General features: G+C 27.7%; 50 protein-coding genes, 1 pseudogene, 3 riboswitches and 1 other annotated feature. Of the genes and pseudogenes, 14 read left to right on the plus strand and 37 right to left on the minus strand.

Translation table 11 applies throughout. The features are described 5' to 3' along the window. Positions 1-33: 33 nt before the first annotated feature. From KGF39_RS09730 to recQ, 19 genes are all read right to left on the minus strand, one after another. The gene (locus KGF39_RS09730; RefSeq protein WP_227822159.1) at positions 34-1,578 is read right to left on the minus strand and encodes a hydantoinase/oxoprolinase family protein; all 1,545 of its coding nucleotides are present in this window, start codon (positions 1,576-1,578) and stop codon (positions 34-36) included. Positions 1,579-1,599: 21 nt separating this feature from the next. Next, positions 1,600-2,679 carry a DUF917 domain-containing protein gene (locus tag KGF39_RS09735; RefSeq protein WP_107594096.1) on the minus strand — a complete coding sequence of 360 codons (1,080 nt, stop codon included), beginning with the start codon at positions 2,677-2,679 and terminating at the stop codon, positions 1,600-1,602. Positions 2,680-2,732: 53 nt separating this feature from the next. Continuing rightward, positions 2,733-4,022 carry a cytosine permease gene (locus tag KGF39_RS09740; RefSeq protein WP_227822160.1) on the minus strand — a complete coding sequence of 430 codons (1,290 nt, stop codon included), beginning with the start codon at positions 4,020-4,022 and terminating at the stop codon, positions 2,733-2,735. 162 nt (positions 4,023-4,184) lie between these two features. Beyond that, positions 4,185-4,396 (minus strand) — a binding site (T-box leader). Positions 4,397-4,733: 337 nt separating this feature from the next. Then, positions 4,734-5,168 carry an MOSC domain-containing protein gene (locus tag KGF39_RS09745; protein ID WP_054273708.1) on the minus strand — a complete coding sequence of 145 codons (435 nt, stop codon included), beginning with the start codon at positions 5,166-5,168 and terminating at the stop codon, positions 4,734-4,736. A 34-nt stretch (positions 5,169-5,202) separates the two neighbouring features. After that, the gene (gene moaC / locus KGF39_RS09750) at positions 5,203-5,673 is read right to left on the minus strand and encodes a cyclic pyranopterin monophosphate synthase MoaC (protein WP_054273707.1); all 471 of its coding nucleotides are present in this window, start codon (positions 5,671-5,673) and stop codon (positions 5,203-5,205) included. Between the two features lie 3 nt (positions 5,674-5,676). Beyond that, a complete protein-coding gene (gene moaA, locus KGF39_RS09755; RefSeq protein WP_054273706.1) occupies positions 5,677-6,636 on the minus strand; it encodes a GTP 3',8-cyclase MoaA in 960 nt (319 codons plus the stop codon). A 46-nt stretch (positions 6,637-6,682) separates the two neighbouring features. Beyond that, a complete protein-coding gene (locus tag KGF39_RS09760; RefSeq protein WP_227822161.1) occupies positions 6,683-7,186 on the minus strand; it encodes a MogA/MoaB family molybdenum cofactor biosynthesis protein in 504 nt (167 codons plus the stop codon). Positions 7,187-7,656: 470 nt separating this feature from the next. Then, positions 7,657-7,995, minus strand: coding sequence for a heavy metal-binding domain-containing protein (locus KGF39_RS09765; RefSeq protein WP_227822162.1), 339 nt, complete (start codon positions 7,993-7,995; stop codon positions 7,657-7,659). Between the two features lie 158 nt (positions 7,996-8,153). After that, complete coding sequence (locus KGF39_RS09770) at positions 8,154-8,525, minus strand: CoA-binding protein (RefSeq protein WP_054273703.1); 372 nt, start codon at positions 8,523-8,525, stop codon at positions 8,154-8,156. A gap of 47 nt (positions 8,526-8,572) precedes the next feature. Next, positions 8,573-9,190, minus strand: coding sequence for a molybdenum cofactor guanylyltransferase (locus tag KGF39_RS09775; protein WP_227822163.1), 618 nt, complete (start codon positions 9,188-9,190; stop codon positions 8,573-8,575). 15 nt (positions 9,191-9,205) lie between these two features. Then, complete coding sequence (locus tag KGF39_RS09780) at positions 9,206-10,573, minus strand: GTP pyrophosphokinase (RefSeq protein ID WP_227822164.1); 1,368 nt, start codon at positions 10,571-10,573, stop codon at positions 9,206-9,208. Between the two features lie 662 nt (positions 10,574-11,235). Then, on the minus strand, positions 11,236-12,630 hold the full coding sequence (locus tag KGF39_RS09785; protein WP_227822165.1) for a YfcC family protein: 1,395 nt from the start codon (positions 12,628-12,630) through the stop codon (positions 11,236-11,238). Positions 12,631-12,807: 177 nt separating this feature from the next. Beyond that, positions 12,808-13,506, minus strand: a complete 699-nt coding sequence (locus KGF39_RS09790) for a thiamine phosphate synthase (RefSeq protein ID WP_227822166.1) — start codon at positions 13,504-13,506, stop codon at positions 12,808-12,810. Beyond that, positions 13,507-14,610, minus strand: coding sequence for a 2-iminoacetate synthase ThiH (gene thiH, locus KGF39_RS09795; RefSeq protein WP_227822167.1), 1,104 nt, complete (start codon positions 14,608-14,610; stop codon positions 13,507-13,509). Positions 14,611-14,626: 16 nt separating this feature from the next. Continuing rightward, the gene (locus KGF39_RS09800) at positions 14,627-15,397 is read right to left on the minus strand and encodes a thiazole synthase (protein WP_227822168.1); all 771 of its coding nucleotides are present in this window, start codon (positions 15,395-15,397) and stop codon (positions 14,627-14,629) included. A 62-nt stretch (positions 15,398-15,459) separates the two neighbouring features. Then, positions 15,460-16,263 carry a thiamine biosynthesis protein ThiF gene (gene thiF / locus KGF39_RS09805; protein ID WP_227822169.1) on the minus strand — a complete coding sequence of 268 codons (804 nt, stop codon included), beginning with the start codon at positions 16,261-16,263 and terminating at the stop codon, positions 15,460-15,462. Beyond that, positions 16,256-16,450: a sulfur carrier protein ThiS gene (gene thiS / locus KGF39_RS09810; protein ID WP_227822170.1), complete on the minus strand. Its 195-nt coding sequence runs from the start codon at positions 16,448-16,450 to the stop codon at positions 16,256-16,258. Before thiS ends, thiF begins: the two co-directional genes overlap by 8 nt. Before the next feature lie 43 nt (positions 16,451-16,493). Continuing rightward, positions 16,494-17,795 (minus strand): phosphomethylpyrimidine synthase ThiC, encoded by a 1,302-nt coding sequence (thiC, locus tag KGF39_RS09815; protein ID WP_054273695.1) that lies wholly within the window; start codon positions 17,793-17,795, stop codon positions 16,494-16,496. A gap of 141 nt (positions 17,796-17,936) precedes the next feature. Next, positions 17,937-18,048, minus strand: a riboswitch (TPP riboswitch). A 74-nt stretch (positions 18,049-18,122) separates the two neighbouring features. Continuing rightward, positions 18,123-20,621: a DNA helicase RecQ gene (recQ, locus tag KGF39_RS09820; protein WP_227822171.1), complete on the minus strand. Its 2,499-nt coding sequence runs from the start codon at positions 20,619-20,621 to the stop codon at positions 18,123-18,125. A 187-nt stretch (positions 20,622-20,808) separates the two neighbouring features. Continuing rightward, positions 20,809-20,930: riboswitch (FMN riboswitch) on the plus strand. 130 nt (positions 20,931-21,060) lie between these two features. Here recQ and ribD point away from each other — a divergent pair. From ribD to KGF39_RS09845, 5 genes are all read left to right on the plus strand, one after another. Continuing rightward, positions 21,061-22,173, plus strand: a complete 1,113-nt coding sequence (ribD, locus tag KGF39_RS09825; RefSeq protein WP_227822172.1) for a bifunctional diaminohydroxyphosphoribosylaminopyrimidine deaminase/5-amino-6-(5-phosphoribosylamino)uracil reductase RibD — start codon at positions 21,061-21,063, stop codon at positions 22,171-22,173. Positions 22,174-22,205: 32 nt separating this feature from the next. Next, complete coding sequence (locus KGF39_RS09830) at positions 22,206-22,871, plus strand: riboflavin synthase (protein WP_227822173.1); 666 nt, start codon at positions 22,206-22,208, stop codon at positions 22,869-22,871. A 22-nt stretch (positions 22,872-22,893) separates the two neighbouring features. Beyond that, on the plus strand, positions 22,894-24,087 hold the full coding sequence (locus tag KGF39_RS09835) for a bifunctional 3,4-dihydroxy-2-butanone-4-phosphate synthase/GTP cyclohydrolase II (RefSeq protein WP_227822174.1): 1,194 nt from the start codon (positions 22,894-22,896) through the stop codon (positions 24,085-24,087). Positions 24,088-24,182: 95 nt separating this feature from the next. Then, positions 24,183-24,644, plus strand: a complete 462-nt coding sequence (gene ribE / locus KGF39_RS09840; RefSeq protein ID WP_227822175.1) for a 6,7-dimethyl-8-ribityllumazine synthase — start codon at positions 24,183-24,185, stop codon at positions 24,642-24,644. Positions 24,645-24,954: 310 nt separating this feature from the next. Further along, positions 24,955-25,383 (plus strand): hypothetical protein, encoded by a 429-nt coding sequence (locus KGF39_RS09845; RefSeq protein ID WP_227822176.1) that lies wholly within the window; start codon positions 24,955-24,957, stop codon positions 25,381-25,383. 207 nt (positions 25,384-25,590) lie between these two features. Here the strand turns inward: KGF39_RS09845 and KGF39_RS09850 are convergent, their stop codons facing one another. Then, on the minus strand, positions 25,591-27,042 hold the full coding sequence (locus KGF39_RS09850; protein ID WP_227822177.1) for an alanine/glycine:cation symporter family protein: 1,452 nt from the start codon (positions 27,040-27,042) through the stop codon (positions 25,591-25,593). A gap of 467 nt (positions 27,043-27,509) precedes the next feature. On the opposite strand from KGF39_RS09850, the gene KGF39_RS09855 reads away from it, so the two are divergent. Then, positions 27,510-28,775 carry an ArsB/NhaD family transporter gene (locus tag KGF39_RS09855; protein ID WP_054273689.1) on the plus strand — a complete coding sequence of 422 codons (1,266 nt, stop codon included), beginning with the start codon at positions 27,510-27,512 and terminating at the stop codon, positions 28,773-28,775. A gap of 38 nt (positions 28,776-28,813) precedes the next feature. After that, positions 28,814-29,269, plus strand: a complete 456-nt coding sequence (locus tag KGF39_RS09860; protein WP_227822178.1) for a hypothetical protein — start codon at positions 28,814-28,816, stop codon at positions 29,267-29,269. Positions 29,270-29,393: 124 nt separating this feature from the next. On the opposite strand, the gene KGF39_RS09865 is transcribed toward KGF39_RS09860, so the two are convergent. The 12 genes from KGF39_RS09865 to KGF39_RS09920 form a co-directional block, all read right to left on the minus strand. Beyond that, positions 29,394-29,765: a NifB/NifX family molybdenum-iron cluster-binding protein gene (locus KGF39_RS09865; RefSeq protein WP_227822179.1), complete on the minus strand. Its 372-nt coding sequence runs from the start codon at positions 29,763-29,765 to the stop codon at positions 29,394-29,396. A gap of 2 nt (positions 29,766-29,767) precedes the next feature. Further along, entirely contained in the window at positions 29,768-30,136 is a 369-nt protein-coding gene (locus tag KGF39_RS09870; protein ID WP_227822180.1) for an ArsR/SmtB family transcription factor, read from the minus strand. A gap of 273 nt (positions 30,137-30,409) precedes the next feature. After that, complete coding sequence (locus tag KGF39_RS09875; protein WP_054273685.1) at positions 30,410-31,288, minus strand: NAD(P)/FAD-dependent oxidoreductase; 879 nt, start codon at positions 31,286-31,288, stop codon at positions 30,410-30,412. Positions 31,289-31,304: 16 nt separating this feature from the next. Beyond that, entirely contained in the window at positions 31,305-31,622 is a 318-nt protein-coding gene (gene trxA, locus KGF39_RS09880; protein ID WP_054273684.1) for a thioredoxin, read from the minus strand. Between the two features lie 154 nt (positions 31,623-31,776). Then, positions 31,777-33,009, minus strand: a complete 1,233-nt coding sequence (locus KGF39_RS09885; RefSeq protein WP_227822181.1) for a sensor histidine kinase — start codon at positions 33,007-33,009, stop codon at positions 31,777-31,779. Continuing rightward, positions 32,999-33,670 carry a response regulator transcription factor gene (locus KGF39_RS09890; protein ID WP_227822182.1) on the minus strand — a complete coding sequence of 224 codons (672 nt, stop codon included), beginning with the start codon at positions 33,668-33,670 and terminating at the stop codon, positions 32,999-33,001. Before KGF39_RS09890 ends, KGF39_RS09885 begins: the two co-directional genes overlap by 11 nt. A gap of 15 nt (positions 33,671-33,685) precedes the next feature. Beyond that, positions 33,686-34,522 (minus strand): hypothetical protein, encoded by an 837-nt coding sequence (locus KGF39_RS09895; protein WP_227822183.1) that lies wholly within the window; start codon positions 34,520-34,522, stop codon positions 33,686-33,688. Between the two features lie 26 nt (positions 34,523-34,548). Next, positions 34,549-35,223 (minus strand): DNA-binding protein, encoded by a 675-nt coding sequence (locus tag KGF39_RS09900; protein WP_227822184.1) that lies wholly within the window; start codon positions 35,221-35,223, stop codon positions 34,549-34,551. A gap of 13 nt (positions 35,224-35,236) precedes the next feature. Continuing rightward, entirely contained in the window at positions 35,237-35,965 is a 729-nt protein-coding gene (locus KGF39_RS09905; RefSeq protein ID WP_227822185.1) for a DNA alkylation repair protein, read from the minus strand. Positions 35,966-36,090: 125 nt separating this feature from the next. Beyond that, positions 36,091-36,780 (minus strand): radical SAM protein, encoded by a 690-nt coding sequence (locus KGF39_RS09910; protein WP_227822186.1) that lies wholly within the window; start codon positions 36,778-36,780, stop codon positions 36,091-36,093. Between the two features lie 8 nt (positions 36,781-36,788). Then, complete coding sequence (locus tag KGF39_RS09915; protein ID WP_107594065.1) at positions 36,789-37,352, minus strand: ECF transporter S component; 564 nt, start codon at positions 37,350-37,352, stop codon at positions 36,789-36,791. A gap of 1 nt (position 37,353) precedes the next feature. Further along, a complete protein-coding gene (locus KGF39_RS09920; RefSeq protein WP_227822187.1) occupies positions 37,354-38,322 on the minus strand; it encodes a nucleoside hydrolase in 969 nt (322 codons plus the stop codon). A gap of 100 nt (positions 38,323-38,422) precedes the next feature. After that, a riboswitch (PreQ1 riboswitch) is annotated at positions 38,423-38,466 on the minus strand. Positions 38,467-38,835: 369 nt separating this feature from the next. Between KGF39_RS09920 and KGF39_RS09925 the strand changes: the two genes are divergently transcribed. From KGF39_RS09925 to pcp, 6 genes are all read left to right on the plus strand, one after another. After that, complete coding sequence (locus KGF39_RS09925) at positions 38,836-39,465, plus strand: TetR/AcrR family transcriptional regulator (RefSeq protein WP_227822188.1); 630 nt, start codon at positions 38,836-38,838, stop codon at positions 39,463-39,465. Then, the gene (locus KGF39_RS09930; RefSeq protein ID WP_227822189.1) at positions 39,440-39,853 is read left to right on the plus strand and encodes an FMN-binding protein; all 414 of its coding nucleotides are present in this window, start codon (positions 39,440-39,442) and stop codon (positions 39,851-39,853) included. The genes KGF39_RS09925 and KGF39_RS09930 overlap by 26 nt, the downstream gene beginning before the upstream one ends. A 2-nt stretch (positions 39,854-39,855) precedes the next feature. Next, positions 39,856-40,332 carry a flavodoxin domain-containing protein gene (locus KGF39_RS09935; protein WP_227822190.1) on the plus strand — a complete coding sequence of 159 codons (477 nt, stop codon included), beginning with the start codon at positions 39,856-39,858 and terminating at the stop codon, positions 40,330-40,332. A gap of 459 nt (positions 40,333-40,791) precedes the next feature. Further along, positions 40,792-41,457 carry a DUF969 domain-containing protein gene (locus KGF39_RS09940; protein ID WP_227822191.1) on the plus strand — a complete coding sequence of 222 codons (666 nt, stop codon included), beginning with the start codon at positions 40,792-40,794 and terminating at the stop codon, positions 41,455-41,457. A gap of 21 nt (positions 41,458-41,478) precedes the next feature. Next, positions 41,479-42,411: a DUF979 domain-containing protein gene (locus KGF39_RS09945; protein WP_227822192.1), complete on the plus strand. Its 933-nt coding sequence runs from the start codon at positions 41,479-41,481 to the stop codon at positions 42,409-42,411. A 20-nt stretch (positions 42,412-42,431) separates the two neighbouring features. Next, positions 42,432-43,073, plus strand: coding sequence for a pyroglutamyl-peptidase I (gene pcp, locus KGF39_RS09950; RefSeq protein ID WP_227822193.1), 642 nt, complete (start codon positions 42,432-42,434; stop codon positions 43,071-43,073). 115 nt (positions 43,074-43,188) lie between these two features. On the opposite strand, the gene KGF39_RS09955 is transcribed toward pcp, so the two are convergent. Then, positions 43,189-43,521, minus strand: a complete 333-nt coding sequence (locus KGF39_RS09955) for a winged helix-turn-helix transcriptional regulator (RefSeq protein ID WP_054273669.1) — start codon at positions 43,519-43,521, stop codon at positions 43,189-43,191. 197 nt (positions 43,522-43,718) lie between these two features. Here KGF39_RS09955 and KGF39_RS09960 point away from each other — a divergent pair, with 197 nt between their 5' ends. Then, positions 43,719-44,339 carry a flavodoxin family protein gene (locus KGF39_RS09960; protein WP_054273668.1) on the plus strand — a complete coding sequence of 207 codons (621 nt, stop codon included), beginning with the start codon at positions 43,719-43,721 and terminating at the stop codon, positions 44,337-44,339. A 206-nt stretch (positions 44,340-44,545) separates the two neighbouring features. Here the strand turns inward: KGF39_RS09960 and KGF39_RS09965 are convergent, their stop codons facing one another. The 4 genes and pseudogenes from KGF39_RS09965 to KGF39_RS09980 all read right to left on the minus strand — a co-directional run. Beyond that, positions 44,546-45,388, minus strand: coding sequence for a TraX family protein (locus KGF39_RS09965; protein ID WP_107595406.1), 843 nt, complete (start codon positions 45,386-45,388; stop codon positions 44,546-44,548). A gap of 10 nt (positions 45,389-45,398) precedes the next feature. Beyond that, positions 45,399-46,802: a sensor histidine kinase gene (locus KGF39_RS09970; RefSeq protein ID WP_227822194.1), complete on the minus strand. Its 1,404-nt coding sequence runs from the start codon at positions 46,800-46,802 to the stop codon at positions 45,399-45,401. A gap of 3 nt (positions 46,803-46,805) precedes the next feature. Then, complete coding sequence (locus KGF39_RS09975; protein ID WP_227822195.1) at positions 46,806-47,531, minus strand: response regulator transcription factor; 726 nt, start codon at positions 47,529-47,531, stop codon at positions 46,806-46,808. A gap of 111 nt (positions 47,532-47,642) precedes the next feature. Then, positions 47,643-47,889 (minus strand): annotated as a pseudogene (locus KGF39_RS09980) (ABC transporter permease); the annotation flags it as partial.

A 47,889-nucleotide genomic window follows, 5' to 3' on the forward strand; every position in this document is an offset into this window, starting at 1 on the left:
TTAGAAGAATACACACTTTATTTTAAAGACCCTTTAAATTAAATCACCAACAACTTTTACTTTTATAAGAAGTGCATTACCAGGAAGGTATGCAAGCGGAACATCTTCTATATTTAATACTTCTATAGTATCTTCTTTAGCACCAGCTTTTAGAGCTTTATTTACAGCCTCTTTTTTTGCATCTTCTATAGCATCTTCCCTAGACATTTTATCTAAACTGTATACTTTTTCTACATCTCCACTTATTTGTCCTAAAGCTGCACCAATAGCATTTGCAGCAGTATAGTGAGGAGGTCTTATAACATTACTTATACCTCTTAGTTTTTCAGGAACAATTATACTTCCTCCACCAGTTAAAACCAATTCAACATCATCTTGACTAGTCTTCATTTGGTCTACAGCATCTTCTAATTTTAAAATAACTTCCTTATATACCTCATCACAATACTCTTTATCTAAATTTTCAACATTACTTTTTCTATCTTCAAATGCCATATCTAACTTTGTAACAACATCTGATAAAGTTAAAGTATCTCCACCAAATATTATTGCGTCTTCAGTTATTTTATATCCCACACTTTCAGGACCTATCTTTATATTATCTTTTTCTCCTTTTACACATGTCCCACCAGCAAGACCAATAGTTAAAACATCTGGCATTCTAAAATTTGTGTGTACTCCCCCAATTGTAACTGGAATTGATGATTCTCTAGGGAATCCATTGTATAGTACACCTAAGTCACTTGTAGTTCCTCCAACATCTAGTACTATTGCATTTTTTACTTCTGATAAGAAAGAAGCCCCTCTTATAGAATTTGTTATTCCACATCCAATTGTAAAAATCGGGTATTTCATTGTATACTCTAAATTCATTAATGTTCCATCATTTTGACTGAAATATATTTGAGCATCTATACCTAAATCTTTAAGTGCTTTTTCAAATCCTAAAGATACAGCTTTGCCTACTTGAGATAATGCAGAATTTAAGATAGCTCCATTTTCTCTTTCTAATATACCTATATTGCCTATTTCATTTGATAAAGATATAGGAATGTCCCCTAGAATTTCTCTAACCCACGTTGCAACTTCTTCTTCTTGTTGTTTATTTACTGGAGCAAATACTCCACTTATTGCAACACTTTCCACTTTGTCTTTTATTCTGTTGCAAAATTCTACAACTTCATCCTTACAAAGTTCATTTATCTTTCTACCATCGAACTCATATCCACCAGATACCAATATTGAATCTAACTCTATTTTTTCTCTTAAATCTTCTGGCCAATCTATAAAAGGAAGAATAGCAGTAGTTGCTGGTTTCCCTATTCTTATCATAGCCACATTATTAAGTCTTTTTCTTTCTACAATAGCATTCGTACAATGAGTTGTACCAAGCATAGCATATTTTATTAAAGAATGGTCAATTTTACTTTCATCTATAACTTTTTTTAAGGCATTGTAAACACCAGTTTCAACATCTTTTGTAGTTGCCACCTTAACTGAATGAATTACTTTTAATTCCCCATCCAGTATACAAGCATCTGTATTTGTTCCTCCAACGTCAATTCCTACACGATACATCAAAATTTCCTCCTAAACTTTTTATTTTCCTTGTAATTCTTCTACTGTTTTATATTCAACATCATATCCAAAGTATCCAGGTCCAACTGTCTCAATTCCTTTTTCTGTTCTCCATTTTTCATTACAAGGAAAAGCTACTACCATAACACGAGAACCGTATTTTATTCTTTCTGTAGTTATTGGAAATCCAGTTTCTAAATCTAATACTGCTATCAAGTCTGGTGTAATACAAAGTGGTGTATCACCTTTTTTTGCAATTAAATTCTCATTTTGGAATAATATAGAGTACTCTCCATCATATTCATTAATTCCAGCAAAAAAGGCATGTCCTCTAGTAAATCCACCTTTCAACTCTCTCTTAATATCAATTACTTTTCCTTCAAACAATTTGTATCCATTTAATTCTTTTAGTATATTTCCAACAGCACCTTTTGAATCGGATTTATTTTCAAGTAAAAATCCTCCTATAGTTTCAGCTATTGTAAGTGTATTACCTATAGCAGCTTTTTTAACTTGAGCCCCACTTAAATTATAGTCACTAATAGAAGAACTTCCTCCCATTTCTACAGTTAAGGTTCTAGCCAGTCTTTCTGACCAAATTCCATCCACAGGATAAAGAATAGCAGAATTACCTTTTTCATCAGACATTACAGCAGGAGATGCCTCATATCCTTCAAGATAAAAAGTTACCATTTGAGCTTCAGGAAAAGCTCTCCCCATAGAATCTGCGTCTAAGATAGGAAGTCCTTTTTTTGCAGCAACTGCTATTGGCATAAGTGAATTTATCCCACCTATTTCTATAGGAATTATAACATCTACTTTTCTATTTAATAATTTTTCCATTATCTCTAAAGGTGTAGTTAATTCCACTTCAGAAAGTAATTTTTCTATTGTAATTACAGGAGAACCCATACCAGATACTGGAACTACTAGAGCATCATCATCAAGTTCATCCAAGCTTATTACTTTTACAGGACCATACTTTTTAATTGCTTGTTTTGCAACTAATTTACCTACATATGGGTCACCTCCACCTCCAGTTCCAAGTACTGCTGCACCAACTGCTATTTTATCTACACTTTCTTCTGTTAAAAATCTCATGTTACTTTCTCCTCATATTTCAATTTTATTTTATACTTTATAAACAAACTTCATTATACTGCTTTGTCTATTTCTTGCTTATTTTTCACTGAACAAAGCACTTTTCCAATAATAGATTGTACTATAAATCCTGCTATAAATCCATCTAAAGGAGCTATAGTAGTAAGAGTTATAAATCCATATGTTGAAAGGTAAGTTATTAATATACCAATTATCCAAGACACTATTGAACGTTTAACTATTGGTTTATATAATACACCTTTATCAAAACCTTTAAGCTCTTGCTTTACTATGTAATATTCTGCTGTATATACACCACCAACAGGTGCAATTACAATTCCAAGTAAATTCAAAAATCCTATAAAACCTTCATATATTCCAAATACAGCTAATAATGTAGCCACAATACCAAGAACTATAGTTAATACTTTCTCAGGAGCTTTCTTAAGTACAAGAGCTATACTTAGTGATGCTGAATATACATTACTTGTATTTGTAGTCCATTGAGCTAATGTAAGTACAATTATACCTGGTATAGCAATTCCTAATGTAATAAAAATTCTCATAATATCAGAAGTCCCCATACATTTTACTAATATTATTGAAACTATTATCATAAAAGCATTTCCAAATTGTATTCCTAAGAAACTTGAAAGTGCACAATCTCTTCTACTTTTAGCCCAACGGCTTATATCAGGAGATACTATTGCACCAACTATTATTATACTCATTGATAAAGAAACTCCACCTGCAAATGTCATAGTAGATTTCATATTATCATCAACTGGAATTCCATTTGTTCTAAAGGCTAAAAATATAGTTAACATCATAAGAATTAATAAGAATGGTACTGAATATACACTAAGCTTTTCCATTGCTTTATATCCATAAATTGCAGTACTCATCATCAAGAGACCACCTATGAGACTTAAAATCTGCATACTCACATCTAGATTAAATATATCTTTTATTATTATCTGTGCATTTTGGGCAAAGAAACCTACTTGAACTCCAAACCACCCTAATAGAGAAACCCCTATAACTAGAGAAAATATTTTTGCTCCAGCTTCTCCAAATACATACTTTGTTATCATAGATGTAGATAAACTTGTAGATGAACCAACCAAAGAGCATGTAGTATACAAAATTGCAGAAAAAAATGAACCAACAATTACTGACAATATTGCTTGTTTCATTAGCATACTCTGTGCCAACTCAGCCCCTAAGATAACAGATGATAAATCCACACCTATTGCTACTAAAACTGAAAACATAGCTACCCAACCACGTTTTTGATTCTCTGGAATCTGTTCCAGAGCATAGTTAATTTTTTCTTCTTCCATTTTCATCCCTCCATTTAAATCGTAAAGCCACTGACTTTAGCATATTTTACAATTTTCTAATTTATAAATTTATTAACTATCATATTTTTATACTTTTCATTTAATATATAGTTTTAAATTTTCTGAAATAAGTTTATAATAAAAAACGCCTCTTGGAAAAATCCAAGAGACGAATATAAATCCGTGTTACCACTCTTATTAGTAAAAATTAATTTTACTCACTCATTTTCTTAAGGCGAATTAAACCACTATTATAATATAATTACAATAGTATTCTCCAAAGTCCTTTTCACATAAATTCCAATATTAGTTCTCAGCCAAATCTAACTCTCTGTAAAATTCCTTTATGCTACTTTCTTCTTCTACGAATATATAATATTGATTTGTAGTTAATTTATGATTTATATCATAATATATATGCAATATTTTGTCAACTTAAAAAGTCAATTACTTGCATTTTTTAGTTTTATATGTAATTTTTTATATTATTACTATACTTATATTATGTATTTTTTTTAATTTCATCAAAATTTATCTTTTTATACTTTATCATCTATAAATTTACAGCATGAATAATATACACTTAAATAATTAATTTTATATAAAATATCTTTCAAAGTATATAAAAAAAATATTATATTTTAAAATTACAAAACAAAAAGCTATGATTTTACGTTCATAGCTTAATATAATTATATTTTAATAGTAATTTTATTGAATTATATCTATTGAATCTTCAACTTTTATAATACCTTCCTTTATAACTTTTACAAAAATTCCCTCTCGTGGCATTACACAGTCTCCTGTCAATTTTTTAATTTCACATCCACTGTGACACTTTTTTCCTATTTGAGTTACTTCAACTTCACATTGCCCTATTCTCAACTTTGTACCAATAGGTAGTGAAAATACTTCTATTCCCTCTGTAGTTATATTTTCAGCAAAATCTCCAAATTTTAATTGGTCAAAACCCCTCATTTTCATTTTATCTATACTTTCTTTTCCAAGTAAGCTTATTTGACGATGCCAGTTCCCTGCATGTGCATCTCCAACTATTCCATGATTTACTTTTAATTCTGCACATTGTACAGGAACCTTAATTACACCCTTTTTCTCACTTATATTTATTGATACTACCTTAGCCATATTTCCTCCAAATTTTCACCCATATATTATTAATTTACTCGAACTTAAAATCTCCTGATTTTCCACCATTCTTCTCCACAAGATGTATATTACTTATAACCATTTTTTTGTCAACTGCTTTACACATATCATAAATTGTAAGTGCTGCTAAAGAACATGCACTTAAAGCTTCCATTTCTACTCCAGTTTTTCCAAGAGATTTACAAGTTGCATATATCTTAATAGCAGACATAGAATCATCTATATCAAACTCCAAATCACATCCAACTAATTTAATCTGATGGCACATTGGTATATTTGAAGATGTATTTTTAGCTCCCATTATACCTGCAACTTGAGCTACAGATAAAACATCTCCTTTTTTTATCTGACCATTTTTTACTTTTTCTAAAGCTTCTTGGCTGAGAGTAATTGTAGCTGTTGCCACAGCTGTTCTTTTAGTATCATCTTTTTCACTTATATCCACCATCTTGGCATACCCTTTTTCATTTATATGTGTTAACATTGCTTATCCTCCAATTTCATACATACGCCTATTTGTATCACTACATTTATTTTCTATTAAATGATGTTTTTCTGGTTTTTGTTTTATTATATCTTTCATAGATTCTCTAAATAACAATGGTTTATGTAAAAATGGTTTTATATCTATCTCTTCTTTTGAATGGAGACATAATTTTATTGCACCACTAGAAGTAAGTCTAATACGATTACAAGTGTTGCAAAATGAACAGCTTAATGGAGTTATAATTCCTATTCTTCCTTTAGCTCCTTTAAACATATAATATTCTGCTGTGCTTTTCTCATCATTTTTAACTTTATATAAACCATATATTTTTTCAATCATTTCTTTTACATTAAAATAACCCTTTTTATAAACTCTATTAGCCTCACCTAATGGCATCAGCTCTATAAATCTTACATCAATTGGTGATTTAACTGTTAAAAACATAAAGTCTTTAAGTTCATCATCATTAAATCCACTTATAGCAACACAATTTAGCTTTACTTTTATGCCTAAATTTAAACACGATTCAATCGATTTTAAGACATCTTTTAAATTTCCACCTCTTGTTACAGATTTATATTTATATTCCTTCAAAGAATCTAAACTTATATTTACTTTATTTAAACCACATTTTTCAAGCTCAAATATTCTATCAGAAAGTCCAATAGCATTAGTGGTCATTCCAATATTATTTATTCCACATTCTTCTTTTGTAAATTTTATAAGTTCATTCAAGTTAGGATATAAAAGAGGTTCTCCTCCAGTAAATCTAACTTTTGTTATTCCTTGCTCTGCCATAGCCTTTATAATAAATTTGTAATCTTCAAAACTTAAATTTTCATTTATATAATTTTTATCAAATTTTACATCTGGTGGCATACAATAAACACACCTTAAATTACACTTATCTGTAAGTGAAATACGAAGGTAGTCTATTTTTCTTCCATAATTATCAATCATACTCTATCTACCTCTTTGTCTATTTTTTATCTATCTAAATTATGTACTATTCACTTTTTTTAGTGGCACATTCTGTAGATTCTCCTCTTAAAATCTCTATACCATGGTCTAAAACATCAATGATAAAACTCAGATTTTCAACTGCACCTTTTGGACTTCCAGGTAAATTTATTATTATAGAATTTTTTCTTATTCCACTTACACCTCTACTTAGTATAGCTTTTTTGGTAATTTCTGTAGATTTCATTCTCATATATTCACTAAGACCTGGTATCTCTTTTTCTAACACCTCTTTAGTTGCTTCTGGAGTTATATCTCTTTTTGAAAAACCAGTACCTCCATTAGTAAGAATTAAGTCTATTTTATTGCTATTACAAAGTTTTATAATATTTTCCTTTAGCATTTCCTTATCATCTTTTATCAATATGTATTCAATAACTTTGTAAACTCCTGTATTTTCAACAAATTCAGTTAATTTTTTTCCTGTTATATCTTCTCTTTTTCCTTCATATCCTTTATCACTAAGTGTTATAATTGCAACATTAAACATATAATTTCACCCCTCTATACATTGATTACGCCCCTATAAACACAAATCCATTTAATAAAATCTACTCTATTTTATTTACTTTTTCCTCAGTAATATAACATATTATATTTATTTTTTTAATTATATCACCTATTAATACATACATTTTTTATTATTCCAACGTTCTCAAAATGAAAGATATTACTTTATAACTATATCAAATACAAAACTAGTATATATGTAATTTATATAACAAATGTGCGAGTACTTTCAATTTCTATAATTATTATAACATTATTAATATTTTTCTCTACCAATAAAATTTTTAAAGTCTATACCATATATTATATAATATAATTTTACTTATTTATATAATATCAGCCTAATTTTATTGTCATAATGATTAAAATTCTCTCTTATATTAGTTTTTTCAAATAAAAAAAGGCACCCATAAAATTTTTAAAAGATGCCTCTTTTTAACTATTTATATTTTATTTTCCAACCACATCATTATCATCTTCTAAAATAACTGCTGTTCCATAAGCAAGAATTTCTGCTGCACCTTGCATAACTGAAGCTGAAGACAGTCTGAATGCTATTACTGCATTTGCACCTTTAGCTTTTGCATCTTCAACCATTCTACCTATGGCAATTTGTCTTGCTTCTGTAAGCATTTCATTATATCCTGTAAGTTCTCCTCCAACAAGATTTTTAAAACTTGCTCCTATATCTTTTCCAACATGTTTTGCTCTTATTGTACTACCTCTTACTAGTCCTAAAACTTCTGATATCTTTTTGCCTTCTACTTTTTCTGTAGTTACTATTAACATAATATATCAACTCCTTAGTATCCTATTTAATATATTATATCATGTAATCCATAATCTTTTAACAAATATTGTAACTTAATGTTTCATTAGCAAATCTATACTATAAAATAATATGTTCTATTAACTAGTTATATCTTTTATTATTAAAATATATAATCTTATCTAGTCAACTCATCATACAAGCTTAAATTATATTCTACATTTAATTTTAAGTCTTTAGTCTTTTTAATCATCATTTCACTAAAGCTTCCTTTTTCAAACCATATATTTTGTATATCCAAAAGTTCTACTTCTTCTAAAATTACATCCATCTTAGACTGTTTGTCAATAATGGCTACAACATCAATATTGTGTGGAACATCTTTTAAGCACTCATACACATCTATACCATCAATAGGTTTCTTCTCTTCATCTATAGCAACAACTTTATACATATTCTTTTTAAGTTCATCTAATATTTTATATGCTTTGCTTTCTTCATCGCTATTATTTAGTATTACTGCCCAAGAATCGCATTTAAGTAAATTCATAAACTCTCCTCCATATAAATCCTACTCTATTTTACAATCATAGCTAATTAAACTCTAGTTAATTTTTCATACTCATCAATAGTGTTTACATTTAAAAATAAATCTTCTTCATCAAAGTATATATAGCTTTTATCTATTTTGTCTATAAGGCTTCTGAGCTTTAAATCATTTTCCCCTATACATAAAGATACCTTATTTATTATACTCTTTTTATATCCAGAACACAATGGTTGTAACTTTCCATTTGTCACCGAAATCACACTTTTGTCATCCATTTCATTAGCTATTCTTTCAACCACTTTATTATTTAGATATGGCATATCACATGCAACTGTAACTATATCATACTTTGCATATTCAAGAGCAGTATATATTCCTCCAATTGGACCAACATTTTTTACTATATCATTATAAACTCTAATATCATATTTAGAATATAATTCTTCATTATTAGATATTATTATTACCTCATTAAAATTTTTAAATATCTCTATTGCAATTTCAATAAAAAGCTTTTCATGTAGCTCAAGAAAGGCTTTATCTCTCCCCATTCTAGAATTTTTTCCTCCAGCCAAAATCACACCTGTTCTCTCTATACAAATCGCCTCCTCTAAAATAATTTTATTTAATTCATATATATTTGAAAAATGGCGCACTAGCGCCATTTCAACATTGACTTATTACTCAAAGATTTGAATAATTTTTTCTTTAAATGCATTCATAAGCTTTTCTTTTTCTTCTAAATATTCACCATAGCATTCATATTCTCTACATATGCAATTTATAATTTCACTTGATGTGAAGTTTATTTTTTCAAGATTATAGTTATATAAAATTTCAACACTATCAATCTCACTTATACTATTAAATATATAAGTATACATATCTTCAATTATAAACTTACTGTCTTCTTCAAATTGGCATAATAGTTGTTCTCTATTCTCCTCTAGCAATACATTTTCTTTTATAAACTCTACAAAGTTTTCAAAGTCTTCTGTATTGTTACATGGCTCTATTTCAAATAATATTCTAAAAAATAAATTCCATGGAAATTCCGTATTTAATCTACTTCTAAAATGATTTCCTAGGTCTTTACAAAATTTATCATCAAATGTTGGTTCTCTTTCAAATTCTATTTGATCATTAAAGTTTATATCCTTATTTACAATTTCATTTAATCTTGCAAACTCATCAAGCATAAAATTGCCTAAAACTTCATCACTTATATCTTGTTTATTAAAAGAATAACTTAATATAGTTTCACATGGTTTTTTAAAATCCACAACGAAGCCTATACTTTTGTTCATTTTTTCAGAAAAAGCATCGTATACTAATTTCGCAAACAACTTTTCAATTTCTTTTTTGCTTACTTTCATATTAAAAGCTTTTCCTGAGTGAAAGTTTTTATAAATGCTTAAAAGCTGATTATCTATCATAGTAAGATTATTCTTTATAGAGTCCATCATATCCTTTATAAATTTATCAGCAAGTAAATATGTATTATTTTTATAAATTATTTTATGTTCAATTTCACTCCAAAACACATTTACAAGAGATTTAATTTGAAGTTCAAATTTTACTTCTCTATCTAAATATGCAAAAACACCATCTATTTTATATATTTCAAATCCATTTTTTTGCTTATTAGGTTGCCTTTCAGACAATTTTAATTTAATGTTCTTATTTTCTTTATTATAATAGTTTATTTTGTCATCTGTTTTATTAAAATATCTTCTTAAAAGTCTATATATCTTGTTTTCATCTTCAATAAATCTGCACTCAATTCTTAAACCTATTAAGTCAGAAACATTATGAATAAGGTTACTTGCTTCTCCATATTTCTTTAAATATCTATTTCTAATTATCTTTTCCCTTAAACTTGATTCTGATTTTATTCTAGAGTTTACATTTATATATTCTTGATTCTTTTCATCCAAAATATTTTCAAAATACTCTTCTATTTCATCTGATATAGTTTCTAATGTTGGAGACATTGTTCTCAACATATCAATAGACTCTTCAATAAAATCAAATTCTTTTAATCCCATAAATTTTTACACTCCTATGTTTAATAACTGTTAGCTATTTCAGTCCTTTATATTTAATTACACTCTTATTTTAACATTTTTTCCTACCATAAGTAAGTATTCTCCAAAAACCTTCATATATATTTCAAATTAATATTAATTTATTTAGCTTTTTGACTTTTATTTTTATTTTTTTACTAATTTATCATATAAAACAATAGTCAGTAGTCTAAATGAATATAATTCAATAAATTAGACGAGAAAATATATATTTATTATAATTTTTTGTCATTTTTTATATAAAATTATTTTTATACAAATATATAAAAATAACAAATCAATACTTAATCAAACAAGAAATATAACAATTAAGACTATGTCTAACTAGATAATAACTCAAAACATCCTTAAACATCCTTTTAACTTGTGTAAAGTAATTAAAATTAGATAGCTAAATTTGTTTTATATAATTGAATTTTTTATATGTACTTAAAAATACTTATTAGAAATTTACTAAATTTATAAAATTTTTCTCATGAACAAGTTGCTAAATTACTTAATGGCAATTTATTTCTGATTCCAAAAAATAAATTGCCATTAAGTAATTTAGTGGCAATTTATTTAAAAATATCTTTTTATTCTTTTATATAATTTCTAAATATATTAAATAAAACTATCTTTAACTAAAACCCTATATATATACCTATTGTTAAAAATACTAGAGATAAAGCTGTTAAAATCAACAATATAGGCATTATAAATCTTACCCATTTTGAAAATGGAATATGAGCCACTGCAAGTGCTCCCATCAGTACTCCTGAAGTTGGAGTTATAAAATTTGTAAGACCTACACCAAACTGATAAGCAGTTACTATTACTTGAGCTGATATGTTAACCAAATCACCAAGAGGAGCAAGTACAGGAACTGTAAGTGAAGCAAGACCTGAAGATGATGGAATTAAAAATGCCAATGCAGCTTCCAAAAAGAATGATAAATATACAAATATAACCTTTGGAAGTCCTCCTAAAAAGGCTGCCGCGGAATTTAATATAGTATCTATTATAAATCCATTTTGAGCAATTATTACGATTCCACGGGCTAAAGCTATCGCAAGAGCTGCTGATGCTAAATCTTTTGCTCCATCTATAAAACTTTCTGAAATTTCAATTTGAGATAATCTACCAACTAAACCAGAAAGTACACCTATCGCAGCAAAACACATTGATATTTCTGGAATGTACCATCCTTGACTTAAAACACCCCAAATCATTATTGCCATCCCTATTCCAAATATAGCAAGAACAGACACTTCTTTAAAAGTAAACTCTTTTATTTCTGTTGAAGTTTGGTTAAGTATTGATTTATTATTTTTATCTATTTCATATACTATTGAACTTTCAGGATTTTCCTTTACTTTCTTAGCATAATACATGACAAACGCTATACTGATTAATATATATGCTATAAAAATAACTACTCTGTATGTTACTCCTGAACCAGGAGCAAGTTGAGCTAGTGCCTGTGCAATACCAACTGAAAATGGGTTTATTGTTGAAGCAGCGGCTCCTGCTGCTGCGCCTATAAATACAATTGCTATGGCGGTTAGAGAATCATATCCTAATGATGTCATAAGTGGAACAAATATCATATAAAATGGTAATGTCTCTTCTGCCATCCCAAATGTAGTGCCTCCAAGTCCAAATAAAATCATTGATATTGGAATTATAAGAAGTTCTTTTCCTTTAAATTTAGATATAACTGATGCTATTCCTGCCTCTATAGCTCCAGTTCTATTTACAATACCAAAAGCACCTCCAACTATTAAAACGAAGCCCACTACCTCAGCTGAATCAATAAAACCTTCTATTGGTGCTTTAAAAACATCTGCAAATCCTTGAGGATTACTTTCTACACTTTGATAAGTTCCTGGTACAACTACCATTCTACCTTCTACATCTTCTCTACTAAATTCACCACTTGGTACTATCCAAGTCAATATTGCCATTAAGACTATTAGTAAAAATATTATTGTAAAAGTGTGTGGTATAATAAATCGTTTCTTTTTACTGTCAGTCATTATAATGTCCTCCATACTTTACTAAATTTTAAATCTTTCTAGGATATTATTTAATCTCTCTGACTAAAGTTTTCCCTTTTTATAAATTTTTATTAGTAAAGATACAAAATAAAAAGCTAGCTTTTAAAACTAAAGAGCTAGCTTTTTCATTTTTCTTTAAATTAAGGATTCCACATACTATTTTACTAATTCAATTTTTTCATTATAATTTAAGATTGTTTTTTTAATATCTTTAGATTTCATTATAGTTGACATTACAGCAAAATCATCACAGTATTTTAATGTTTCTTTGACATTAGATGGTAAAATTCCCCCAAGTGCAACTATTTTAATATCAGTAATCTCCTTCGCTTCTTTTAAAAGTCTAATTCCTTTTGGATTTACTCCTTCTTTACATTTAGTTTCATATATATGTGATAATGTTATGTAATCTATTTTTATGTTTTGATTTCTTATTAATTTTTCTAAAAACTTTACTTCCTCTATTTTGTGTAAAGATAATCCTAGTATTTTATTTCTATTAAAATTACACTTATTTTCAATTAAATTCAAGAATAACTTAAAGGGAAGATGAATACCTTGACAATCTACTTTTTCAAAAAATTCAATATTACTATTTATTATAAAGTTAACATTAAACTTATTCCCACTTTCTTTCTGATTTATATTAGTTTTCAAATTTTCATTCGATATTTGCTCTTGAAAATCTATACAATTGATTTTGGTTTTTATTTTTATATATAATTTTTTTAATTCTTCATATTCTAAATCTTTTTCTCTTATTATGATATTTTCTACACCACTCAATATAGACTCTTTAATAACTTCTAAATATCGTTCTTCGCTACACAACTTTCTATTTGTTATCAAATACATTTAAAATCTTTCCCAATCTTTAAATACATGCTGATAACCAATTGAGTTTAACATTTTCTCTACATCTTTAACAGTACTTTCATCATTTATCTTAAATTGAGCAGTATCATGTTCATCTTGAGAGTGACCTCCTATATCAGTAGATACACCTGCACTCAACTTAGTTACTCCTAAAGGTATTATATGACTTCTCATTTCCAAATTCTCTCTAGTCGATATATTTATGGCTGCATGAGGGTCAAATAATCTCATACATACCATAGCTTGGACTAAATCAGTATCACTTATATCTACTAATTCTTCAAAACAGCCTTTAAAAGGTCTCATTCTTGGTGTTGAATATGAAAGCTCAATATGAGGATATTTTGTTTTTAAATATTTCCCATGCAATATTGTAAAAAAAGTCTCTTTTCTAAAATCATTTAACCCTAAAAGTGCACCTATTGATAGAGTCCTCATACCTGCTTTTGCACCTCTTTCAGGAGCATCTAACCTAAATTTATAATTTGATTTTGGCCCTTTTATATGGACTCTTTTATATATTTCCTCGTCATAAGTTTCTTGATATACTGTTAGTCCTTCAACACCTTTATCTACAATATACTTATATTCCTCTACTTCCATTGGATAGACTTCTATACCTATAGATGGAAATTTATCTCTTAATATTTCTATAGCTTCACCTATATATTCTACACTTGAGTGAAAACTACTTTCCCCAGTCAAAACAAGTAAATGTTTAAAACCTTCCTTTGAAATTGCATTTCCCTCTTCTCTAATTTCATCCATAGTTAATTTTTTTCTTTTTATTCCACTTTTTATATTATAGCTGCAATAAACACATTGATTAACACAGTAATTTGCTATATACATTGGCGTATATAAACATACAGTTTTTCCAAAATATTGAACACTTAATTTATGTGCTTTTTGTGCCATAGCTTCTAGATGTTTTACAGCAGTTTTAGAAAGCAAATTTAATACATCAAAATCTTCAAGCTTGTCTTTTAATAAACTTCTTAAAACATCATTATCTGCAACATTATTTAAATATCCATCAAAATCAAAATCTCTATATTTTTCTATTACATCATAAAAACTCATAACCAATCACCACTTTCTATAAATTGCCTAAAAAACCTGTTAAAGGAGAAGACGCATTTGCAAATTCTGATACACTTCCTGTTTTTGCGAGATATGCTTCTCTTCCTCCTTCCACAGCTAGTTTGAATGCTCTAGCCATCTGTACAGGGTCTCCTGCTGAAGCTATTGCAGTGTTGACAAGTACTGCATCAGCTCCCATTTCCATAGCTTCCATAGCTTGAGATGGCTTTCCAATACCTGCATCTACTATTATTGGTATATCCAACTCATCTATCATTATTCTTATCATTTCCTTCATTTGAAGACCTCGATTTGAACCAATTGGTGCTCCAAGGGGCATAACTGCTGCTGCATTAGCTTCTATAAGTCTTCTTCCAGCATAAAGGTCTGGTGTCATATATGGAAGGACTATAAATCCTTCATCAGCAAGTATCTTTGTAGCTTTTATAGTTTCTTCATTATCAGGAAGTAGGTATCTAGTATCTGATATTACTTCTATTTTTATAAAATCTCCACATCCCATTTTTCTAGATATTCTAGCTATTCTTACAGCTTCTTCTGCATTAGTAGCTCCTGATGTATTTGGAAGTATTGTCATTTCTTTTGGAATGTATGTTAATATGTTTTCTTGTTTGTTATCTAAATCCACTCTTCTAAGTGCCATTGTTATTATTTCGCTTCCACTTTCTTTTATTACCTCTGGTAATATATTATTTGAACCATATTTACCTGTTCCAACCAATAATCTGCTACTGAACTCATGTCCAGCAAGTACCAATTTATCCATATTCTTTCCCTCCATGTTCAATTTTTTTAATATTCAATCTTTTTAGTATCTAATTTTAATATTTACATATCTATAAGTATTTGTGTTGCTAAATTTGCCATGTGATTTGCACAGATAGCAACTCTTGGACCCATAAGACCTTCACCAAATTTAGCTTCATTTACAAAATCTCCACATATATAAAACTTGTCTTTTATTTTCTTAGTAGTTATTATATTTGAATCATAGTAACCTGCCATACCTGATGATGCTATTAGGTATTTATCTTTAAAATTTATCAATACATAATTACAAACCTGTGCCTTACATGAAGCATCATCAAAGGCTTCAATTATCAAATCTGAATCTTTAATAACATCCATATTATGTTTGTTTAAAAAAATATCTCGTTTACTTAATTTTATAAACGGATTTATTTTTTTTATATTTTCTATCATAGCATCAGTTTTTAGTTTTCCTATATCATCTATAAAATACTGCTGTCTATTTAAGTTAGATGGCTCTACGACATCATAGTCTATAAGTAAAAGTTCTCCTACTCCAATTCTAGCTAAAGAGATAGCTATATTGGAACCAAGTCCCCCTAATCCCAATATAGCAACCTTCCCTTTTTTTAACTTATTATGCACATTTGGAGTATGTCTAGCAATCAACAAGCTTTCCAACTCATCAAATGATGGTTTAATTCCCTTTTGTATAAGTGTTAACTTATCATTTTCACAAAGTGGCATATCTGCTTTAATTGGATACCCATTTAACACTAACACATCACAGTTTTGCTTATAACTATCTCTAACTTTGTAGACAGTTGTATTTTCTTCAACATTTGTTAATACTTCATTTACAAATATTTTTATTTTAACCACCTCCAATAAAGCTAATAAGTTCTACAATATCCTCATCTTTTAATACATATGTACTGTAGTTAGATTCTTCAATTATGTCTAGATTTACTTCAACTACGACTCTATCACTCTTTAAATTATACTTATTTAATAAATCTATTACAGTCAATTTTTCTTTAAACTCAATATCTCTTCCATTAACCTTCACTAAATCACCTCCTCTTTTCAACTTTTTTTATTCTAGTCACAAATTATATTAAATTAAGTTCTTCATTGTTTAATATTTTCTTAACTGTTCTCATTGAACACATTTTTCCACACATAGTACAGCTATCTTCATGAGTAGGAGTTGATTCATCTCTGTATCTCTTAGCCTTTTCAGGGTCTATTGCAAGTCTAAACATCTCACACCAGTCTAAATCAGCTCTAGCTTTACTCATCTTATTATCCCATTCACGAGCACCTTTAACATTTTTAGCTATATCTCCTGCATGAGCAGCTATCTTTGCTGCTATTATACCTTCTTTCATATCATCTAAATTAGGTAGTCTTAAGTGCTCTGCAGGAGTTACATAGCATAAAAAATCTACTCCTTTAGCACATGCTAAAGCTCCTCCTATTGCACTTGTTATATGGTCATAACCTGGTGCTATATCTGTAACCAATGGTCCAAGAACATAAAAAGGTGCTCCATGACACAATCTCTTTTCTAATACTACATTTGCTTCTATTTCATCAATAGCCATGTGACCAGGTCCTTCTATCATTACTTGTACATTTCTTTCCCATGCCCTTTTAGTAAGTTCACCTAATACTACAAGTTCTTGAATTTGAACACCATCAGTAGAATCTTTTATACAACCTGGTCTACAAGCATCACCTAAACTCAATGTAACATCATATTCCTCACATATATCTAATATTTTATCAAAATTAGTATAAATAGGATTTTCCTTATTATTCAGCTCCATCCATGCAAATAATAAAGAACCTCCACGAGATACTATATGAGTTAATCTTTCATGATTTTTTATTTTTTGGCAAACACTTCTTGTAAGACCTGCATGTATAGTAATAAAATCAACCCCATCAATAGCATGTTGTCTTATTACATTTAAAAATTCTTCTTCTGTTATATCTTTTAATTCTTTTTCCAAATATCCCACTGCATCATACATAGGCACTGAACCTATCATTGCAGGTGACATTTCAACTACCTTTTCTCTAAATTCTCTAGTTTTACCATAGTTACTTAAATCCATTATAGCTTCAGCTTTCATGTCTATTGCTACTTTTACTTTTTCAAGTTCTTTTTCTATATCCTTACAATCTCTTGAAATTCCTAGATTTACATTTATTTTTGTTCTTAAATTTTTACCTACACCTTCTGCACTTAAAGATTTATGATTTTTATTAGCAGGTATAACAACTTGTCCATTTGCTATTAATTCTCTTAATTCATTCACATCTACTTGCTCTTTTTGAGAAACGATTTCCATTTCTTTAGTTATTATACCTTTTCTAGCAGCATCCATTTGTGTTGTATAGTTCATATTACAATCCTCCAAGATTAAAGTTATAGTTTTTGAAAATAAAAAAAGTGCTTTTCCTTGTTTGGAAAGCACTCTTATAATCATATATACACTCAGACAAATTTACCCTAATATTGAATAATTTGTCTATTTATATAACAAAATTATATTAAAAAGCTTCCCTTCGCAAGCATTATCTTGATCAGGTTATTAGGGTTTGTAAGTTACGGCTTTATCTCTCAGCTAGCCAATTCTAGCGCCCCTAGCTCTAAATTTTTCATCATTTTTACAAATTCAGTATAACACAGCAAAAATGTTAGTTCAACACAATAATACAAATTTTATTTTTTAGTCTGTTAAAAATTGCTCTGCTATAATATTATTTTTTAAGTTTTCAAGATAAGAGTCAAGTATCACAGCCCTTATATTTTCATACTTTATTGAATCTGGAAGTTTTCTTTTTATATTATTTAAATTATCATAACCTACTTTTTCACAAACATCTAAAATCATTTTCTTTTTATCTTCATTATAAAAATTTTCTAATCCTAATTCAAATGATATGCTATGCCCATCCTTTACATAGTCATATACATATCCGATAATGGTTGACAATGAAACTTCTATCTCTTGACTTATACTTTGTATATCTTTTCCTTGATTCAGCAAATCTAATGCTATTTCATTATTTTTTCTACTTTCTCCATCTAGTATTAACTTCCTTTTACCTTTTTTCTCCCAAATAATATTAATATCATTTTCTTTCACATATTGTTTGACTTCATCCAATATACTAGCTCCATACTTTTCAATTTTTACCTCACCTATACCAGAAATATCTTTTAATTGTTCTTCATCAAGTGGATACCTTCCACTTATTTCTTTTAATGCTTTATTGGCTAAAACCATGTATGGAGGTAATTTTTCCTTCGTTGCATATTCTTCTCTAATGACTAATAGTTTTTCATATAAAGCTTTATCTGTATTGACCTCAAGGAAGTCACTATTAACACTTTCTAAATCGACATTTTTTTCTTTATCTTTTTTATTAATGTTATTTTTTTCGACATATTCTTTAATTACTGTTTCAAAATCTTTACCATATTTTTGATACTTAATTTCTCCTACTCCAGAGATATCTAGCATTTCTTCTTTATTAACTGGATAACTACTAGACATAGCTCTAAGTGTACCATCTCCAAATACCATATATGGAGCTATCCTTTCTTCACTTGCAATTGAGTGTCTAAGTTCTCTTAAAACACTATATAACTCATTTTCAACTTCTAATGATTTTGTCATCACAATTTCCTTGAATTCTACTTTCACTTGACCTTTTAAAACTTTCATAGACATCTCATTCAATCTTATAGTTGGAAAACTCCCTCTATTTCCATTACCTAAAGTCTCCACTAAATCTAAAAAACCATGAGAAACCAATGTATTTATAAAATTCTTTAAGTCTTCGCTTGAATAATCTCTCATAATGTTATATGTAGATAAAGTATTCAATCCAAGTTGTAAAATCTTTTTATTCTTAGACCCTCTAAGGACATCTACAATTGTAGTGACACCATAACTTCTTTTCATTCTAGCTACACATGAAATAACTTTTTGAGCATCTACAGTTTTATCTACTATTTCACCTTCTACTAAACAGTTACTACAATTGTTACAATTATCTATATAGTTTTCTCCAAAGTAATTCAATATTGTCTTTCTATAGCATGAATTACTGTAAACTAAGTCAATCATATATTGAAGCTTCTTATGTTGAAATAATTTTCTTTCAGGATTTTCAACGCCAATATCGATTAAATATTTTTGTATATGTACATCTCCTGGAGAAAATAAAAGTACACACTCACTTTTTTCTCCATCCCTACCAGCTCTACCTATTTCTTGATAGTAATTTTCTATACTTTGAGGCATATTGTAGTGTATAACCCATCTTATATTGGGTTTATCAATCCCCATTCCAAATGCGTTTGTTGCTATCATTATATCTACATCATCATTTATAAAATCTTCTTGATTTTTACTTCTTTCATTTTTAGATAGACCTGCATGATATTTTGACACAGATATATTTCTTTTAGATAACCCATTATATATATTTTCAACTTCCTTTCTAGTCGCAACATATATAATTCCAGACTCATTTTTATGATTTTGAATATAATCTAAAATATATTTATTTTTACTAGATGATTTTACTATATTTATTGATAAATTCTCTCTATCAAATCCAGTTATATAATAGTCTGGATTTTCTAAGCACAATAAATTTATTATATCAGTTCTTACTTCTTCTGAAGCTGTTGCTGTAAATGCTGTAACTATAGGTCTTTTAGGTAAACTCTTTATAAAATCAGAAATCCTTCTATAACTCAACCTAAAATCATGTCCCCATTGAGATACACAATGCGCTTCATCTATTGCAATTTGGCTTATATTGTTATTATTTATTAGTTCAAGAAACTCCTGCGCATCTAATCTCTCTGGAGCAATATAGAGCATTTTATAATTATTTTTTCTAATATTACTTAGTATTTCATTAAATTCTTTGCTACTTAGTGAACTATTTATAAAAGCAGCGTTAATCCCCATAGTTTTTAAAGCATCTACTTGGTCTTTCATAAGAGATATCAGTGGAGAAATTACTATTGTCATTCCATCTAACATCAATGCCGGAAGCTGATAGCATATTGATTTTCCTCCTCCTGTTGGCATTATAGCTAATACATCTTTTTTGCTCAAAATAGAATTTATTATAGACTCTTGACCTTTTCTAAAACTTGTATATCCATAGTATTTTGATAGTATTTCTAAAAGTTTTTCATTCATATATTTCTCTCCTAATTTAAATTAATTAGACTTCTTTCCTGATTATGTTCAAATTTTTATTTTTATATTCACAATCGCGGTATTCCAAAGTTTATAGACATTCTATATTATATATTAACATATATTTTGAAAAAAATAGTTTGCAAAGTAAAATAATTTATGATACATTCTAAATATAAATTTAATACTTAATCTTCGGGGTAGGGTGAAATTCCCAATCGGCGGTATAGCCCGCGAGCTAAGGTAGAACTTGGTTGATTTGGTTAAATTCCAAAGCCGACAGTAAAGTCTGGATGGAAGAAGATATATTTAATAAGTGTTTTTGTAGAGCAGTTTTGTTGTACACTTATTAATTTATTGTAGATTATTCTAAACCCTGAGTTAATTCTCAGGGTTTTTTGTTTAAAAAGTATCTAATTAAACAGGAGGTGTATATATTTTGAATTTTGTGAATCAAAAGGAAAAAGACATTTATTATATGAAAAAAGCTCTTGAACTAGCTAAAAATGGAGAAGGTTTTATAAATCCAAATCCGTTAGTTGGATGTGTAATTGTTAAAGATAGTGATGTAATAGGCAAAGGATATCATGAAAAATTTGGTTCTAATCATGCTGAAGTAAATGCTATAAACAGCGCTAAACAAAGTCTAAAAGATTCTACTCTTTATGTAAACTTAGAACCATGTTCTCATTATGGAAAAACACCTCCTTGTGTAGATAAAATTATACAAAATAAGATTAAGAGAGTTGTAATATCCACATTAGACCCAAACCCACTTGTTTGTGGTAATGGAGTAAAGAAATTGAAAGATAACAACATTGATGTTACTGTGGGAATATTGGAAAAAGAAGCAAAAGAATTAAACGAGGCATTTTTTTATTACATAAAAAACAAAAGACCTCTTTGTATTGTAAAATCAGCCGTGAGTCTAGATGGTAAAATTGCTACAAAATCACTAGAATCAAAATGGATATCTAATGAGTCATCAAGATATCTAACTCATAAATACAGAAATAAATATCAAAGTATAATGGTTGGCATAAATACAGTTTTAAATGATAATCCTTTACTAACTTGTAGACTTAATCAAAAAAAAGTATCTCATCCTACAAGAATAGTAATAGATACACATCTAAAATTACCAATTGATAGTAATTTGGTTAAGGATAAAACCAGTAAAACTATAGTTTTCACATGTTGCAAAGACAGTAACAAATTATCTATGTTAAAAGAAAATAATGTTGAAGTCATAATTTCTCCTTCAAAAAATAACTTAGTAGATTTGGAATTTGTAATTCATAAATTAGGAGAACTAAACATTGATTCTGTTCTAGTCGAAGGTGGTGCTACACTTAATGATAGCCTATTTAGAAATAAGTTAGTTGATAAAGTCAAATTATTTCTATCACCTAAAATTATAGGTGGTAAAGATGCACCTACATTCGTTTCTGGAGAAGGAATAAAACACCTATCAGATTCAACACAATTAGTAATCAATAATGTAACTTTAATAGATGGAGATGTTTTGATAGAATCTGATGTTTTAAATTAAATTCTGTGAATACATGTATATAGGAGGTTAGAATGTTTACTGGTATAGTAGAAGAAGTTGGAATACTTAAAAAAATTACTGCTAATGGTAAAAGCGGAAAAGTAACCATACTATCAAACAAAATATTGGATGACACAAATCTTGGAGATAGTATAGCTGTAAATGGGGTTTGTCTAACTGTTTCAAATCTTGGGAAAAATGAATTTACAGCAGATGTTATGATGGAAACAATTCGTTCCACAAATTTAGGTTCACTAAATGCAAATGACAAGGTAAACCTTGAGAGAGCCATGAGTCTTTCTTCAAGATTTGGTGGTCATATAGTGACAGGTCATGTTGATGGTAAAGGTACTATTTGCAAGTTTGAAAAAGATGAAAATGCAGTTTTAGTAAGCATACGACCTGATAAAAAACTTTTATCAGCAATAATACCTAAAGGTTCTGTTGCTATTGACGGTGTGAGTTTAACTATATCATATTTGGATGATGAAATATTTAAGATTTCTATTATACCTCATACTAAATTTAACACTACTCTCTTAACAAAAAATATTGGAAACTTCGTTAATTTAGAAAGTGATGTAATTGGAAAGTACGTTAATAATTTTATAATTAATAACTACAAGGAATTAAATTCTAATAGTAGTAATTATAAATCAAATATAGATAAAGATTTTTTATTTAAAAACGGTTTTTAAAAATAATAAAGGAGTGAATTGCATGTTTAATACTATTGAAGAAGCTATTGAAGATATAAGAAATGGGAAAATGGTAATCGTAGTTGATGATGAAAGTAGAGAGAATGAAGGAGATTTGCTTATGGCAGCTGAGATGGCTACTCCTGAATCAATAAATTTTATGGCTACATATGGCAGAGGTCTAATTTGTCTACCTGCTACTGAAAAGAAATTTAAAAGTTTAAACATACCTCTTATGGTTAGAGAAAATACAGATACATTTCAAACAGCATTTACTGTTACTATAGATAGTGCAGATACACTGACTGGTATATCTGCATATGAAAGAGCTGAAACAGTAAAATTATTCTGTGATGAGAATTCTACAAGTAAAGATTTCAAAACTCCTGGTCACATTTTTCCTTTAATTGCAAAAACTGGTGGAGTTCTTGTTAGAGATGGTCATACAGAAGCTTCAGTAGACCTAGCTAGACTTGCAGGTTTTAAAGAAATTGGCCTTATCTGTGAAATAATGAAAGATGATGGTACAATGGCAAGAGTTGATGACTTAATGATTTTTAAAGAAAAGCATAATTTAAAAATCATCACTATAAAAGACCTTATAGAATATCGTAAAACAAATGAAACTACTATAGAAAAAGTATCTAGTGCTTTTCTTCCAACAAAATATGGTAATTTTGAAATCATAGGATATAGAGATACTTATTCAAATGAAGAACATATTGCTCTTACCTATGGAAATATAAATGGAGAAAATACTCTAGTTAGACTTCATTCTGAATGTTTAACAGGTGATGTGTTCCACTCTTTAAAATGTGACTGTGGACTGCAATTAGAATCTTCTATGAAGAAAATTGTAGAAAACGGAAATGGTGTTTTAATTTATATGAAACAAGAAGGTAGAGGTATTGGTCTTTTAAATAAAATTAAAGCTTATAAACTTCAAGAAGAAGGTTATGATACTGTTGAAGCAAATTTGATGCTTGGATTTGAAGAAGATATGAGAGATTTCTATATGTCTGCTCAAATACTAAAAAATCTGAATATAAAAAGCATAAACCTTTTAAGTAATAACCCTGATAAAATAAATCAATTAGAGAAATATGGAATAAAGATTGAAAATAGAGTTCCTATTAATGAAGAAATTAATGACTTTAATAAGCTATATCTAAAAACTAAGAAAGATAAAATGGGACATCTATTAGATATTATATAAATAAGTTTATGAAAATATTTTTCTACTAAGTAATTTTTTACAATTACTATCAAATACATTTAATATAATATAAATAAAATTGGAGGAAATAAAAAATGATATATGAAGGAAAACTTATTGGAAAAGATTTAAAAATAGGTATAATAAATTCTCGTTTTAATGAATTTATAACATCAAAACTTTTATCAGGAGCTGAAGACTGCCTTTTGAGACATGATGTTTCTCCAGAAAACATAGAAGTAGTTTGGCTCCCTGGAGCTTTTGAGATTCCTCTTATTGCGCAAAAAATGTCTAAGAGCGGTAAGTATGATGCTATAATATGTTTAGGATGTGTTATAAGAGGAGCTACTTCTCATTATGATTATGTATGTAGTGAAGTATCTAAAGGAATCGCAAAGGTCTCTTTAGACAATGAATTACCTGTTATATTTGGAATCGTAACTACAGAAAATATTGAACAAGCTATTGAAAGAGCAGGTACAAAAACCGGGAATAAAGGTTATGATTGTGCTATGAATGCATTAGAAATGGCAAACCTATTTAAAGCTCTAGATTAAATACTACCATTTCAACTCCTCCACTTCTTACTGAACAATTTGCATACCTCCTCTAAAATTATATACTAATCATCAAATCTACTTTTAAAATCTTAAAATAATTAAAAATATGACTCTAAGTATAAAATACCACAAAGCTATATAGATTACTATTAAGGTTATTGTTTTTATTTATAACATGTATTAATACTATACTAATTATCTATTTTATTATTTTTTTAATTTACCATACAATATAATTAAGAGTAAGTAATAATAAAACACTATGATTTAATTGGTACTTATTAAATATTTATGAGGAGAATAAATTATGAAAACATATTCTATACAAGATTTAACACTAGATAAACGTAAGCTTATAAAAAAATATTCTCTTACTTTAAATGAGAATTTAATTTGGGAGTTTAGACATGATAAATACCACACTATAAAATACTTCACACACAAGTTTGCAGTTAAAGAATCTATGCTTGCACTTTTGTTCAATATACATAAATTGTGCTATGCTAAAATAAAATATTTTGAGTCAAATTTTTCAAAATATGAACCTTATAAATATACTTATCAAGATGGATTTGTTAAATGTGAAATGTATGATATGAATTTTATGTTGCATAAATACAGTAATATAATGATAGATTTGAGGAATTTGCAAGAAATCAAAACTATAGAAGAGTTTAGATTATTTTGTGATTATCTAGAAAGCTTTGAAGATAATTTACAGGATTTAATTATATAGTATTTTGGAGAATAAACTTAAAGATAAAATCTATAATAAATAATCTATCTTCAATAATAAAAACTTTTAATAAAACTAAATCACATAATAAAAAATATTACTGGAATTAAAAATTCCAGTAATATAAATTAATTAAATATTATATTCATATAAAGTATATACATCATCTAGTCTTTCAAAATGATTTCATAATTTTATACTATTTTTTTATCCTAAATGTTCCTCAGGTAATTCACTATGCCACTCTGATACATTTTCTAGACCTTCTATTTCATCTGCAATAAACACAGGGTCTTTTATTCCTGATTTTTTTTGACTTGTATAATCTTTTAAAGCAATAAAGGCATATTTCCCTAAAAGTGCTATTGCTATTAAGTTTATTATCGCCATCAATGCCATAAATAAGTCTGCTAGATTCCAAACTACATCTACTTGAGTAAGTGAACCAAATAAAACCATACCTACGACAAAAACTCTAAATATATTAAGTTTAGTCTTACTTTCACTCATAAACTCCATATTTGATTCACCATAATAGTAATTTCCTACTATAGAACTAAATGCAAATAAGAATATACAAACTGCTATAAATATATTTCCAATTGGTCCTATATGATGAGTTAAAGCTTCTTGAGCTAATTCAATTCCAGTTGCTCCACTACTAGCATAATCTGAATATAATAATACCATGAATGCTGTACAGCTACATATTATTATAGTATCTGTAAAAACACCTAAAGATTGAATTAGACCTTGTTTTACAGGATGAGTTACATGTGCTGTTGCAGCAGCATTAGGAGCACTACCCATACCTGCTTCATTAGAAAATAGACCTCTCTTTACTCCAGTCATTACAACTCCCATAAATGTACCAATTGCCATTCCTTTAAAATCAAATGCACTTTCTACTATTAATGCTATAACGCTTGGTATCTCTGTTATATTCATTGCAACTATAGATAAAGCAACTAATATATATAATCCTGCAAATACAGGAACTATTATTTCAGAAACTTTTGCAACTCTATGCACTCCACCAAAAATAACTATTGCAGTTAATATTCCAAGACCTATTCCCATAGTCATTTTACTTATTCCAAATGCATTACTAAATGCAAGTGAAACAGTATTTGCTTGAACTGCATTAAATACAAAACCATAACATATAGTTATAAGTATTGAAAACAAAACACCCATCCATTTTTTATTTAAGCCTTGCTCCATATAATATGCTGGTCCACCTCTAAAGGCTTGACCATTTTTTACTTTATAAATCTGAGCTAATGTACTCTCAACAAAACTTGAAGCAGAACCAATCAATGCTATAAGCCACATCCAAAATACAGCACCAGGTCCTCCTGCTACTACTGCAATTGCTATTCCAGCTATATTTCCAGTCCCAACTCTTGAAGATGTACTTATACAAAATGCTTGGAATGAAGATATTTTTCCTTCTTTTTTTGCATTTTTATTTGCTGTACCATCACCTAGAAGTCTAAACATTTCTATAAAATATCTGAATTGTACAAAATTTGTTTTAATAGTAAAGTAAATACCAATTACAACTAACATTACAATTAAGATGTAAGACCATAAGTAATTGTTTACAAATACTACTGCATTATTAATACTAGTTAAAATACCATTGAAAAAATCCATTATATTAATTACCCCCCCTATTTAATTTTGTTTTCTCAATAAATCTTAAAATCAAAAAAATGAATAATTCCTTGTTAAAAATTCATTAATTTAATTATAATATTTATAAAATCAAATTACAAGGCTTAAAATGAATAATTTTTTTAATATATTGCAGTTTTATATTCAGATTCAACCTTTTTTATTACTTTTATAATATATATATTTAATATTTTATAATTGTTATTAGATATAATAAATTCTACTTTTAATGGTATATTTTTTCGTTTGTCGTTTAATATTATTAGTAATAGAATAATTTTAAAATTTATTTAAATAACAAAAATTTTCTTTAAATTCTATCAATTTTTCAAAAACTTTGTTAAATAATATACTTTCATACATCCATTGAAAAAACAATAAAAAAGTAATACTATATATAGTACTAGCATTAGACACAAAATAATACAAATGGAGGTACTTATATTATGGAATTTCAACAAATAATAGCTATATGTATATTTTTAATAGTTATGGCAGCTATTATTACAGAAAAGGTAAACAGATCTGTAGCAGCTGTTGGTGGTGCACTATTAATGATAATATTCAATATACTTACACTTGATGAAGGATTAAGCCATATAGATTTCAATACTATTGGTGTATTAGTTGGTATGATGCTATTTGTTGCTGTTGTCAAAAATTCAGGACTATTTGAATACATAGCTATCTGGACTGCAAAGAAAGCTAAAGGTGACCCTTGGAAGATAATGATTTGTTTTGCTATTATAACAGCTATTTTATCAGCTGTATTAGATAATGTTACAACTGTCTTACTTATTGGTCCAATGACTATAGTTATTACACAAATATTGGGACTCAACCCAGTTCCATTTTTAATAACACAAATTTTAGCTTCAAACATAGGAGGAACATCTACTCTTATAGGAGACCCTCCAAATATTATGATTGGTAGTGCTGCTAACCTTAGTTTTATGGATTTTGTAATAAATTTAGGTCCTGTTGTTATAGTAATACTTGCTATAACTATAATATGTTTCAAATTTATTTATGGAAAAGAACTTGTTGTAAATGAAAAATCTAAGATTGCAATATTAAAACTTGATGAAAAAAAATCTGTTAAAGATAAACCTTTACTTATAAAAAGCCTTATATTAATAGCATTCATACTTTTAGGTTTTATGTTCCACAGCACAATCCATATAGACTCTTCTGTTGTGGCACTAACAGGAGCATCTATAATGCTTCTCATAGGAAAACAAGATGTAGATGAAATTATGGCAGGTATTGAATGGTCTACAATTTTATTCTTTATGGGATTATTTGTAGTAGTTGGTGGATTAGTAGAAGTTGGCATAATAAACAAATTGGCTCAAGCATTGATTGGACTTACAGAAGGACATCTTGTATTTACAATGTTGTTGATATTATGGTTATCAGCAATAGTTTCTTCTTTCTTAGATAACATTCCATTTGTTGCAACACTAATTCCACTTATTTTGACTATGCAAGCTGAAGGAATTGATGTAATGCCATTGTGGTGGGCAACATCTCTTGGAGCTTGTCTTGGAGGAAATGGTACACTAATAGGAGCATCTGCTAATGTTGTACTAGCAGGCATAGGCAATAAACATGGGCATCCTATATCTTTTAAAGAGTATTTCAAAATAGGTTTTCCACTTATGATTATATCTATTATTATATCTACTGTTTATTTAATTATAAAATTTTAAAAAATATAGTATAATAATACTAAAGGGGATGTGTATATATGAATATTAATACTGTTCAAGGAGATTCAATTGAAGTTCTCTTAAGACAGCTTGGAGCCACAAAAATATCAAAAGTAAGTAGTACATTGTATTTTATCAAGTTTGATTTAGGAGACGGTTGGGAAGTATCTTATACTTATAATATTAATGCTAAAGATCAATATTTTTTACAAAGAATTGAACCATATCCTATTGGTAGAGGCCTGTTTAATGATGAGTATGAAATAGTATCATTTATATCAAAGGATTTAAAAAAATTTCTAAATGCTAAGAATAGTAGTAACTTTAAAACCTTTGTTGAAGTTACTAGAAAAGTCAATTCTATCATTGATAATGTAGAAGAATTATTTTTAAACTACAATGTAGATGGTGATGATTTAAAAACACTTAATAAGGAACTTAATGACATACTAAATGATATTGACTATATAGAAAAACATACAAAAAAAATCTAAAAGTAGTAAATTTGTAAACTTTAGACATTACCAAAGACACTATCCAAAATCATAAAAAGCTAAATTTTAGTTTTAAAAGAATAAAATAGCTGATGAAGCATATGTTTCATCAGCTATTTTGTTTTTAATGATGTCCACATCCATCATGTGAACAAGTATGATTTGATGGAAACTCTACTAATTTTCCATCTTTAAGTAGGTCTAAATTAGCACTTATAGTATCAGCTTCTGCTTTGTAAACTTTTATTCCCATGCCACTTAATTTAACTATAGCTCCTTGTCCTATCCCTCCAACTACTACTGCATCTACAGCTGTACCTGATAATGCTTTTAATGGTTGACATTTTCCATGTTCATGGTCTAAATCTCCATTATCTAAAGATTTAACTTCTCCACTTTCTAAATCACACACGACAAAAATTGGAGCAGAACCAAAATGCCCATATGGTTTGCTATCCAACCCTTTATTTTCTTCTACTGGTATACATACTTTCATTATTATTTCTCCCTTCTCTTACAACATTTTTTTATAGATTTACATTCTTTGCTGCATCCTAGATGTATTGTATTTACATCAAATACATCTATAAAGCTTTCACTAGAATTCCTTAACATAGAGTTTATAAAATCTATACATATATTAAATGATTCTTTATTAATATGATATAAAACATAGTATCCTTCTTTATGACCTGTTATTATACCAACATCTTTTAATATTTTTATATGTTGTGAAACAGCAGAATCTGAAATTCCTAGATATTTAGAAATTCCTTTTTGGCATATATTTCTCTTAGATACTAATATAAGTATGTTAAGTCTAGTTTCATCACTCAATGCTTTAAATATTTTAACCAAGTTTTCCATAAGTACCTCTTTTTGATTAAGTAATCACTTAATTAAATTATAGTACTCTTAATTAAATTTTTCAACCATTATTTTGAAATTTTGTAATATATTATAAATAGTTATAATATTTTCTAAAACACTTTTGGAAATTTTTCAAAATGAGAGTACTCAAATATGTTTTAAAATATTTTAAGTAAGAATAATTTACAAATAAAAAACTGTCTTAAAATAATTAAATTATTTTAAGACAGTTTTTTATAAATATATTTAAAAGGTTAATTAATACAGATATTAAGCCCTTTTTAATTTATCTAAATAGTAAACAGCATTTAATGCTGCTATTTGTCCTTGCCCAGCTGCCTTTATATAAGAATATGGTTTTCCAACACAATCTCCAGCAGCAAAGCATCCTTCTATACTAGTCTTCATATTATTATCAACTTTAATATGAATACCATCAATTTCTATTCCAGGAATCAATGCACTTGGAGCTGTACTATCTTTTATAACGAATACTCCATCAACTTCAATGTGGTTTTCTTTAAAAGATACTTTATTTACAAGTTTATCTCCAACTATTTGTACTGGTCTGTCATGTATAACTTCAATGGACTCATCTAGGTTATCTGAACTTCTCATAAGATTTTCTTTTTTGTACATAGGTATAAAATAAGTCTTTGAAGTGAGTTCACTTAAAAAATTTGCTTCTTCTTTAGATTCTTCATTATATCCTATAACTGCTACTTTTTTATTTCTATAAAGTGGTGCATCACATGTAGCACAATAACCTACACCTCTTCCTAAAAATTCTTCTTCTCCCTTTATCGGTCTAGTGTATTCTACCCCAGTTGCAAGGATTACAGTAGTAGCTTCATACATATCATTTCCAGACATTATTGCAAAATATTCTCCCATAGCATAAATATTATTTATTCTTTTATTTTCAATTGAAATGTCCATACTATCTATATGTGATTTAAACTTGTCTTTTAATTCATCACCACTTATATCATAGAAGCCTAAATAATTATCTATTGAAGGAGCTTTAACAAGCTTATTACTTAAATTATCATTACCAAACATGATAATTGTTTTATTTCTTATTTTTGCATTTATAGCAGCAGACAGTCCAGCTGGACCACTGCCTATTATAGCTATATCATATCTCATAATACTCACCCATTTTTTATAAATATGATTTTACTTTCATTTCAATTTTGTTCTTTGGCATGAATCCAATTAAAGTTTCTACTGGTTTTCCATCTTTAAATATAATCATAGTTGGCACTGTAGATACACTAAACTGTTGAGCTATTTCTAAGCTCTCATCTATATCAACTTTTACAAATCTAGCTTCATCTTTCATCTCTTCACCTAATTCTGCAAATACAGGTCCTAACATGTTACAAGGTCCACACCAAGTTGCAAAGAAATCTACTACAACTACTCCCTTACTACCTTCAACACTACTTCTAAATTCAGATGTATTTATAACTTTTGCCATTTTTTAAACCCTCCTATAAACTTTATTATCCCTATATGATTATACTATGAAATTCATAAATATAATTTTACTTTTATAAGGTTTTTTTATATTTTGTTTTATACTAATTAGTATACCCATTCTTGATTTCTAAAAACAAGTTTTTATATTTTTATTATTTTAACTTTTTTGGTATTGATAATTCAAAGGTAGTTCCAACACCTATATCAGAAGTTACATTTACCTCAATAGACAAATTCAGACTAATCATACGAGCTATTGAAAGCCCTATTCCAGAACCTTCTAAATCTTTATTTCTTACATTTTCACTTCTAAAAAATCTATCAAATATAAGTGGTATTTCTTCTTTTTTTATGCCTATACCAGTATCACTTATAAGTAAAATCACCTCATCTTCTATCTCTTCTTTTAATTCTAATACTATTTCATCACCCAGCTTTGTATATTTAAAAGCATTATCAAGAAAAATCAATATAAGCTGTCTTAATTTATTTTTATCTGTTGTTATAACTTTGTTCTTCAGTTTAGAATTAAATACAAATCTTTTTTCTTGAAATTCAGCGATATCAATATAATCCTCTGATACCTCTTCCAATAACTTTTCTAAGTCTACTTCTTCTAAATTGATTTTAACAATAGAATCTTCTTTAGTAAGAGACAATAAATCAGTTATCATTTTTTTAAGTCTTCTAGTTTCCTTCATTGCAGTAGCTATTGTTTCAACTTCATCATTCACTGTACTTTCTGGGGATTTTAACATACTTTCTAATTTTGATGAAACTATTGTTATCGGTGTTCTTAATTCATGAGAAGCATCTTGTATAAACTTAGCTTGATTTTTCCATGCTGTTTCTATTGGAATTAAAGCTTTTCTAGTAAGATATACAGCAACAAAATAAGTAATTATTACAGAAATCAATATTCCAATTATAAGAACAGATGTAAGCTGTTTTAAAGAATTCATCTCAGAATCTATATTTCTAATTATCTGTATTTGGTATCTACCTACATCCACATTTAATTCTCTAAAAGTATATCCGTTTTCTGTGTATTTAAAAAATGAATTTTTTTTATCTAGTCTTCTATCTGGAAGCAACTCATCAAAATATTCATTTTGAGTATAATAACTTATTCTACCATCTTCATATACATATACCATATCTTTAGGGTCTTTGAGTCTTATTGGGTCCAAAAATGATGTTCTTTTAAATTGAGAAACTATATATTCAAGTTCATCATTTATCTCACTATCAATTCCACTATATGTAAGTCCTCTAAAATATGAATATATAAATATAGAAAAGATTATCAAAAAGCTGCCTACTACAACAATATACATTTTTATTAGATGATTTTTAGTACTAGTAAATACATTCTTATTTATCATCGAATATATATCCTACCTTACGTTTAGTTTTAATATATTTATCATATCCATATTTACTGAGCTTTTTTCTTAGATTACTTACATATACCTCCACTATTTCAATGGTTGCATCTGAATCAATTCCCCATATTCTATCATAAATTTGTTCTTTTAACAAAATTGAACCTTTATTTAATACAAAATACTCAAGCAAGTTAAACTGCTTGTTTTGAAGTTTTATTTCTTCTTTTTCAATATATACTCTTTTCTCTAATGTATCCAAATATAAAGATTTAAATTGTAATCCATTTCTTTCTTTTATCTTTCCATTAGTTCTTAGTATGGCGTAAACTCTCGCTACTAATTCTTCCATATAAAAAGGTTTTGTCAAATAATCATTAGCTCCTATAGTAAATGCTTCTACTTTGTCGTCTAAGGCTTCTTTAGCTGTCAATATAAGTACAGGCGTATCTATATTATTAACTCTCATCTTCTTTAGAATATCAATTCCATTTATATTAGGAAGCATTAAATCTAAAATAACTAAATCATAGATATTTTGATTCACCAAGTATAAGGCTTCTTCTCCATCTTCACACTTTTCAGTTTCAAAATGTTTGCTAAGTTCTTCTACTACACTTTCTAAAAGTATCTTATTATCTTCAACTATCAAAACCTTCATAAATATCCCCTACCTTTATTTGTCTATCTTAACTTTATGAGATTTTAAGTCAATATCTACATTGGCTTTTTCTTTTATATCATCATACGTATATCCTACTATTTCAACATTTTTTGCTTTTGTTGAACACAATATATCTATATCTGTCTCTTCTGAAGCTTTTAAAATCTTATATGATGGTACACGATTTACCATTAAATATTCTCCATTTTCATTAACTTCTGCTGTTTTAAGGATAGTATTTCCTAAATCTTTTGAAGATGAATTTTTTACTTTTATTTGATATGTAATTCCCTCTTTTGATTCATTTATTTTTTTAAGTTCTGATGTAGATATTACCTCATACTGACTACTGTTTTCTAGCTTAATATTATTATTTCTTATATCTATAGTATTTTTTTTTAAATTAACATAAACAATCTTGCCCTCTGCTTCATATTCATATGCATAAACTTCTACACTCTTTGCAAAAGTTTTATGCCCATATTCTATATAAGCAACTTTCCCAGGCATTAGAGTCATATCCAACAAAGCCTTACTATCTGAAGAAATAATTTTTTTATTCTCATCATATTCATTATATATTAACTCAACATTTGATACATTAAAAGTTGAATTATTTTCTATCTTTGTGGATGTGTCTACTTTATCACCTTCATCTATGTTTATAATTTCTGATTTCCCTATATTCAATACTTTTGCATTTCCCTCATCTATTTTTACCTCATTATTATCTTTTGTTTGAATGTCGACTGTATCAGGTTGTTCCTCTTTTTCACATGCTGTCAATGTAAAAGTAAATATTGTTAATGTAATCATTAGAAATATTGATTTTTTTACTATTTTATTCATATTAAGCACCTCATATAGTAGTATTTTTATAGTAGATTCTTATATTTTTTCATAAATTCTTTCAATGCTTGTGTAAATATTTGATGTTTTTCAAAATTTGAATTACTACATAACCTTTCAAAATCATTCCATGTTTCTTTGTCTATACGTATTCTTGTTGTTTTTAATTCATCTATGGTTTCATTATCTATATGTATATCTTTTTTATTAGATGCTTTTTTAGGCTTTATATTGTAATCTTTTACTTCTAAATACCAATCATATACTTCACAAAGCTTATCTAAATCTTCTTGAGTTATATTTATTTTTCTATCTTTTTTAGGCTTAACATTTTTTTTTGGTTTTGTATTTTTTAAATCTGTGCTATTAAACTCAATTTGTTCAACACTTTTGCTTAAAATCTTTTCATTAGAAATCTTTTTTTTGGTGCTTACTTTTTTTCTATTACTTGTATTATTCTTTTTATTTTTTTCATATTCTTTAGCTTTTTTCTCTTCCAAGTTTCCATTGTCTAAGTTTTCATTATAATTTAATTCGTCTTTTAATATGTATTTACCTTTTTCTGACTTATATCCTTTTTTATTTAAAAAGGTTCTTAAAGTACTTTGACTAATTTTTAGATTTTGAGCTATCTCTGCAAATTTAATCCCTTTGCTTTGAAGTTCTAAAAATTTATCAATTCTTTCCTCGTTGTTATTCATTAACATTCCTCCGTCAATATCTTCTTGTCTTTCTTTTCATACTTCTTATTATATTCTTCTTTTTTGAATCTACTCTATTTGATTCAATTATTTTTTGTAGCGTTTTATTGTAAGTAAAATCATCTAAATTATTATTTTTTATATAGAAAAATGTTTCTTCTTCATATTTAATAAAACAAATTGACAGCAACCATGCCATACCCATTTTAACATAATATTCTTTACTTTGTATATTATTACAGTATTCAAAAATTTGTTTAATATGTTTATCATCAACATAATATATTAAAAACATAACTAATGCAAATCTAATTTCCCACGGATTTTCTGAATAAACACATTGTTTAAGTATATCATACATGTTTTCTTTATATTTTTTTGTATATTTTAAACCAGAACAAAACCCGTCACAAACTGACCAATTATTTATTTTAGGTACAAATCTTTTTATATAGTATAAAGTTTCTTCAAAGTTACTATTTATATTGCCAATTATCATACCTTGTAGTACAACTTCTTCATAATATGTATCCTCTGCTATTTCTAAAAACTCTTTCCAATTTCCTTTGCTTATTTCTTTTGATAACTTTCTTAAATTAGGAATTCTAATACCTATTATATTATCTGCCCCAGGTATGATCTTTTTATTAAAATCTCTATATCTGATATCTTGTATAGACTTCATATATTCTAAAAGTTCATTATAATCCAAATTATCCCATTTTTCCCTATTAAATATCATTTATTTACTCCTTAATTCCTTTTTCTTATTGTAACATAAAACTCTACAAAAAAAGCTTCTAACTATCAGAAGCTTTTTAAAAAATATACTAAGTTTTTTAAAAGAAAATTTCAACAAAATTAATGCTAATCTCCTACACCAAAGTCTGTATTGTTGTATAAAACTTCTATATTTGGATTTTCATCCAAAAATTTATACTTACTAATAAACCATTTTACTAACTCTTCATCTCTTTTTATACTAGAAGAATTATTTATAAAAACATTCACTGTTGCTTTTTCAAAAGTATTTAATATAATCTCTATATCTTTGTCTATCATCTCTTTTGTTTGCCCTTCAATCCCAACCATAATACATGGCGAATCAAAATAGTCTTTTACATCTTGTGGAGTCTTAAATTTTGCATTTTTATTTAAAACATTATTTCTAAAATCATTGTCAAAGGTTTCAACACCAATTTTAAATACTATGGGAATTTCAAAATAGTCTCTCATTTCTTTAAGCCTGTTCTTATAAGACCAATGACTTTCTAGAAATAATTTTTTTATATTTTTCTCTTTTATAATACATTTTATTTGTTCTAAAGTATCCTTAGGTAGTTCAAAACAACTGCCAGAATTTATGACCTCAAGGACTCCATATTTTCCAGTTATGTTCTTTAAAACCTCCAGATTTAATTTGTTCATCTCTTCTTCTAAATTAGAATTATCATCTATATAATCACAAAAAGAACACTTTCCCCATATACAAGGAAATCCTTTAAGTAAAACAATTTCTCTTTGATTTTTATTTGTTATCTTACTGTATCTATCCATTTTTTCTCCTATCTTTCTCCAGTCAATGATACCTTTAAAGTTTTGGGAACTGCATTTAATCCTATATTCACTAAAACAACTGCTACCAACTTATCTGCATAGTCAGTGAAAATTTGAGTTACAAATACACTAAAGACATCTCCTAGCCCTAATACTTTCAAGATTTGTACTATATAAGAAGAACCTGAGGATGTCATACCTCCAAACAAAAAAGCTGAAATTATTGAACTTATTATCGATGTTGGAATAGCAAATAATAGTACTCCTAATGGAGTTTTTATACCATTTAAAAAATTTTTTTTAAATGCTATTCCAGCAAGTAAGCCTGTTGATATTTGAACTGGTGCAAAATAGAGAGAATATACATCAAATGTAACTCCACTTATTAGGCTTCCAAACACACCTGTAATGACAGCATATTTAGGTCCTAAAAGTGAGGCTATCATTATAGTTCCTATTGAATCTAAGTATATAGGTAATCTTAATCCCATAGCTATAAATGCACCTATTATATTTATAGCTATACCAAAAGCTATAAGAGTAATAGTTTTTATACATATTTTTGGTTTCACACTATATCACTCCTTTCACAGAGTCTATAATGTCTTCATAACCTTTAAAAAGCCTCTTTAAAAACATGTACATAAACTTCTTCTCATCAACTTCATTTAGAACAATTGCATTAGGACGTTTTTTATAGAAATCGAAAGAATCTACTATAGATTGACCCATAGCTATTCCATCTTCTACAATCTCTACATATGATTCAAATCCTTCACATATACTTCTATCTATAAAGTATGCTACTGCTAGAGGGTCATTTATCACACAACCAATTATTCCTTCCTGTTCCCAATGGAAATCAATATAGAATCTAGTTATTTCAGTTATGTACTTTGCTATTTCTTTATCAAGTCTATTTATAAACTCAATAATGTTGGGAGTAAGTACAATTTTTCTAGTTACGTCTAAACCTACCATGTGAATTTTTTTAGATAAATGCTTGTAAACATAATCTGCTCCGTGTGGGTCTACCCAATAGTTAAATTCTGCTACTGGAGAGCAATTTCCATGAATTCTAAATGCTCCTCCCATAGATACAAATTCATCAAGATTTTCAAAGGCTTCTTTATCTTTCATAAGTGCTTTAGCTATATTTGTAAGTGGTGCAAGTGCTATTATTGATACTTTTTCATGATTATGTAAAGTACTTATTATAAAATCTACTGCTCCATTGTTTGCCTTAGCTTCCATCACTTTTTGATAAAAGTTTTCTCCAATACCATCTTCTCCATGTGTATCTTGAGCTGTTACAAGTTTTCTTTTTAGTGGTGCTTCTTCTCCTATATATACTGGTATATTTAGTGAAGAACACATTTGGAGTGTTTTTAGTGCATTTTCTGCACCTATATTTGCTGGAACATTTCCACAACATGTGGTAATTCCTATTACTTCTAGCTCTGGTGAATTTAAAGCCAGAAGGATTGCCAAAGAATCATCAATTCCTGGGTCACAATCAATTATTACTTTTCTTTTTTCCATTTTTTATCCTCCTTGATTTGTGGTCGAGGAGAACTACACATCTTTTTTCCACTTTCAAAAAGGTGTGTCTAAGGGTATTAATTATATACTGCCACTATATAATTCCTTAGTTTTTTATACTTGGAGTTCTCGAACAAGTACAGATGTTAAATTCTAATTTTAGGCTATTTATTATAGACTATAAAAAAACTTCAAACATCTGATTTAATAACTATAAAATAAATTTTATAGTATAAAAGAATTTATTATATTTTAATGTATTTTATTAAAGTTTGTTTAAAGTTATGAACTAACTTTAACAAAATGTGGCACGTTTAAACCGATTATTATTATACAACAATACCGCAAATATTACAATTAATAACTCTAACTTATTATCTATAAAAATATATTAACTTATATTATTAATAGTTTACTAACAGCATAAAAAAATAGTTTATTGACAACATTAAAATTTAAACATATAATAACAGTGTAAATTAAGTTAACACTGTTAAGTTATGAGGTGATTATATGAGTATTAAAGAAAGACGTAAAAATGAAAAAGCAGAAATGAAGAAAAAAATTATTGATGCTAGCATCGAAATTATCAATCAATATGGATATGAAAATTTATCGATAAGAAAAATTGCTACAAAAATAGAGTATTCTCCAACTACAATTTATCTTTACTACAAAGACAAAGCAGAGATTATCAGTGATATGACCAATAAGCTTTATAACACAATAGAAAGTAACACTATTGACCTTATGCATAATTCTTCTTCTCTACCAATAGATATACAAATTATAAAAATTATGACTAGCTTTATAAAAACTCTCTCTAGTGAACCAGAGATGTCAAAAGCCATTATGCATAGTAAAATGAATTTTATATTTGCATCTGAAAATATAAATAGTACACCTAGTAATAATGGTATAAAAATGCTCGATGAACTCCTTTCCATTGGGATTAAGCAAGGAATATTTAAGCAAGATGTAGATAAAACCTCATGGATGCTTATAAGTGCGCTATTAGGATTCGTTTTATGTATTGTAGAAAATCAATTGTATTCTTTACATAATTTTTCTCAGATTATAGACAATTTCTTAGAAATTTTAGTGGGAGGACTTTATAATGAAAACTCAAAACGAAGTTACTAATAAGAAGAAAAAATCTTTAAAAATTTTAAAAATATCAGTGGTTCTATGTTTTGTATTTGTATTTATTATTATTTTAATTGCAAGTAACTTAAAACCAGAAAAGTTAGTGGTGAAAAATATAAATCTCGCTAACGTAAAAAATGGCATTTATACTGGAAGCGCTGATAATAAACTAGTAAAAGCTACTGTATCTGTTGAAGTTAATAATGGTAGAATCCAAAATATTAATATACTAAAACATGACAATCTTTTAGGTAAACCTGCTGAAAAGATTATAACAAATATTATTGAGCAACAGTCTTTAAATGTAGATGCTATAAGTTCTGCAACTTATAGCAGTGATACTATACGAAAAGCTGTAGAAAATGCTTTAAGAAAAGGAGAATAATTATGAATACTATTATTATATATTCAAGTAAATATGGTTGTACAAAAGACTGTGCGAATATACTAAAAAATAAACTATCGGATAATGTCACTATTGTTGATATTAACAATAAGAATATTAAAATTGAATTATCAAAATTTGATAAAATTATTATTGGAAGCTCTATATATGTTGGTTCAGTTTCAAAAAAAATCCGTATATTATGTAACGATAACATAGAATTATTAAACAAAAAACAAGTTGGTATCTTCCTTTGTTGTGGCTTTTCTGAACAAGCAGACAAATATTTAAAATCAAACTTTCCATCATCTTTATTAGAAAGTGCAAAGGCGATTGGAATTTTTGGTAGTGAAGCTCGATTAGAAAAAATGAAATTTTTAGATAAACTTATTATGAAATCTGTTACAAAAGGTAATTATGACAGTTTTAGAATATCACAGGATAATATAGACGATTTTTTAAGAAATTTTAATAGCTAAAATAAAATTACTTATCTCTATAATAAACTCTTTTTATTTATAAGTAATATTGCCAAAAATAGTCTTTAATCTTTACCAAAATTTTATTATTCTTAGTGAAATCTAATGAAATTAGTACTTAACATATATTTTATTCATTATAATAAAAAAGGAGCTTATCTCTATTTTGAGACAGCTCCTTTTTATAATATCTAATTTAAAACTACTATTTCAAACATTGTCACATATTTAAACTATAAACTTATTAAAATCAATTCATATTAGTTTAAAATGTAATCATTCTTATTCAAATTCCTTTACAGAACTCTTATTTATTTTGACACTTTAAAACATCTTCCCTATTTTTTCTTAAATTTTATAATAATAGTCCTATTAACGCAAATACTATAAAAAGAGTTTAACTTTATCCATTAAATAAATTTAAATCAAAAATATATAGAAATGGAAGGAGAATAATTTATGATAAAACTAATTGGTATATTAATAGTTGTAATTGGATTTATACTTAAAATCGACACATTGTTTACTGTATTATTAGCAGGAGTAGCAACTGGAATTGTTGCAGGATTAGATTTTAATCAAATCTTTACAGTTTTAGGGGACTCTTTTGTTTCAAATAGAGGCGTATCATTATTTATATTGACATTGCCAGTAATCGGTGTATTAGAAAGATATGGTCTAAAACAAAGAGCTGTTTCTTTAATAGAAAAATTAAAAAGACTCACAACAGGAAAAGTACTTACTATATACATGATAGCTAGACAAATAGCTGGTGCTCTATCAATCAGAATGAGTGGACATCCTCAATTTGTAAGACCACTTGTTAATCCTATGGCACAAGCTGCTGGTTTAAGTAATAGTGATGAACTAAAAGAATCGGATGAAGAAGCCATAAAAGCATTATCTGCTGCATCAGAAAACTATGGAAACTTTTATGGTCAAAACCTATTTGCAGGTAGTAGTGGAGTATTACTTATAGCCTCTACTCTTACTCAATTTGGATATAATGTAACTGGAATTAATATTGTAAAAGCTAGTATTATTATGGCAGTAATAGCACTTGTAGTAGCTACAATCCAGTTTACCTTATATGATAAAAAGTTAAATAAGAGTCATAAAAAATAGATTTATTTAGGAGGAATAGAAATGCAAAATTTTATAAATATATCATTAGAAATTTTTTACGCATTAATGGGGTTTTTAATGATTGTCATAGCATATAAGTCTTTTACTACTATAAGTAACAATAAAAAATATGGTACATCATTATTTTGGATACTTATATCACTGCCATTCATATTTGGTAGATTGATTCCAGCTAATATAATCGGAATAATACTAATATTATCTAGTTTATTGACACTTTCTAAACAAGTTGTATTTGCAAAGTATGAAGAACCAGATGAGAATTTTGGAAAAGAACATGCAGATAAACTTAAAAACAAAATATTTATACCATCATTAATATTAGCATTTGCTGCGGTAATTGTAGCTATGAGCCTTTCTAATTTTGATAATTCTTCACAGTTTGCAATAGGTGTAGGTTCAATAATTGCATTAATATCAGCTCTTATAATAACCAAATCAAAACCTGCTACATCAGTTCAAGATGGTTCAAGATTACTTCAACAAATGGGACCTGCTAGTATGCTACCACAACTTCTAGTTGCATTAGGAGCTTTATTTACTCAGGCTGGAGTTGGTGAAGTTATTTCAAACATGATATCTGGAGTAGTTCCTGCTGATAATAGATTATTTGGCGTTATAGCGTATGTATTAGGGATGGTTATATTTACCATGATAATGGGAAATGCATTTGCTGCATTTTCAGTCATAACGGCAGGAATTGGAATTCCTTTTGTATTGTCACAAGGTGGAAATCCTGCTATAATTGGAGCATTAGCATTAACAGCAGGATACTGTGGAACTTTACTTACTCCAATGGCTGCTAATTTTAACATCGTTCCAGCAGCCTTACTAGAATGTAAAAATGATTATATTGTTATAAAGTATCAAACCCCAGTTGCTTTGGTATTAATTATAGCCCATATATTAGTAATGTACTTTTTAGGATTTTAATATAATTAGGAGGTAAAATAATGAAAATTTTGTTAACAGGATTTGACCCATTTGGTGGAGAACCAATAAACCCAGCACAAGAAGCAGTTGAAAGGGTCAATGATAATATAAATAGTGCAGAAATTATAAAAATAACTATACCAACAGTTAGGACAAAATCGGTTGAAGCTATAGATAAAGCTATTCAAGAACACAATCCAGATATAGTAATATCAGTTGGACAAGCTGGAGGTAGATTTCATATTACACCTGAGAGAGTTGCTATAAATATAGATGATTTTAGAATAAAAGATAATGAAGGTAATCAGGTTATAGATACTGTTATAAAAGAAGATGGTGAACCTGCATATTTTTCAAAATTACCTGTAAAAGCCATGGTAAAACATATGAATGAAAATAAAATTCCAGCTAGTGTTTCAAACACTGCGGGTACATTTGTTTGTAATCACGTAATGTATGGAATTCTTTATATGATAGACAAGAAATATCCTAATATAAAGGGGGGATTTATACACATCCCATATATGACTTCACAAATAATAAATAAAAAGAATACACCATTTATGTCTTTAGAAGAAATAGTCAAAGGTTTAGAATTGGCTATAGAAGCTTGTATTATATACAAAGAAGATATAAAGGAAATTGGTGGTGAAATTTCATAATAATTTTTTAAGTATTTTTATAAGTTACAAATAAGAATTATTTAAATATAGACTGTGAATAAATCATTTAAACGATTTTACTCACAGTCTTTTTATTATATGTACAGATACAAAGTTAAGGTCTATTCTTCTCTCCCCACTCACACATTGCATCTAAAATTGGAATCAGAGATTTTCCCCTTTCTGATAAACTATATTCTACCTTAGGAGGTATTTGAGGATATTCAGTACGAATAATCAAGTTATCTGCTTCTAATTCTTTTAAAGATAAACTCAAAGTTTTATAGGAAATAGTATTTATATAACGCTTTAATGCATTATATCTGACAACCTCAAATTCTACAAGACAGTAAAGAATTATCATTTTATATTTGCCACTAATCAGTGAAAGTGTATAACTAAATCCCGTTTCACTTAAATCTGTATTTGAGATACAATCTATACCCATATATTACACTCTCCTTTTGGTTAGTATTGAACAAAAATGTGCGTACTTGTTTTTAGAATAATTTATAATAAAATTATAGTGTAAGAGTAATTGAAAGTCAATTTGATAATAGGAGGTATTTTATATGGTTAAAAAAAGACATGCAGAAATATCTCTTAGAAAGTCTATTAAATAAAGTTTACTGGAGGAAATTTATAATGAAAGTTTTATTGATAAACGGTAGCCCAAACCAATATGGATGTACTTATACAGCATTAAATGAGATTACTAAAGTATTGAATAAACACGATATTGAAACAGAAATATTGTATTTAGGCAAAAAAGCAATACCAGGATGTACTAGTTGCTCATCCTGTTTTGAAACTGGAAAATGTATTTGGAATGATAAAGTTAATGAATTGGTTGAAGAGCTTGATAACATTGATGGTATTATTGTTGGTTCTCCTGTTTATTTTTCCAGTGCAAGTGGTCAACTAACTTCATTTCTTGACCGTCTGTTTTTCATAGCTGGAAGTCGCATGGCTACAAAACTTGGTGCTTCAATTGTATCCTGTAGACGTGGTGGTGCTAGTGCAACATTTGACCAACTAAATAAATATTTTTCAATTAGCAACATGCCTATTGTGTCATCACAGTATTGGAACCAAGTACATGGATTTACGCCAGAGGATGTTATGAAGGATGAAGAAGGATTACAAACTATGCGAACTCTAGGAGAAAATATGGCATGGCTTCTTAAGTGTATCTCAGCTGGTAAAGAAGCTGGAATTAAAGAACCACAATATGAAGAGAAAATTATGACTAATTTTATAAAATAAATAACAAAAATAATATAGAATTAGTTAAATAAAAGTATTAATTTATAAATAAAATAATCATATATTAAGATGAAAAACAACAAAACAGAGGTATTAAATTTTTATATTAAACCTCTGTTTTATCATTCCACTAATAACCAAACCACACACTCTATCATATACTTATAAATAAATTACAATGCTACTTTCTAAGTTGTTTAAATACATTAAATAGTACTTGCAATTGAAAGCCCATTTATTAAGTATATTCCTAAGATATACAATATATATATATGGATTGGATAGTATAAATAAAAAAAATATTTTAAGCTCTTCCCCTTCTCTCCATTGTAAAGTAACATTAAAGGTAGAGAAGCAACCATCATCCATTGGTAATTTTGTAAAATAGAATTTTTTAAACTATAATCCCCATTTGCCATTGCTACAAATATAAATATACACATTAAAACATAATAAATACTTAAACTAAATTTTTTGCCTCTACACAAATAAAAAATAATCCCCAGTATAATCCAAATTGGCCCACCTTCTACTAAAAATGGTACTGGTACCAAAATCATAAAGAAAGTAATAACCTTATTAGCAGCTTTAAAAAGTAAAGTTACTGTAAATATTCCTAAAATTACAGGAATAATTATCATCAATAATCCTATAATAAGATATTTTTCTTCTTTTTCTTTTCTAAATTTCTTTATAAACTCTATTGCTTGTAAATAAATTGCTATTAAAAATAATGTTGAAAAAATATTATTTATAATTATAGCTCCTTCTGGATGTGGAAATACATTATTAATTATTTGATTTCCTATCGCCATAATAACAGACCACAAATACAATCTACTTATATATTTTTTTCTGTTACTAGTATAACAAAATCCTTCAACTGCCATAAATATAAACAGTGGTGCTGATATTCTACCTATCCAATGAAACCAAATTGGTATTTGCATTGTTTGTGGAATGAATGCTGCTATATGGTCAAATGTCATAAATATTAATGCTAGTATCTTAATAGTAAACCCACTTATCCCATTTTTAAAAAAATCCATATCCTATCTCCTAATTTTGATTTATTTCTATGATAATTTCTGTTCCTACTCCAACTTTACTACTTACATAAATCTTCCCTTTATGAATCTCTATTATTTCTTTAGAAATAGCCATCCCAAGACCTGAACCTTTATGCAACTCTCCTGTATTAGTACCTCTATAGTATCTTTCAAAAATATGTTTCAAATCACTTTTATTTATTCCAACCCCACTATCTTTTATTATAATTTCTATATTATCTTTTTTTGCAATTTCTACCTTTATCAAAGTTTCCTCGTTATTGTGAACTATTGAATTAAATATAAAATTGGTTATAGCTCTTCTAAATAAGATTGAATCTACGCTTACTTCAATTAAATCTTCATCACTTTCAAACTCAATATTCCTATTTCTATATCTATTGTCATTTAAAATATCCACTATTATATTTCTAACTAAACTGACTAAATTTATTTTTTTCTTGTTCAAAGCTATAGTATTATTTTTTAATCGGGTAGATAAATTTAAATCATCAACCAAATCTTTTATATACTTAGACTTATTATATATAATTTCTGTATACTCTTGTAACTCATCTTCTGCAATCTCATAATCTTTGTCATTGATTATTTCTGCATACCCTTGTATAGATGCTAGAGGTGTTTTTATATCGTGTGTTATATTTGTCAGCCATTCCTCTCTCAATTCTTCATTTTCTTTTCTCTCATCTTCATTTATTCTTAAAGTATCAGCTAACATATTTATATTTTTAAAAACTTCTTCATATATACCTCTATCCTTAATATATAAGCTATAATTTCCATTAGCCATAGTCTCAATACTCCATAGTACACTTGATATTGGTTTTGTAAGTTTTCTACTAAATAAGTATCCTACACCTAAAGCAGCCACACCATCAATTACCAACGTTATAATGATAATTTTATTTAAAGTTTCTTTAATATTATTTTTTGAATAAGTTAAAATTATTCTTGATATATCTCTACTAGGTATACCAATTATTATGTTTAGATGTTTTTTGTTTAAATATTTTTCTAAGACAAAATTAACATACTCTGTTTCTATATACTTGTAATTATTGACCATTTGAAATGGTGTATATTTTTTTGGAGCATCCTTTGGTACATTTATTCCATACACTTCTTCTCCTGAATCATTTAAAACCTGTAGCCAAGAATTTGATTTTTCTAATTTATCAATCCCAATTTTGGATAGTTTAAGTTGCTCATCTTTTTCGTATAACTCTTTTTCAAAAGAACGTACAAATTCTTCAGGATTATTTTTAGAATCTACAACTTTAAAAAAATTATCATTTGAAATCACATACAATATAGACATTATATTTATAATGACTACTGATATAACTACAAATACGATTGTAAGTATAAAGTTTCTGGTAATCTTCCATTTCATGTTCTAATCTTCCTTTACTGCTAATTTATATCCAAGACCTTTTATTGTCAGAATATATTCAGGTTTTGAAGGATTATCCTCTAGTTTTTCCCTAATTTTTCTTATATGAACCATTATAGTATTGTCAAATCCAACATAATCTTCTCCCCATACTTTATCCCATAGTCTTTCTTTACTTATAATTTGATTTTGATTGTTTGCAAATAAAGATAATATTTTTAGTTCCTTTGCAGATAATCCTATAGGATTTCCATCTTTTATAAGTTCTGCCCTACTTTCATTTAATTTATATGGACCAAATGATATAATTTTTTCTTTATTATTATCTAAATCTGTACTTTCATTTTGAACCTCGTTAAAGTAACTCAACCTTCTCAAATGAGCTTTAACCCTAAAAGCTACTTCCTTAGGGCTAAAAGGTTTTGTGACATAATCATCTCCTCCAATCGCTAGTCCAAGTAATTTGTCTAATTCTTCAGTTTTAGCTGATAAAAACATTATTGGAGAATTAGAGATTTTTCTTATTTCTTTGCAAATATCATAACCTTCACCATCTGGTAACATAATATCCAATATAATTAAATCAGGATTAATATTTTTAAATACTTCTAATCCTTCTTTTCTAGTTTTTGCCGTATATATGTTATTAAGACCTTCTTTTTTTAAGACAGTTTCCAAAAGCTTTAATATTTCTACCTCATCATCTATTATCAAAATACTATTTTCCATAAACAACCTCCTATGACAATTTACCTATATATTAGCATATATTTTATCTAAAATTCATATATCTTATTTTAAACTAAACTAAGATATAAATAAAATCACTATTATTTTTAGTTAAAATTTTTTACTTGATGTAAAATTTTTATATGTTATTTTAGTTAATAATACCATTAATATAATTGAGATTGCTATAGAGAAGCCTATCAAGACACTTGGTACGTTATATCTAACAATTTGTTGACTCATCATAATCCAATTTGGAGTTACTGACATAAATTTTATAGCTTCATCTGGTATAAATCCTACACTAAAATATGGAATTGCCATTCTGAACCTCCCATGACTAAAGTCACAGGGTTCC

This window comes from Clostridioides sp. ZZV14-6345, assembly GCF_020657775.1.
Taxonomy (GTDB): domain Bacteria; phylum Bacillota; class Clostridia; order Peptostreptococcales; family Peptostreptococcaceae; genus Clostridioides; species Clostridioides difficile_D.

Coding starts and splice junctions, on each gene's coding strand:
- KGF39_RS09925 (WP_227822188.1), top strand. CDS start 38,836: ATGAGTATTAAAGAAAGACGTAAAAATGAAAAAGCAGAAATGAAGAAA.
- pcp (WP_227822193.1), top strand. CDS start 42,432: ATGAAAATTTTGTTAACAGGATTTGACCCATTTGGTGGAGAACCAATA.
- KGF39_RS09785 (WP_227822165.1), bottom strand. CDS start 12,630: ATGACTGACAGTAAAAAGAAACGATTTATTATACCACACACTTTTACA.
- KGF39_RS09960 (WP_054273668.1), top strand. CDS start 43,719: ATGAAAGTTTTATTGATAAACGGTAGCCCAAACCAATATGGATGTACT.
- KGF39_RS09745 (WP_054273708.1), bottom strand. CDS start 5,168: ATGGCTAAGGTAGTATCAATAAATATAAGTGAGAAAAAGGGTGTAATT.
- KGF39_RS09965 (WP_107595406.1), bottom strand. CDS start 45,388: ATGGATTTTTTTAAAAATGGGATAAGTGGGTTTACTATTAAGATACTA.
- KGF39_RS09910 (WP_227822186.1), bottom strand. CDS start 36,780: ATGGATAGATACAGTAAGATAACAAATAAAAATCAAAGAGAAATTGTT.
- moaC (WP_054273707.1), bottom strand. CDS start 5,673: ATGTTAACACATATAAATGAAAAAGGGTATGCCAAGATGGTGGATATA.
- KGF39_RS09735 (WP_107594096.1), bottom strand. CDS start 2,679: ATGAGATTTTTAACAGAAGAAAGTGTAGATAAAATAGCAGTTGGTGCA.
- KGF39_RS09860 (WP_227822178.1), top strand. CDS start 28,814: ATGAATATTAATACTGTTCAAGGAGATTCAATTGAAGTTCTCTTAAGA.
- KGF39_RS09870 (WP_227822180.1), bottom strand. CDS start 30,136: ATGGAAAACTTGGTTAAAATATTTAAAGCATTGAGTGATGAAACTAGA.
- KGF39_RS09835 (WP_227822174.1), top strand. CDS start 22,894: ATGTTTAATACTATTGAAGAAGCTATTGAAGATATAAGAAATGGGAAA.
- KGF39_RS09765 (WP_227822162.1), bottom strand. CDS start 7,995: ATGTTAATAGTAACTACAGAAAAAGTAGAAGGCAAAAAGATATCAGAA.
- KGF39_RS09760 (WP_227822161.1), bottom strand. CDS start 7,186: ATGTTTAATGTTGCAATTATAACACTTAGTGATAAAGGATATGAAGGA.
- KGF39_RS09845 (WP_227822176.1), top strand. CDS start 24,955: ATGAAAACATATTCTATACAAGATTTAACACTAGATAAACGTAAGCTT.
- KGF39_RS09850 (WP_227822177.1), bottom strand. CDS start 27,042: ATGGATTTTTTCAATGGTATTTTAACTAGTATTAATAATGCAGTAGTA.
- KGF39_RS09740 (WP_227822160.1), bottom strand. CDS start 4,022: ATGGAAGAAGAAAAAATTAACTATGCTCTGGAACAGATTCCAGAGAAT.
- KGF39_RS09895 (WP_227822183.1), bottom strand. CDS start 34,522: ATGAATAAAATAGTAAAAAAATCAATATTTCTAATGATTACATTAACA.
- KGF39_RS09775 (WP_227822163.1), bottom strand. CDS start 9,190: ATGGCGCTAGTGCGCCATTTTTCAAATATATATGAATTAAATAAAATT.
- KGF39_RS09830 (WP_227822173.1), top strand. CDS start 22,206: ATGTTTACTGGTATAGTAGAAGAAGTTGGAATACTTAAAAAAATTACT.
- recQ (WP_227822171.1), bottom strand. CDS start 20,621: ATGAATGAAAAACTTTTAGAAATACTATCAAAATACTATGGATATACA.
- thiH (WP_227822167.1), bottom strand. CDS start 14,610: ATGAGTTTTTATGATGTAATAGAAAAATATAGAGATTTTGATTTTGAT.
- KGF39_RS09885 (WP_227822181.1), bottom strand. CDS start 33,009: ATGATAAATAAGAATGTATTTACTAGTACTAAAAATCATCTAATAAAA.
- KGF39_RS09890 (WP_227822182.1), bottom strand. CDS start 33,670: ATGAAGGTTTTGATAGTTGAAGATAATAAGATACTTTTAGAAAGTGTA.
- moaA (WP_054273706.1), bottom strand. CDS start 6,636: ATGATTGATAATTATGGAAGAAAAATAGACTACCTTCGTATTTCACTT.
- KGF39_RS09955 (WP_054273669.1), bottom strand. CDS start 43,521: ATGGGTATAGATTGTATCTCAAATACAGATTTAAGTGAAACGGGATTT.
- KGF39_RS09900 (WP_227822184.1), bottom strand. CDS start 35,223: ATGAATAACAACGAGGAAAGAATTGATAAATTTTTAGAACTTCAAAGC.
- KGF39_RS09855 (WP_054273689.1), top strand. CDS start 27,510: ATGGAATTTCAACAAATAATAGCTATATGTATATTTTTAATAGTTATG.
- KGF39_RS09935 (WP_227822190.1), top strand. CDS start 39,856: ATGAATACTATTATTATATATTCAAGTAAATATGGTTGTACAAAAGAC.
- KGF39_RS09905 (WP_227822185.1), bottom strand. CDS start 35,965: ATGATATTTAATAGGGAAAAATGGGATAATTTGGATTATAATGAACTT.
- KGF39_RS09940 (WP_227822191.1), top strand. CDS start 40,792: ATGATAAAACTAATTGGTATATTAATAGTTGTAATTGGATTTATACTT.
- KGF39_RS09930 (WP_227822189.1), top strand. CDS start 39,440: ATGAAAACTCAAAACGAAGTTACTAATAAGAAGAAAAAATCTTTAAAA.
- KGF39_RS09865 (WP_227822179.1), bottom strand. CDS start 29,765: ATGAAAGTATGTATACCAGTAGAAGAAAATAAAGGGTTGGATAGCAAA.
- KGF39_RS09730 (WP_227822159.1), bottom strand. CDS start 1,578: ATGTATCGTGTAGGAATTGACGTTGGAGGAACAAATACAGATGCTTGT.
- KGF39_RS09770 (WP_054273703.1), bottom strand. CDS start 8,525: ATGAATTTACTTAAATGCGATTCTTGGGCAGTAATACTAAATAATAGC.
- KGF39_RS09780 (WP_227822164.1), bottom strand. CDS start 10,573: ATGGGATTAAAAGAATTTGATTTTATTGAAGAGTCTATTGATATGTTG.
- KGF39_RS09920 (WP_227822187.1), bottom strand. CDS start 38,322: ATGGAAAAAAGAAAAGTAATAATTGATTGTGACCCAGGAATTGATGAT.
- KGF39_RS09800 (WP_227822168.1), bottom strand. CDS start 15,397: ATGGATAAATTGGTACTTGCTGGACATGAGTTCAGTAGCAGATTATTG.
- KGF39_RS09975 (WP_227822195.1), bottom strand. CDS start 47,531: ATGGAAAATAGTATTTTGATAATAGATGATGAGGTAGAAATATTAAAG.
- thiC (WP_054273695.1), bottom strand. CDS start 17,795: ATGAACTATACAACACAAATGGATGCTGCTAGAAAAGGTATAATAACT.
- KGF39_RS09970 (WP_227822194.1), bottom strand. CDS start 46,802: ATGAAATGGAAGATTACCAGAAACTTTATACTTACAATCGTATTTGTA.
- trxA (WP_054273684.1), bottom strand. CDS start 31,622: ATGGCAAAAGTTATAAATACATCTGAATTTAGAAGTAGTGTTGAAGGT.
- KGF39_RS09945 (WP_227822192.1), top strand. CDS start 41,479: ATGCAAAATTTTATAAATATATCATTAGAAATTTTTTACGCATTAATG.
- ribE (WP_227822175.1), top strand. CDS start 24,183: ATGATATATGAAGGAAAACTTATTGGAAAAGATTTAAAAATAGGTATA.
- KGF39_RS09875 (WP_054273685.1), bottom strand. CDS start 31,288: ATGAGATATGATATAGCTATAATAGGCAGTGGTCCAGCTGGACTGTCT.
- KGF39_RS09790 (WP_227822166.1), bottom strand. CDS start 13,506: ATGTATTTGATAACAAATAGAAAGTTGTGTAGCGAAGAACGATATTTA.